Consider the following 56,359-nt stretch of genomic DNA (forward strand, 5'->3'; position numbering starts at 1 on the left):
CAGCGAGCTCTTCCGCTTCGTCGAGTTTCGGGGCGCGGATCACGAACTCGGTCATGGATCCATAGTTTCGTGATGACTCTCACCCCTGTCAATCGATCGGGTCGCCCTGCACGGGACCTTCCGTGTTCGGCTTCCAACCCAGCTCCGGTGCCACGTACTTCGCGAACGACTCCAGCACGTGGAGGTTGTACTCGGGGCCGAGCTGATTCGGTCGAGGTGTTCATTTCGCCTCAACGAGTCTCGTCGAGCTCGCTTCAGTTCCGCCTTGGTCTATCGCCGCCTGGAAGCGCGGAACTGATGGACAAGGTGAACAGCTACAAGAGACAGACCGAACACGACGAAGAGCAGTCCTAGAACAGGCCGAGACTGCCACATCCACTGGACCTCTCCAGCCTCAAAAGTGAACGCAACAGCGAGCAATCCGAACGCGATGCCGACCGGCAAGAAGATTGAACGGACTCGCTTGTTCTTCTCCATCGTGGCTCCCTCTATTGGTGCAGGCTGTCATGACACTACACCCGACGACTTTGATGAGGAAGTGCGAGGCTAATCGACGACTACTTGCGTCGGATAGCGATCAGTTGATCGCGTCCCCAACGACAGGACCAGCCGTGTTCGGCTTCCAGCCCAGCTCCGGCGCAACATACTTCGCGAACGACTCCAAGATATGTACACAATAAGCAACTCCCAATTGGTTCGGGATGGTCAGCATCAGAGTGTCCGCCGCCATGACGGCCTCGTCCGCGAGCAGCTGCCGCACGAGCACGTCCGGCTCGGCGGCGTAGGTCTTGCCGAACGTCGAGCGGAACCCGTCGATGATGCCGATCTGGTCTCCGTTCTCTTCGCTGCGCAGACCGAAGTAGGCGCGGTCCATGTCGGAGACCAGCGGGAAGACGCTCCGGCTGACCGAGACGCGCGGTGTGCCCGTGTGCCCCGCCTCCTTGTAGGCCGCACGGTAGAGATCGATCTGCTCGCGCTGCAGCTGGTGGAAGGGAACGCCGGTCGCCTCGGTGAGCAGGGTGGAACTCATCATGTTGAGTCCCTTGCGCCCGGTCTCCTCGGCGGTCGACCTCGAACCCGACCCCCACCAGACGTGGTCGCGCAGAGTGGGCGACTGGGGCTCGATCGCGAGGTAGCGGCCAGCGCCGACCATCCGCGGGTCTCCCGGTGCGATGCCCTCGCCGTCGATCGCGCGCAGGAAGAGGTCGAACTTCTCCCGCGCGATCACGCCGCCGCGCTCGGGATCCTCCTCGTCGTGGAAGCCGAAGGTCTCGTATCCGCGCAGCGCCGTCTCGGGTGACCCACGGCTCACGCCGAGAGCGATCCGGCCGTCTGCGATCAGGTCGAGGGCCGCCGCCTCCTCCGCGAACTGGAACGGGTTCTCATACCGCATGTCGATCACGCCCGTGCCGACCTCGATGCGCTTCGTGCGCGCTGCCATCGCCGACAGCAGTGGCATGGGCGAGGCCGCCTGGCGCGCCCAGTGGTGCACGCGCACATAGGCGCCGTTGACGCCGATCTCGTCGGCCCCCTCGGCGATCTCGATGGTCTGCTTCAGCATGTCTCCCGCGGTGCGGGTCGCCGAGCCATTGACATCGGCGTAGTGACCGAAAGACAGGAATCCGAAAGCCTTCATGGTGTATTCGAACGCATGGATGCCGTGGGCTATTCCGCGGGCGAGAGGAAGCCGTCCACGACGAGCTGACGGATGCGCGGCTCGAGGCTCGCCCACAGGTCGGTGAAGGGCACCTCGAAAAGGTCGGCCAGTGCGGCGGAGATCTGCATGACGGTCAGTTCGCCGTCGCAGGCGCCGACGAAAGCGGCCAACGCCGGGTCGACCATGATCGTGCGGGCGAAGCCGCCGCCCTGGCGCAGTTCGATGATGCTCGGGTCGTCATTGCCCGGCAGGAGGTGCCTGGCTTCGGTGACGTCGCCCGCCGTGACGAGCGTGCCGGGGATGCCGTGGGAGAGGGTGTCGTGAGCGAAGAGGCCGGCGCGCAGCGCTGCGCCGACGTTCGAGACGGGTTGCGTCAGCTGTTCGATACGGCGGAGCGGCGCCGTCCCACCCGTCGAGTCCGGGGGGCGCCGCACCAGGATGTAGCCGAACCCGACCCCGGTGACGCCGCGGGCCTCGAAGTCGTCGAGCCACGCGGTGAGCAGGGGCGTGAAGGCGGCGTCCCGCGGGGTGGTGCCGCCGTCGCGGATCCACAGCTCTGCGTAGCCGAGAGGTGACAGCTCTTCGCGTTGCACGACCCACAGGTCCAGATGCGCGGGGACCCAGGAGGAGAGCCGATCGAGACCGGCCCTTCCCTCGAGCGCCGCCTGCCCGCCGCGCGACTCCCAGTTCCCGAGCAGCTGCGCGGCACCCCCCGACGTGAGGAAATCGGGGGCCGTGCGCAGGAACTGCTCGACGAGGGCATCTCCGATCAGCCCGCCGTCACGGTATTCGTACTCGGGCACGCCGTCGACTCGGGGCGTGATCACGAAAGGGGGATTCGACACGATCAGGTCGAACGCCTCGCCCGCGACGGGCTCGAACATGCTGCCCAGGCGGAAGTCGATGTTCGAGACTCCGTTGAGCTGCGCGTTGAGCTCGGCATACGCGAGTGCGCGGGCGGAGATATCGGTCGCGACGACCGTGCCCGCGTGCCTCGCCACCAGCAGCGCCTGGATTCCGCATCCGGTGCCGAGGTCGAGAGCGCGGGCCACCTCGACCGGCATGATGATCTCTGCCAGGGTGCGCGACGCGCCGCCGACGCCGAGCACGTGGTCGGCGGGCAGAGCGCCGTCGAGCGCCACCTCGTCGAGGTCGCTGGCGATCCACCACTCACCGAAGCCTTCCGCGTCGACGAACGACTGCGGACGCAGCAGCGCCATCGGCACCACCGAATCGCCCTCGCTGCGGGCGAGCCCCAGAGCGACGAGGCCCGAGACGCCGAGCCGGGGCAGGGATGCGGCCACGAGAGCTTCCGACTGCGGCATGCCGATGACCAGCAGCCGACCGAGGGTCGCGAGCACGCCGTCATCGCCGGCGATCGCGCGCAGGATCGGCTCGCGCATGCCGCGCGCGAGGGCATCGTCGGCCTCCTCGCCCCAGAGACGGCGAAGGGGTTCGGATCGAAAGTCCGCCGCGTCGAGATCGGCGGCGAGCGCCGCGCTCAGGATCGGATCGGGAGCGGGTGCGGGGGTGTCGGACACGGGCGTCACTCTACGCGCCTTCAGCGTTCTCTCGCGGCCGCACGCCTAGAATCGCAAGGTCAGCACTCACGAGCAGCCTGGACACCCGGCGTTCGAGGAAGACTTCCATGACCGCGATCACTCCCGACAACGGCCTCCGCGCGCGCCTGCACCGCCTGGCACGCGGATCCGTCGTCCTCGCGATCGCTCTCGCCTCGTGCGGCATCTCTGCGACCGGCGCCTCCGCCGCCACCGACTCCGACGACGAGGGCGCCGTCGAACTGCATGTCGCCGCCGGTGTGCACGGCACCGTGGCGCCCGGGAGCGCGACGACCGCGTCGCTGACCGTGCAGAACGATTCGACGACGCGGCTCACATCGGGCCGGATCGTGCTCGAGGTGAGCCGCACACCGCTCGCGGACGACGCCGCGGTCGACTCGTGGCTCTCCGACGAGACGGCCGCGGGCTCGTTCGACGAGATCGGTGCCGACACGACGTCACCGGTCGATCCCGAGGGCAGCGTGACTTCGAGCCTGTTCGTCCCGCCCGAAGCCCTCGCCGATCTCGCGCCGGGCGTGTATCCGCTGCGAGCGAGTCTCTCCGGTGCGCAGAGCGACGGCGCGGATGCCGTCACGTCGACCTCCGTGCTCATCGTCACCGATGTCGCCGCGTCCCCGGTCGCGGTCCTGGTGCCGATCACCGCGACCCCCGCCGGCGGAGCGCTGCTCACCGCCGACGAGCTCACGACGCTGACGGGCGACGACGGCGATCTCGCCGCCGTGCTCGAAGGGGTCTCCGGCACGGCCGCGATCCTCGCGATCGACCCCTCGATCCCCGCAGCAATCAGGGCGCTCGGCTCGTCCGCGCCCGAGAGTGCCCGTGACTGGCTGCAGCAGCTGGAGGAGCTTCCGAACGAGCGCTTCGCCCTGCAGTTCGGTGATGCAGATGCGCAGGCGCAGGCGCAGGCGGGAATGCCGGGGCTCCTGCAGCCGACGACGCTGTCTCCGTTCGTGAATCCGAGCAACTTCACGGCCGCTCCCCCCGCTTCGGGCTCACCCGAGCCCACCTCGACCCCGAGTGAGACCCCCAGCCCGAGTCCCTCGCCGTCCGACGGACCCGTGCTGCCCACCGACGAGCAGCTGACCGCGATCGAGAAGGCCGTTCCCGGCATCCTGTGGCCGCGCAGCGACGTCTCGACCGAGAACCTCGCGACCTTCTCGACCTATGTCGACGGCGAGCCCACGACCGTGCTCTCGTCGACGTCGGTGGCCACCGATGTCGGGGCGCGCGCCACGGTCGAGGGGCACAACGTCCTCGTCGCGGATGCTGCGGCGTCTGAGGCTCTCTCCGATGCCGCATCCGAGGCCGATCAGGCCGCACGCCAGAGATCGCTCGCCGAGGCGAACGCCCACCTCTACCTGGCTGGCCACTCGAACGGCTTCGCTCCCCTGCTCGTCGCGCTCGACCGTGACGAGACCCGATCCGACGAGGGACTCGCCGAGAGCATCACCGCGGTCGATTCGGCCGGGTTCGGTCTCGGTGCACTCGAGGCGACGCCCGCCACGCCGACGACCCTCGCGAGCACAGCCGACGAGGCGCGTGCCGCCTCCCTGCGCGCGATGCTCGACAGCGAAGGTCCGCTCGCCCAGTTCGCGACGATCCTCGACGACCCGCAGCTGCTGCTGAGCCCCCAGCGCATCCGCATCCTGCGCGCGACCGGAGTGGGCCTCAGCGACAACGCCTTCACGAAAGCCGTCGCGGCCGTGCACGATGCGACCGAGGACACCCTCAACGCGATCGACATCCCTCCCGCGAGCACGATCCAGCTCCTCTCCGCGAACGCGGATCTGCCCTTCTCCGTGCGGAACGATCTGCCGTGGCCCGTTAACATCGTCCTGTCGGTCTATCCGAGCGATGCACGACTCGATGTCGAGCCGGTCACTCCCTGGGTCGTGCAGGCGGGCACCACGGCGCGTGTCAAAGTCCCCGTGTCGGCGCGTGTGGGCAGCGGAGAGGTGAGCCTGCGTCTCGAGCTCTCCAGCCCCACCGGCGTGCCGATCAGCCAGCCCGAGACAGTGCGCGTGGCGGTGCGGGCCGAGTGGGAGACGATCGGCCTCGCGGTGTTCGGCGGCCTCATCGTTCTGCTGATCGGTCTCGGGATCATCCGCACCGTGACACGCAAACGGCGCGAGGCCGCGGCGACGTCGGAGCCGGAGTCCGAGACCGCTCGCGAGTCAGACGGTCCGCATGATGCCGAAGCGGCCGCCACCACCCCTCGCGAGGAGTCGAATGAGTAGTCTCGGCCGGGCCAGCGCACTCATCGGCGCCGGAACGCTCATCTCCCGTGTCACGGGGCTGCTGAGGACGATCGTCCTCGTCGGGGTGATCGGTTCTGTCAACGCCGGGGCGGCCGACGCGTTCGCGATCGCGAACCAGCTGCCCAACAACGTCTTCTCGCTGATCTCGGTCGGCGTGCTGACCGCCGTCATCATCCCGCAGATCGTCAAGGCCGCTGCCGACGCCGACGGCGGCAACGCCTTCATCTCCAAGCTCTTCACCCTGGGCACCGTCGTGCTGGTGGTCATCACGGGCGTGGCCACCGTCGCCTCACCCTGGCTGGTGGGCCTGTACGCGGGGTCCAAGGGGTCTCCCGAGTTCCTGGCGCTCGCGACCGCGTTCGCATACTGGTGCATGCCGCAGATCCTCTTCTACGGCCTGTACGCCCTGCTGGGCGAGTCGCTGAACGCCCGACGCATCTTCGGTCCGTTCACTTGGGCGCCCGTCGTCAACAACATCGTCTCGATCATCGGGTTCCTGATCATCGGCGCCCTCTTCGGCGGTCCGCTCACGAGAGTCTCCGACTGGACCCCCGAGATGATCGCGGCGCTGGGCGGCACCGCGACGCTCGGCATCCTGATCCAGGCCGCGATCCTGCTCCTGTTCTGGCGCCGCACCGGGCTCGCCCTGCGGCCGGACTTCCGCTGGCGCGGTGTCGGCCTCGGCAACGTCGGCAAGCTCGCGGGGTGGACGTTCCTCATGGCGTTGGCCAGCCTCGTCGCCGGACTCGTGCAGACGCAGATCCTCACCGCGGCATCCGAGCTCGGTGCCTCGGTCGCCACGTTCCAGTACGCCTGGCTCATCTTCATGCTCCCGTACTCCGTGATCGTCCTGTCGATCGGCACCCCCTACTTCACCCAGATCAGTGAGCATGCGGCTGCAGGCCGCGACACCGAGGTGCGCGCAGACATCGCGCAGAGCATCCGCACCCTGCTCTTCTTCATCGCCGCCGCAGTGGCCGCGGTGGCCGCCGCCGCGATCCCCGCGTCCCGAGTGTTCACGAACTCCGCCTCCGACGCGGTCGAGGCCGCGCTCGTGCTGGTCTGCTTCCTCGTGTGCCTGGTGCCCCTGACGATCCTGTTCATCGTGCAGCGCACCTTCTACGCCTACGGCGACACCCGCACCCCGTTCTGGTTCACTCTCTTCCAGAGCGTGCTGGTCGTGATCAGCGCTCTCGTCGCCCAGTGGCTGCTGACCGCCGACGTCATCTCGATCACCTCGCTCGCCGCCACGATCGCCCTCGGCCAGTCGATCTCGAGCACGATCCAGACCGTCGTCGCCGTCTGGCTGCTGCACCGCAAGATCGGCGGGCTGCGCATCGGCACCTGGATGTCGGCCGTGCTCCGATTCACGATCGCCGCCGTCCCCGCCGGATTCGCCGGCTGGGGCGTGTTCCTGCTGCTCGGCGGTGCCGGCGGGTGGACGACCGCGGACAAGATCCAGGGAGCCGTCGGCACCTGCATCGTCGGTCTCGCGGTCGTGGTCGTCTACATCGCGATCCTCGCCGTGCTGCGAGCGCCCGAGCTCAAGGTCGCGGGCTCGATGCTGCGCAGATTCCTGCCCGGCCGGTGACGGCCCTGGCGCGGGAATTCCCCGCGGCTACCATTGGTTGAAGCACTCGAACGCCGAGGGATTCTCGGCGTCACCCCGATCACGGAGAGCACATGCGTCAGGTCATCATCATCGGCTCCGGCCCCGCCGGATTCACCGCTGCCATCTATGCGGCGCGCGCGAACCTCAAGCCCCTGCTCATCGCCAGCTCGGTGGAGGTCGGTGGCGAACTGATGAACACCACCGAGGTCGAGAACTACCCCGGCTTCCCCGAGGGCATCCAGGGTCCCGAGCTCATGGCGAAGTTCCAGGAGCAGGCCGAGAAGTTCGGCACCGAGGTCGTCTACGACGACGTCACCGAGCTCGATCTGGCCGGTCCTGTGAAGAGGGTCACTCTCGGCAGCGGCACCGTTCACGAGACCCGTTCCCTGATCTACGCCACGGGCTCGGCGTACCGCAAGCTCGGTATCGAGGGCGAAGAGCGCCTCTCGGGTTACGGCGTCTCGTGGTGCGCCACATGCGACGGCTTCTTCTTCCGCGAGAAGACGATCGCGGTCGTCGGTGGCGGCGACTCTGCGATGGAAGAGGCGACGTTCCTCACGCGCTTCGCCGACAAGGTCTACGTCATCCACCGCAAGGACACGCTGCGCGCATCGAAGATCATGCAGGAGCGCGCGTTCGCGAACGAGAAGATCGAGTTCGTGTGGAACAGCGAGGTCGCCGAGATCCTCGGTGGCGACGCCGTGACCGGTGTGCAGCTGCGCAACACGGTCGACGGCACGCTGAGCGACCTCGCGCTCGACGGTCTGTTCATCGCGATCGGCAACGACCCGCGCACGCATCTCGTGCACGACAAGCTCGACCTCACGGCCGAGGGCACCATCTGGGTCGACGGACGTTCGTCCGTCACGTCGGTGCCGGGTGTGTTCGCCGCAGGTGACGTGATCGACCCGACCTACCGTCAGGCGATCACCGCCGCCGGCTCGGGCACGGTCGCAGCCCTCGACGCCGAGCACTTCCTGGCAGACCTGGAAGACGCCTCGGTCGAGGTCCCGGCTGCCGAGGCCGCCGAGATCATCGTCGGCTGACACCCGGGAACACAATCCACCCGCCCGCTGTTGTAGCAGGCGAACCTCGAACAAGGAGAGACTCTGATGAGTGCAAAGGCTACGAGCCAGGCGACCTGGGAGCAGGACGTTCTGCAGGCCGAAGGTCCCGTCCTCGTGGACTTCTGGGCCGAGTGGTGCGGACCGTGTCGTATGGTCGCCCCCGTTCTGGACCAGATCCAGGCGGACAACCCCGACAAGATCACCATCCTCAAGCTGAACGTGGACGAGAACCCGCAGCTGGCGATGCAGTACCAGATCACCTCGATCCCCGCGATGAAGGTGTTCCAGGGCGGAGAGGTGAAGACGACCATCATCGGCGCCAAGCCGAAGCCGGCCCTCGAGCAGGACCTCGCTGCGTTCATCGGCTGATCTCGCAGTTCTCACGGCCGTCACCTCCTCGGAGGTGGCGGCCGTTCTGCGTCTACTTGTCGGACACAGCAACCCGCGGGAGACCCTGCGCGGCTCGCGCGCGGTCGACGATCTCCTGGATCACCTCGGTCTTCGCGGAGTTGTATGCCGAACTGCCGTCCGCGACAGCGGCCGCCGCGTCGGCTTTCGCTCGCGCGTAGCGGTCGGCATCCTCCGGATGCTCGATCAGCCAGTCCCCTCAGGATCCGCTGATTCACCGTCTCCCACTCGGCCGCGGTGAAGAAGTGGGCGATCGCGGTACGGACGTCGCCTGCAGCGAGGATCATCACCGGATGCGTGCGCACCGCGCTTCCCCGCGCCCACCCCGCAGCCTCGAGCGCAGGGCGGTGAACATCGAAGTCCGCGGCGTCTGTGATCCTGATCGCGAGGTCGATCACCGGTTTCGCGTGCATGCCCGGAATCGCCGTCGATCCGATGTGCTCGATCAGCCAGTCGTCATCGCCGATCGCACGGATCGTCGCGGCGAGACTCTCGTACTCCTGCGGCCAGGACGGATCGTAGGCGACGAGCATCCGATGTGTCGTCTTCAGGAGGCATCCGCGACGGTGGGATCCCACCGTCGGTGCCGCTGCTTCTCGTCGAGAAGACCCCAGACGGCCGGCGTCAGCTCGGGATACTCCAGAGCGATCTGCCGCAGCACCCGATAGTGACGAGCCGCAGTCGGGCGCACACCGTCATTCGCCGTGATGTTGTCGGCGCGCAGCAGGTACACGACGAGTTCGTCGACGCTCGGCAGCTCCTCCATGAACTCCCAGGGGTCTTCTCCTCCGAGGAGCCTCTCCTGGATCAGCACAGCGAGTTCGTCCGACGCTTCGGCTCGCAGCACTTCGAGGCTGGCGCGGCGTGGAACGGACTCGGTCATGATTCCAGCCTACGTCGCCGTGCGGGTGCCTCGGCGCTCCACCTTGAGTTCGTCGCTCATCTCCTCGAGCTCGCGTCCCTTGGTCTCGGGGACCTTGAAGTACACGAAGAAGAACGACAGCAGGGCGAAGAACGCATAGAAGCCGTAGGCGAATGTGAGGCCGATCTCGGCGAACACCGGGAAGGTGGTCGAGATGAAGAAGTTGGCCGCCCACTGCGCGGCCGCCGCGACGGCGAGAGCCCCCGCACGGATGGAGTTCGGGAAGATCTCCCCGAGAAGCACCCACACGAGGGGACCCCACGTCGCTCCGAAGAAGACCACGAAGCCGTTGGCGCAGACGAGAGCGACGGTGGCCCAGGGGTCGGGCAGCGTGGCCGTGCCCTCGGCGTTCAACTCGCCGAACGCGAAGGCGAATGCCATCAGCCCCAGTGTGACGGTCATGCCCACCGAACCGACCAGCAGCATGATGCGACGACCCACCCTGTCGACGAGCAGGATCGCGATGATCGTCACGACGATGTTCGTCACGGACGTGATGACCGAGGTGAGCAGCGCGCTGGACTCGTCGAAGCCCACCGACTGCCAGAGCGTGGTGGAGTAGTAGAAGATGACGTTGATGCCCACGAACTGCTGGAACACAGACAGCAGGATGCCCACCCAGACGATGGGCTTCAGACCCAGGCGACTCCCCCGCAGATCGCTCAGCGACTCCTTGCGCTCAGTGTCGATCGTGCTGGTGATCTCCTTGATCTTGGCGTCGACGTCCACCGTTCCGGTCACGGTCTCGAGCACTTCCGACGCCCGCGAGATGTCGCCCTTGCGCACGAGGTAGCGCGGAGACTCCGGAAGACGCAGAGACATGATCCCGTAGACGAGCGCAGGCACAGCCTCGACGATGAACATCCACCGCCATGCGGTGAGGCCCCACAGAGGCTGATCGGCGGCTCCGGCGAGCCCCGCCAGCCACGCATCCGACAGCAGCGCGGCGAAGATACCGGTGACGATGGCGAGTTGCTGCAGAGAGCCGAGTCGTCCTCGCACCTTGGCAGGAGAGACCTCCGCGATGTAGGCGGGGGCGATGACGGATGCGGCGCCGACGCCGAGTCCGCCGATGACGCGCCAGATGATCAGGTCGACCACGCTGAACGCGAGTCCCGATCCGATCGCGGAGATGAAGAACATCGCCGCCGCGAAGACCATGACCGGGATGCGCCCGCGTTTGTTGGCGATCGGCCCCGCGAACCACGCCCCGACAGCGCATCCGATCAGCGCGGACGAGACGGCGAAGCCCTTGAGTCCGACGCCGAGGTCGAATCCTGAGACATCACCGGCCAGGGCGTCGACGGCACCGTTGATCACGGCGGTGTCGAAACCGAAGAGGAATCCTCCGAGTGCGGCGGCTATGCTGACCGCGATCACTTTCCGCTGGAATGCCGCTGCGGGCTGTGGCGTGGACATGACTCCCCCTCATCGTGGTGACCCACGTGAGTCTAGGCGAATACCGGAGTATTACGGGGTGGTCACGCCGGTCCGAAGCCGGATTCGCCCAACTCCTCGAGGATGCGGTTCAGGTCCTGAATCGATGCGAAATCGATGATCACCTGTCCCTTGCGCGCTCCCAGGGAGACCTTGACCCTGGTGTTGAGGCGATCCCCCAGCTTTCCGGCGACCTCATCGAGGTACGCCCGACGCGACCCCGGGGTGGGCTTCGCGGAACGAGCGGACGAAGACGGCACGCTCTTGGCGGCCACCTCGGTGGCCCGCACGGAGAGATCTTCGTTGACGACCTTGTCCGCCAGGCGCTGCATCGCCTCGGGAGTCTCGAGACTCAGGATCGCGCGTGCGTGACCCGCTGTCAGCACGCCGGCTGCGACGCGCTGCTGCACGGGGACAGGCAGCTTGAGCAGACGGATGGTGTTGCTGATCTGGGGCCGAGAGCGGCCGATCCTGGTCGCCAGCTCTTCCTGGGTGATCCCGAAGTCCTCGAGCAGCTGCTGGTACGCAGAGGCCTCTTCGAGCGGGTTCAGCTCCGAACGGTGCAGGTTCTCGAGCAGGGCATCGCGAAGCAGATCCTCATCCGCGGTCTCGCGCACGACCGCCGGAATCGCGTCGAGGCCGGCCTCCCGCGCGGCCCGCGTGCGGCGCTCCCCCATGATGAGCTCATAGTCGCCATCGGAGTTCTTACGTACGACGACGGGCTGCAGCACGCCGAACTCACGCACACTGTGAACCAGTTCCGCGAGATCGTCGGCGTCGAAGTGCGTACGAGGCTGACGGGGGTTCGGAACGATCTTCTGCGGATCGATCTGGATGAGGTGGATGCCGGGAACGGTCTCGAGGTCCGGAGCGTCCTCCGCCACCGTCGCCGTCTCATCGCTCGACGGCCGAAGGCTCGCGCCGGGGAAGAACACGTCGACCGGGCGTTCTGCCTGATCAGCCGTGGGAATGAGGGCCCCGATCCCCCGGCCCAGTCCAGTGCGCTTCGCCATCATTTCTCCTTGCTCTGCGTCGCGGTACGCGACGCGATCTCGACGGCTGCTTCGCGGTACGCGACGGCGCCGGCCGACTGCCCATCGTAGGCGATCACGGTCTGCCCGAAGCTCGGCGCCTCCGACACCCGCACCGAACGCGGGATGACGGTCTCGAGCACCTGATCGGGAAAGTGCGTGCGCACCTCGTCGGCCACCTGCTGTGCAAGACGGGTTCGACCGTCGAACATCGTCAGCAGGATCGTCGAGAGGTGAAGGTCAGGATTCAGATGCTTCTGGATCATCTGGATGCTGCCGAGGAGCTGGCTCAACCCCTCGAGGGCGTAGTACTCGCACTGGATCGGGATGAACACCTCGTCCGCCGCCGTGAAAGCGTTGATGGTCAAGAGACCCAGCGACGGCGGGCAGTCGATGATGACGAAGTCGATCGGATGGTCCGCGAGGTAGACCTGCAGTGCGCGACGCAGACGGTGCTCACGAGCGACCTGTGCAACGAGTTCGATCTCGGCACCGGCCAGGTGGATGGTGCTCGGTGCACAGAGGAGGTTCTCGTCTTCGGGGCTCGTCTGCACGATGTCCGCGAGCGGGACCTCTTCGATGAGCACGTCATACACACTGGGAGTCTCGGAGTTGTGCGGAACGCCCAGGGCGGTCGATGCGTTTCCCTGCGGATCGAGATCGATGACGAGCACCTTGGCCCCGAGCCCTGACAGGGCCGCTGCGATGTTGACGGCGCTCGTCGTCTTGCCGACGCCGCCCTTCTGGTTCGAAACCGTCAGGACCCGGGTCTCCCCCGTGAAGTCCACGGTCACCGAATCCAGCGCTCGTCGGCGTGCCGAGAGGTCTGCGATTTCTCGCGCGAGTGGCGTATCCATTCCGAAGGAATCCTTCGGCGTTACCTTGTCGGACTGTTTCACGTGAAACATCCACTCCTTTCGGGGCCGTGTTCCACTCTAATCGCTACGGACGACGTTGCTTTCTCGAGGTTCGCCGTCTGGCTGCGGATGTGGTGCATTCCAGGCCTCGCGCGTCTAGTGCAGGAGAACTCGGGGTGGTGCGCTAGTGATGTGGCTTTCGGTTCCTGGCGATGGTTGGGCTGAGGAGCGCACGATGGGATGCATTGTGGTGCAGACCAGCCCTGTCGGAAGCCTCCTTCCGGGGCGGGTGCCTGTGCTCGTGAAGAAGGCTGCGCAGGAGTGAGGCATCACTCCGCCTACGCCTTCCGGGGTAGGCGGAGTGAACGCATCGACGGACGGCAGTTCCGACACAGTCCTCATTGCTCCCCCGCGGGCCTGCGGCGCCTGAATCTTGTCGCGTAAGACTGCTTCACGACGATGCTCACGCCTTCCGGCGTGTGGTCGCATCAGCAGTGAGGGGGCTCGATCACATCCCCGGGGCCTCGGTGCGTGAGTCTGTTTCACGTGAAACGTTTGGGGGCGGAGGGTTCCGCGACCGCGCCCATGCCTTAGGCGAGCGCGGTGTGAATGCATCAGCGGTTCCCGACTCGATCTTGTCTTCGGGGCGAGGTGCTTCGTGTGAACGTCCGTGGGCGCAGTGTTCCACCACTGCGCCCACGCCCTCGGGAAGGTCCAGCGTGGACACATCAGCAACTCCACAGCCCGGTCACATCCTCGGGTCTCCGGAGCGACGGCCGTTTCACGTGAATCGTGAGCGGAGCAGTGTGCCATTCCTGCGGCCACGCACTTCGGGGGGGCGCAGGTGCGGACCTATCGGCATTTCACTCGTCCCCTCACGGCTGCGGATTGTCGGCGAGAGTAACTGTTGCACGTGAGATGTCCTTGCGGGCAACGTTCCATCACACCTCCGCTCTCGGGAGGGCGCCGTGTGGACACGTCCGCAGTTTCGCGGCCCGATCTCGTCCTCGGATCTTCGTAGCGAGGCGCTATTGCACGTGAAGCGTTTGGGCGAGCCGTGCTCTACGACCACAGCACCCGCTCCTCGGGAGCGCGCGGTGTGGATACGTCCGCAGTTCCGCGGCCCGATCTCGTCTTCGGATCTTCGTAGCGAGGCGCTATTGCACATGAAGCGTTCGGGCGAGCCGTGCTCTACGACCACAGCACCCCGTCATCGGGAGAGCGCGGTGTGGATACATCCGCAGTTCCACAACCCGATCACAATCTCGGGTCTCCGGGGCGAGACGCTACTGCACATAAACGTTCGGGCAAGCAGTGCTCTACGACCACAGCACCCCGTCATCGGGAGGGCCCGGTGTGGATACATCCGCTGTTCCACAACCCGATCACGGCTGCGGATCTTCGCAGCGAGGGGCTGCTGGACGGGAATCGTTCGGGGGAGCAATCTTCCATCACTACTCCCCCGCGGCGCGACGAGCGCCGTGCTGATTCATCGTCGCTTCAATGGCCCGATCCTCTTTGGGTTCTCGGCGCGGCGAGTTCGTTCCCACAGAACCTCGAGCGAGGCGGTCTTTCATAAGGCCGATACGAGCTCGCGGAAGCGCGGTACGACTGCACCAGCAGGTCGATGCGGCTCACTCATCGGACTATCGGGCTTGTGTGAAGCGCCAGTTTCACGTGAAACGTTTGGGCGAAGGGCGCTGCATCAGAGGTTTCGCGCCTTGAGTCGAGGGCATGTGCGATCTGGGATGGGCAGGCGGGTCAACAACTTCGGGGATCCTAGATATTCAGCCTAGATATTCAGATGGAGCGTTCCCGCGTGTGGAGGTGTGCGCGTGGATCCTTGACGGCAGCGACCTGCGCCGTCGCAAAGCGCTGCGCGGGGCATCAGGAATCTGCGACTGGCTCGGGTCCTCGTCGGTTTGGAGCATGCGAATGTTTCACGTGAAACGGTGGCAGCAATGTGATCCGGGCAGAGATCGCGCCTTCCAGAGGTTGGGTCGATTGCGCTCTCGATGCGACCCTGAACACTCTTTACCCAGCGCAGAAGACTCGACGGGAGGCATGGTCGCCCCCTCTCGGCTGCCGCGACATCGCGAGCGACAGTCTCTGCAAAACCGGCAACGCGCTCTGCGTCGACGCTGCAGTCCCCTTGCGGATGGCCATCCCCCGCTGTCCGGATGTCGTTCCGCTTCAGAAAGTAGGAAGTTGCCTAGCGCCCTGACAACGAGCGCTGCCATCGCCGAAGAAGCAGCTCGCGCGGCGCCGCCTCGTTGTGGGTATGAATGAAGCTCGTCAGGGGAATCGCAAGGATGACCCCGTCATTGCGCCGACGCTTCGCGCCGCACGGGGTGGCTCACTGCCTGCTGCACCGCCTATCGCCCGCCACATCCGCACCGACCGACGTGTTGCCCATGTCTATCCCCCGCCGCAGCTGGGCGCTATCGAGTCGTCGATCTCCGCCACGACGAAACGCAGTCAGCCCAGCTCGCCGACGCGGTGCACACACGCCGAAAGTGTCGTCCGCACTTTCGGACCTGTTTTGTCGATGTTCTCGGGTACCCCAGTGACCCAGATTCGCCAACCTCGAGAGAATCAATCTGGACGAGATCACTGGACAAACTCCTCATTTCGCGCCATTTTCGGCTCGGTAACGCGAATCCCCCGCTGCATCGGCGAGATCCTTCTCGCCATCTTCTGTTTCACGTGAAACGTGAGTCGAAATTGCCTGCTCCGTAGTTCGGGAAGCTGTCGATGGTTGGACACTGCAAAGCATTGCCGGCGGCGGCCCGCGGGCAGAGGTCGCGGCCACCCAGTTCTCTTGCGGGGTGCTGGGATGCGAATCCGCCCCCTGCGTCGGAAACTTCAATACCGCGACGTATCTCCCCGCCAACCATTGACACCGGTAACCGCACGAGTGCCCGGCCGCGCCCTCGCGACGCACGGCATGCACGTGATTCGGGCCCTTGATCCCTACAGATGCGACGACAGAGCAAAGACTCGGCGCACACTCTCACGCACGGCGAGTGCCCCGAGATGAGAGCGGCGAACAACGTCACCGCCGTCACCATCAGTTCCACGCGCACCCTCGATAGCGATGACCGGGCGATGGAAGACCCGCACCACGTCCGAACCTGCCGCCGCCGGTGATGCAGCCTTGGATGTTTCACGTGAAACGCATCGCTATTCGACATCCCCGTCGCTCTGTCGTGATCGCACACATCCGGGCATCCCCTCCAGCGATATGCAGGCGTTAGGTGAGTTCGTCGACGAGCACCGTTTCACGTGAAACATCGATCCAGATCTCTCCCGCAGAGCCGACTACCGTGACTCTTGGAGCGCATGCGACAAACGATTGCTTCAGAGTGAGACACACGTTTCACGTGAACAATGGTCACGGCCTCTTCGACAGACGACGCCATCCCAATGAGAACTGCCGATCGCCCCGAGCAAATAAACCGACGGACTCAACTGACGGAGCGCTCGCGAACTACATTGCGTAGGGTGCAGTGAAGCACGCAGGCACACAACGTCTCGATCGCGAATCCTCCCGAAACCAACCGTCGCGACATCTCAGTCACGACATCTGTACGTGTTCACCGACCGCCTTCGCCGCTGATAATCCCTACGTTCCCGAGCTCCACGCCTCCACCCACGGGACGCCGGCTAACAGTAGCCATCGTGCGGAGCCCAGCAGGAGTACTGACCCATACTCAGAGCACCGCCAACTGCGGCGCACCACAGCACCCCGGGCGCAACATACGAGCAACCGCGGTGACATCAACGTTTCACGTGAAACATCGACGCCCCCTCCCGCGAGCACTACGGTGCTACTCCCCCGAGAGTGGACGTACTAGCGAACTCGTGCTCGCAGAACTCGCGTGGTCTCGGGGAGAACTCCTTCACCGAGCACCTCAACGCGTACGTCTGACAAGCGGAACTTCTTGATCTGCTTCTGCGCCGCGTCGATCTCGTTGCCGACGTTCATACCCTTGAGCAGCACCAGCTCTCCGCCATCCCGCACAAGCGGTGCAGTGAGAGGGATGAGCGTGCGGAGCGCACTAACTGCGCGCGCCGTCACGGCATCGAAGCCCTGCGGCTGCGGGACTTCTTCAGCACGTGCACGCACCACCTCGACGTTCGTGAGTCCCAGAGCAGACACCTGCTCGTCGAGCCAGACAACTCGTCGCTCCATCGGCTCGATCAGGGTGAACTCGACATCGGGACGGGCGATCGCCAGAACGATACCCGGCAGCCCCGCACCCGAGCCGATGTCCGCGACGCGGCCCGAGAACAGCGGCGCAGCGATCGCGCTGTTGAGGATGTGTCGTGTCCAGAGTCGCGGGAGCTCGAGCGGACCGATGAGTCCCCTCTGTTCGCCCTGGTCGACGAGCGCTGCCGTGAACTCACGCGCGAGTTCGATCCGCTCACCGAACAGTCGTTCGGCGACGGTGGGCTCCGTTTCGACAGTGCCCGTCATGATGCCGCCGAGAGACGAACCGTCGCGCGACGCATCAACGGCGACGGAGGACCGTGTGGCGATCCGCACCCTCGCCGTACGATTCAGAGACAAGTCCCTGATCAGCGGCGATATCGTGCACAAGCTTGCGCTCGTAGCTCGACATCGCCGGCAGCGATGCCTGGGATGCTCCCTCGTCGAGCTTGGCAGCCGCGGCGTTCACGAGCGTCTCGAGCTGCCGACGGCGTGCGTCGCGCGAACCGCCGACGTCGAGGATCAGTCGCGAGAAGGATCCTGTCTTGTTCTGCACGGCAAGGCGGGTCAGCTCCTGCAGAGCCTGCACGGTCTCGGGTGCGGACAGGAGCGCGAGAGCATCTCCCTCCGCCTCGACCGACACGTATGCGCGACCCTGACGTACATCGAGGTTCAGATCGCCGTCGATGTCAGCGATGTCGAGAAGCTCTTCGAGGTAGTCCGCCGCGACATCGCCCTCGTTCTCGAGCTGAGCCACCGTGGGCTCTTCGGTCTCGGTCACGTTTCCGCTCATGCTGCGCCGCCCTTCTTCTTCGCACGCTTCTTGCCCACCGGCTGCTGACGCTTCGGAGCCTGGGCCTTCGCCTTCTCTGCCTCCTCGAGCAACCGCTGCTGCTCGGCCTCGTACGCAGCCATCGGAACGACCTTGCCCGACGAGTCGATCGCCTTGCCCTTGCGCGCCAGACGCTCCTCGCGAGCCTTCGCAGCCTCGGAGCCCGGGGTCGGCATCTCGCGGATCACGAGGAACTGCTGCCCCATCGTCCAGAGGTTCGAGATGAACCAGTAGACGACCACGCCGAGCGGGAAGAAGATGCCCGAGAAGATGAAGCCCAGCGGGAGGATGTAGAGCATGATCTTCTGCATCTGGTACGCCTGGCCGGTCTTGGCCTCGGGCGACAGATTCTTCGAGATGATCTGCAGCTGAGTGAAGAACTGCGACGCGATCATGAGCACCACGAGGACCACGAGGATGACGATCGCCACCGTGTTGCCCGCGTCGACGGCGTTGCCGAGGGTCTCGTGGAGCGATGCCACCCCGAACAGCTGGGCGTCGTAGAACTGCTCGGTGAGCTGGGCGTTGAGCAGCCCCACGCCACCGATTCCCGCAGCGTGATGCTTCGTCACATCGTTGAGCACGCTGAAGAGCGCGAAGAAGATCGGCATCTGCACAAGAAGCGGAAGACAGCTCGACATTGGCGTCGTGCCGTGCTTTTTGTACAGCGCCATGGTCTCGCGGCTCATCGCCTCACGAGACAGCTGATCCTTCTTGCCCCGATACTTCTCCTGAACTTTTCGCAGCTCAGGAGCGATTTCCATCATCTTTCGCTGGCTCTTGATCTGCTTCACGAAGAGCGGGATCAGCGCCGCGCGCACGACGATCACGAGGCCGACGATCGACAGCACCCAGGTGAGCCCCGAGGCCGCAGGCAGGCCGACGGCCGTGAACAGCCAGTGCCACGCCACGAGCACGAGTTCGACGAGCCACTTCAGCGGCCAGAGGATCGTCCCCAGCAGGTCGAAGCCACCGGAGGCAGGCTCCGGTGACGGGGTGGTGCTGGCGAACAGAAGGTCAAGACCCACCGATCAATCCTTTCGGGCAGGGACGACGAAACCGTGAGCGGTCAGGTCATAGCGGAAGTGTTCGTGCGGACGGACGTCATCGACGCCGCCGTGGCTCCAGGGATTGCAACGAAGGATGCGCCATGCCGAGAGCAGCGCTCCCCGCACGGCGCCGTGCTGTTGCACCGCACCTACAGCGTAAGCCGAACACGAGGGGTAATAGGCACAGACATCTCCGTACATCGGAGAGATCACCTTGCGGTATCCGGCGAGGAACCCGAGCACGAGGTTGCGGGGTATCAGCGGGACGCTGCGGACGAGATCCCGAGCGTGGAACTCCGCGCTGCCCAGCGACGACGCCGGCAGCGCGGTCACGCCGGCACCCGGGTCAGACGACCGATACAGCGGTGGACGTCTGCGGCTAGCTCGGAATACGACGCGGTCGCAGACGCAGGAAGGGCACGGATGACGACATCCGTGCCCTCGGGCACTCGCGTGATCGCCTCCGCGCAGACGGCCTTCAGGCGTCGACGGACGGAGTTGCGCACCACGGCGGTGCCAACCTGCTTGCTGATGATGAACCCGAATCTCGCGGGTCTGCTCTCGCCCGTCGCCAACATCGAGGTGATGACGCGCGCCCCGCCACAACGTGATCCACGTCGAACGACCAGTCGATAGTCGCTCCCGCGGGTCAGGCGAAACGGGCGGGCGAGCACAGCGGACTACGCGGAGAGCTCGGTGCGGCCCTTCGCGCGGCGAGCCGACAGGATCGCGCGACCGGCACGGGTGCGCATGCGAAGACGGAAACCGTGCTTCTTGGCGCGACGACGGTTGTTGGGCTGGAAGGTGCGCTTGCTCATGGAATCACTCCGGGAATGCTGCCACCGGGATCATTTTGACCGGAGACATAGGGATCTGCCGTTCAGGCATAAGTCAACCGATTAAGGGTACGTCTTGACGGCGCCCAGAGCAAATCTGCGCGCTTCGGCACCGGACCCGCTGAACGATCCGCACAGCCATTATCCACAAGCACCGGGCTGCACGCATGCGCAACACGCGCGCGTATTCACAGGGCAGGTTGCTGATCACAGCCACGGTGACTACCGTGGCATCCGAAGTTATCCACAGGGAGACGCCCGTCGCCGAACCCTCCCCCATCCCGAGTTCCGGAGCGTCATGTCATCACCTGCCCAGCCCGATGTTCCCATCTGGACCACGGTGCAAGAGCTGCTCGAGGCGGATGACCGGGTCACCCCGCAGCTCCAGGGCTTCCTCAGTCTGGCGGTCCCCGCGGGCGTCATGGCGGCGACCCTCTATCTCGAGGTGCCGAACGACCTGACCGCCGCTCAGATCAACAAGCGTCTGCGACTGCCGATCATGGAGGCTCTCTCCCACATCGGCGAGGAGGTCACCTCCTATCGGGTGGTCGTGAATCACGAGCTCGCCGAACAGCCGACCGCTCCCATCGCCGTCGCCGACTTCGGGCGTCAGGAGAACGTGCGCATCGAGTCGCCGATGGAGCAGCCGACGCCGCTGCGACACGAGTCCAGGCTCAACCCGAAGTACACGTTCGACAACTTCGTGATCGGCCAGTCCAATCGCTTCGCGCACGCGGCGGCGGTCGCCGTCGCGGAAGCGCCCGCGAAGGCATACAACCCGCTCTTCATCTACGGCGACTCGGGCCTCGGCAAGACGCACCTGCTCCATGCCATCGGCGACTACGCACAGTCGCTGTATGCGGGGGTGAAGGTGCGCTACGTCTCGAGCGAGGAGTTCACCAACGACTTCATCAATTCGATCGCGAACAACCGCGGCGCCGCGTTCCAGGCTCGTTACCGGGAAGTCGACATCCTCCTGATCGACGACATCCAGTTCCTGCAGGGGCGTGCGGAGACGCAGGAGGCCTTCTTCCACACCTTCAACACCCTGCACGATCACAACAAGCAGGTCGTGATCACCAGCGACGTCGCCCCCAAGCACCTGACGGGGTTCGAGGACCGGATGCGCAGCCGCTTCGAGTGGGGCCTGATCACCGATGTGCAGGCACCCGACCTGGAGACCCGCATCGCGATCCTCCGCAAGAAGGCGCAGAGCGAAGCCCTCCACATCCCGGACGAGGTGCTGGAGTACATCGCCACGGTCGTCTCATCGAACATCCGCGAGCTCGAGGGTGCACTGATCCGCGTCTCCGCCTTCGCGAGCCTGAACCGATCGGCACTCGACATCTCCCTCGCGCAGACCGTGCTGCGCGACATCATCGACACGGCCGAGGACAACATCATCTCGCCGACCGACATCATCACGGCGACCGCACAGTACTTCAAGCTCACCGTCGACGATCTCTACGGCTCGAGCCGGTCCCAGCAGATCGCCACAGCGCGGCAGATCGCGATGTACCTCTGCCGAGAGCGCACGAGCCTCTCTCTGCCCAAGATCGGTCAGCTCTTCGGCAACCGCGATCACACGACCGTCATGTACGCGTACAAGAAGATCAGCGAGCTCATGAAGGAACGGCGATCGATCTACAACCAGGTGACCGAGATCACCACACAGCTCGGTCGCCGCTGACCAGAGCCGTCACCCGAAAAAGGGGGACGCAGCGTCCGTTCGGATGCTGCGTCCCCCTTCTCGTGCGTGCGACGCGCCGTTGCGGACACGGATCGATGCCACTTTGCACATGTGGATAACTTGTGGATGGATGGGGATGACCTCGGGACGAACATGGGAGAAACGGACGGACCTGTGGATAACTCCCGCATGCTCCGAACCGCATCGGATGCTCGTAACCCGCGTAATCCTCAGGGATTCCACAAGTGACAACCGTGTAGTTCCCTACTCGCGTCTGCTTTCCACCGGGTTATCCACAGTATCCACAGGTGTTAACACCGTTAAGGAGTTAATTCAATCCAGGGGTCATCCGATCACCAGACGGTGTGGAAACCCGACCGCCTCGCAGGAATCACATACTCGTAGGGATCGGTGCGACTCTGGGGCTAGCATGGGAAGCCCTGCACTGGCAGGAACGATGACGACGCGTCTCAGTACGACGACAAGGGAGCACCCGTGAGGTTTCAGGTCAACCGCGATGTCTTCAGCGAGGCTGTGTCCTTCGTGGTCAAGCTGCTCCCCCAGCGCAATCCCCAGCCGATCCTCGCCGGTGTGCTGATCGAGGCGGATGCCGCAGGTCTCACCCTCTCGGCGTTCGACTACGAGGCATCGGCACGCACGACCATCGAGGCGACGGTCGAGACCGCCGGCACGATCCTGGTGCACGGTCGACTGCTGTCGGACATCGCCAGCCGACTGCCCAACGCTCCCATCGAGATCGCCGTCGAGGACGACGGAAGCATCTCGGTCACCTGCGGCTCTGCCCGTTTCACCCTGGCGGCCATGCCCGTCGAGGAATATCCCTCGATCCCCGAGGTCTCCGGCTCCTCGGGCGTCGTTCCCGCCGATGACTTCGGAACCGCGATCGCGCAGGTGGGTTTCGCCGCGTCACGCGACGACGTCACTCCCGTCCTCACCGGCGTGCAGCTCGAGGTCTCGGGACAGACCCTGAGCCTCGTCGCCACCGACCGCTACCGTGTGTCGCTGCGCGATGTGCCGTGGGACGGCGAGGCCGTCGAAGCCACTGCGCTCGTCCCGGCACGCACCCTGCTCGAGGTCGGAAAGACCTTCGGGCACGCCGGCACGATCCAGATCGCGTTCTCCGGAGCCGGTGACCGCGAGATCATCGCCTTCACGGCGGGCAACAAGACGGTCACCTCGCTGCTGATCAAGGGCAACTTCCCTCCCGTCCGCCGTCTGTTCCCCGAGCAGACGGACCACTACGCGGTCGTGAACACGGCAGACCTCGTCGAGGCCGTGCGACGCGTGTCGCTCGTGCTCGATCGTGCTGCGCCGCTGCGCTTCACCTTCGCGAGCGACGGCGTGACGATGGACGCCTCGGGCAGCGAGCACGCTCGCGCCTCGGAATCCGTCGACGCGATCCTCTCGGGCGGCGACGAGGTGACGCTGGGACTCAACCCGCAGTATCTGATCGAGGCGCTCGGCGCGGTGCGGAGCGAGTTCGTGCGCGTCACGTTCACCTCGAGCGACAACGCGAACAAGCTCAGCCCGGTGCTCATCACGAGCCAGACCTCGGTCGACCAGGCCGGTCTCGACTCGTTCAAGTACCTGCTGCAGCCGAACCTCCTCCTCCGCTGATCAGCCGTCGAAGCGGCCAGGCCGCAGCATCCGGTGTCTGAGGCCGAAGGTAGGCTGACACGGTGATCGTGGAGCACCTGAGTCTGGTCGATTTTCGCAATTATGCGACCGCCGACCTCTCTCTGCACCGCGGACCCAACGTGCTGGTGGGCCGTAACGGTCAGGGGAAGACGAACCTCGCCGAGGCCGTCGTGTTCCTCGCGACGCTCGGTTCCCACCGTGTGTCGTCCGACGCCCCGATGGTCCGTGACGGTCAGGACTACGCGATCATCCGCGCTCGCCTCTCGCACGGGCAGAGGCGAGTGCTCGTCGAGGTGCAGCTCAACAAACAGGGCGCGAACAAAGCGCGCATCAACGGATCTCCGTCCAAGACGAACGAACTCCCGCGCTATGCGCACGTCGTGCTGTTCGCGCCGGAAGACCTGCAGATCGTGCGCGGCGATCCGTCCGCCCGCAGACGCTTCGTCGACCAGCTGCTGATCCAGCGCACTCCCCGCATGGCGTCGGTGCTCGCCGACTACGACCGGGTGCTCAAGCAGCGGAACGCCCTGCTCAAGTCGGCTCGAGCTCGAGGTGTCAAGGGCGAGGGTCTCAGCACGCTCGACGTGTGGGACGAGAAACTCGTGTCGCTCGGTGCCGAGATCATCGGCGCGCGTCAACGGCTCGCGGTCGATCTTCAAGAACCTGTCGCCGCGGCGTACGCGGCCATCGCCGGCGAAGACCATCGTCCGCGTCTCGAGTGGGCACTGTCGGTGCGCGGAGCGGATCCCGAAGAGGGCGAGTCTCCCGAGAGCGACAGCGACGGCGCTCTGAGCACGGCGACTTTGGCCGAGATGTTCCACGCGGCGCTCTCGGCCAAACGGTCGAACGAACTCGAGCGCGGGCTGACTCTCACCGGACCCCATCGCGACGACCTCGTGCTCCGTGTGCGCGATCTCCCGGTGAAGGGCTATGCATCACACGGTGAATCGTGGTCGGTGGCGCTCGCTCTGCGACTCGCATCGGCCGAACTTCTGCGCAGCGAATCGCCCGCCGGCGATCCGGTGCTGATACTCGACGACGTGTTCGCGGAGCTCGACGCCGACCGTCGTCAGCGCTTGGCCACGCTGACCGCCGACTACGAGCAGGTGGTGGTCACTGCCGCAGTCGAGGAGGATATCCCTGAGATCCTGCATGCGCACGTCGTGAGGATCACGGCGGGCACGATCAGCGATGAGAGGGCGGTCGACAGCACGCCCGTGGTGGACACTCCCGGATCCGGCGATGCGGATCCCGCGCGACCGATGATGGAGGAGGCGGAGAACGATGTCTGACATCGCAGCGGTTCCGGATGCCGAGACTCCGGAGACGGTGGCGACGTACCTGCGTCTGCGGGGGCTGAAGCCGAGCTCGAAGAACTGGAAGCGCAAACGACGGTTCGTCGACGACGACGACAACGCCCCCTTCACTCCCGGACGTGACCCGGGCACCCTCGGAGCCGTGCTCGACAGGCTGACGCGGGATGCGGGGTGGGAGACGACTCTCGCTCGTGAAGATCTCGTGCGTCAGTGGGCTGATCTCGCGGGAGCCGACACGGCGAAGCACTCCGAGCCGGTGTCTCTCGAGCGCGGAGTGCTGACCGTCAAATGCGACTCGACCGCCTGGGCGAAGAACCTCCAGTTCATGAGGGGGACGATCCTGACGGAGATCGGCCGACGGTATCCGTCGGCGGGCGTCGAGAATCTCCGCTTCATCGGACCGGACGTTCCCTCCTGGAAATGGGGTCCGAGAGTCGTTCCAGGGCGCGGTCCACGCGATACCTACGGGTAGGACACCACGCAAGGGGTCCGACACGCTCAGAGGGCCACACATGGCCGCTGAGCGGAATCTCGACACGAAAGACCGCTAGACTGGGAGTTCGTGATATCGATGTGGAGAATGCTCTCTGATGACGCCTGAATCCCCCGCTGACGAGACGGAATCAACCACCGGAGACCCCTCGACGGCCTCCTCCTCCGGGTCTTCCGCACTCTCACCCAAGGTGAAGCAGCCCGGCGAGTACGGTGCCGACTCCATCCAGATCCTCGAAGGTCTCGAAGCGGTCCGCAAACGACCGGGAATGTACATCGGATCCACCGGCCCACGTGGTCTTCACCACCTGGTCTACGAGATCGTCGACAACTCGGTCGATGAGGCCCTCGCCGGCTATGCCGACACGATCTTCGTGACCCTGCTGGCAGACGGAGGTGTGCGCGTCGTCGATAACGGTCGTGGCATCCCGGTCGATCCGCACTCCTCCGACCCCACGAAGTCGACCGTCGAGGTCGTTCTCACGATCCTGCACGCGGGCGGCAAGTTCGGCGGTGGCGCGTACGCGGTCTCCGGCGGACTGCACGGCGTGGGCTCGTCGGTGGTCAACGCCCTGTCGACGAGATTCGACGTCGAGGTCAAGCAGAAGGGCTTCGTCTGGCGGCACAGTTTCGCCGACGGCGGTGTCCCGCAGCAGAAGCTCGAGAAGGGCGAGGCGTCGGAGGACACCGGAACCAGCATCACCTTCTGGCCCGACGCCGAGATCTTCACCGAGACGACCACGTTCGAGTACGACACTCTGCGCACGCGTTTCCAGCAGATGGCCTTCCTCAACAAGGGGCTGCGCATCGAGCTGTCGGACGAGCGTCCCGATTCGGCCTATGAGGTCGAGGTCGACGGCCAGCCCACGCTCATGCAGCCGAACGACGTGTTCTTCTACGAGCGCGGTCTCGTCGACTACGTCGAGTATCTGAACAAGGTGCGCCACGCCGAGGTCGTCAACGACGAGATCATCGCGTTCGAGTCGGAGGACACCGAGCGCAAGATCTCACTCGAGGTCGCGATGCAGTGGACCACCTCGTACACCGAGAACGTCTTCACGTACGCCAACACGATCAACACGCACGAGGGTGGAACGCACGAAGAGGGCTTCCGCGCCGCACTGACGACACTGGTCAACAAATACGCCAGGGCCAACAACCTGCTCAAGGAGAAGGACGACAACCTCTCGGGCGACGACGTGCGCGAGGGCCTCACGGCCGTCATCTCGATCAAGCTCGGCGAGCCCCAGTTCGAGGGGCAGACCAAGACCAAGCTCGGCAACACCGAGGCCAAGGCGTTCGTGCAGAAGGTCGTCGGCGATCAGCTCGGCGACTGGTTCGATCGCAATCCCGTGCAGGCGAAGAACGTGATCCGCAAGGCGATCGACGCCGCGACCGCTCGTCTGGCTGCCCGCAAGGCGCGCGAGACGGCCCGACGCAAGAGCGTCTTCGAGTCGGCGGCGATGCCCGACAAGCTCAAGGACTGCACGAGCAAAGACCCCTCGATCAGCGAGATCTTCCTCGTGGAGGGTGACTCGGCAGGCGGCTCGGCGGTGCAGGGTCGCGACCCGCACACGCAGGCGATCCTCGCGCTGCGAGGCAAGATCCTCAACGTCGAGCGCGCGCGCCTCGACAAGGCCCTCGGCAACAAAGAGGTCCAGGCGATGATCCAGGCGTTCGGCACGGGCATCGGCGAGGAATTCGACATCGAGAAGGCTCGGTATCACAAGATCGTCCTGATGGCGGATGCCGACGTCGACGGTCAGCACATCACGACGCTGCTGCTCACGCTGCTGTTCCGCTACATGCGCGGACTGATCGAGGCCGGCTTCGTGTATCTGGCGATGCCGCCCCTCTACCGTCTCAAGTGGACCAACCAGCCTCACGAGTACGTGTTCAGCGACGCCGAGCGCGACGCCTTGCTGAAGTTCGGCCTCGACAACGGCAAGCGGATCCCCAAGGATGCCGGCATCCAGCGCTACAAGGGTCTCGGCGAGATGAACGCCAAGGAGCTGTGGGAGACCACGATGGACCACACCACCCGCACCCTGCGTCAGGTGACCATCGAGGATGCCGCTGCCGCCGACGAGATCTTCAGCGTGCTGATGGGTGAGGACGTGGAATCGCGGCGCAGCTTCATCCAGCGCAACGCCAAGGATGTCCGCTTCCTCGACATCTAGAACAGGCGAGCGCAGCGAGCAACCCTGGTCGTTGAGCGAGCGAAGCGAGTCGGAACGCCGCGAGCCGCTCTCAGAAACCAACGAAGAGAACACACATGACTGACGAAGTACGCCCCGAACCGGCACACGAGCACGGCAAGATCGACCAGGTCGATCTGCAGTCCGAGATGCAGCGCAGCTACCTCGACTACGCGATGGCCGTGATCGTCGGGCGCGCGCTGCCCGACGTGCGCGACGGGCTCAAGCCCGTGCACCGCCGCGTGATCTACGGCATGTACGACGGCGGGTTCCGCCCCGACAAGTCGTTCTCGAAGTGCGCCCGCGTCGTCGGCGAGGTCATGGGTCAGTACCACCCGCACGGTGACTCCGCGATCTACGACGCCCTCGTGCGTCTCGTGCAGCCGTGGTCGCTGCGCTACCCGCTGGCCCTGGGTCAGGGGAACTTCGGCTCCCCCGGCAACATGGGTGCCGCTGCGCCCCGGTACACCGAGACCAAGATGGCCCCGCTCGCGCTCGAGATGGTGCGCGACATCGAAGAGGACACGGTCGACTTCACCGACAACTACGACGGTCAGACCCAGGAGCCGACAGTCCTGCCGGCCCGCTTCCCGAACCTGCTCGTCAACGGCTCCGTGGGCATCGCGGTCGGCATGGCCACCAACATCCCCCCGCACAACCTGCGCGAGGTCTCGGCGGCGGCGCTGTGGGCGCTCGACAACCCGGGGCTCCCCCGCGAGGAGCTGCTGGACGGACTGATCCAGCGCATCCCCGGTCCTGACTTCCCGACGGGCGCGCAGATCCTGGGCACCAAGGGCGTGCAGGAGGCGTATCGCACGGGTCGTGGATCGATCACGATGCGCGCCGTCGTGAACGTCGAGGAGATCCAGGGCCGCACGTGCCTCGTGATCACCGAGCTGCCGTACCAGGTGAACCCCGACAACGTGGCGGTCAAGATCGGTGATCTGGCTCGCGACGGGAAGATCACCGGCATCGCCGACATCCGTGACGAGTCGTCCGACCGCACGGGTCAGCGTCTGGTCGTCGTGCTCAAGCGCGACGCCGTCGCGAAGGTCGTGCTCAACAACCTGTACAAGCACACGCAGCTGCAGGAGAACTTCGGCGCGAACATGCTCGCGATCGTCGACGGCGTGCCCCGCACCCTCGCGATCGACGGCTTCGTGACCTACTGGATCACCCACCAGCTCGAAGTCATCGTGCGCCGCACGCGCTTCCGCCTGGCGAAGGCCGAGCGTCGCATGCACATCCTGCGCGGCTACCTCAAGGCGCTCGATGCGCTCGACGAGGTCATCGCCCTGATCCGCCGCTCGGCGACCGTCGAGGATGCGCGCGACGGACTGAAGAAGCTCCTGGACATCGACGACGACCAGGCTCAGGCGATCCTCGACATGCAGCTGCGTCGTCTCGCAGCGCTCGAGCGGCAGAAGATCCTCGACGAGGCGGCCGAGCTCGAGCGGCTCATCGCCGAATATCAGGCGATCCTGGCCGACGAGGCCCTGCAGCGCGGAATCATCCGCGAAGAGCTCACCGGCATCGTCGACAGGTTCGGTGACGACCGTCGCACGCACATCCTGCACGGCTTCGACGGCGACGTCTCGATGGAAGACCTCATCGCCGAAGAGGAGATGGTCGTCACCATCACCCGCGCCGGCTACATCAAGCGCACCCGTAGCGACAACTACCGGTCGCAGCACCGCGGAGGCAAGGGCATCAAGGGCGCCCAGCTGCGGGCCGACGACATCGTCGAGCACTTCTTCGTCACGACGACGCACCACTGGCTGCTGTTCTTCACCGACAAGGGTCGCGTCTACCGCGCCAAGACCTACGAGGTACCCGAGGCCGGTCGCGATGCGAAGGGCACGCACGTCGCGAATCTGCTGGCGCTGCAGCCCGACGAGAACATCGCTCAGGTGCTCGACATCCGCGACTACGAGGTGGCCGACTACCTCGTGCTCGCGACGCGTGACGGCCTCGTCAAGAAGACGAGCCTGTCGAGCTACGACACCAACCGTCAGGGCGGCGTCATCGCTATCCGTCTGAACGACGACGACGAGCTCGTCTCGGCGCTGATGGTGAACGCCGAGGACGACATCCTGCTGATCAGCCGCAAGGGCATGTCAGTGCGATTCAGCGCCACCGACGAGGCGCTGCGACCCATGGGCCGTGCGACCGCCGGTGTGAAGGGCATGAAGTTCCGTGACGGCGACAGCCTGCTGTCGGCATCCGTGGCGGCCCTCGGCCAGTTCGTCTTCGTGGTGACCGACGGCGGCTACGCCAAGCGCACGGCGATCGAGGAGTATCGCGTCCAGGGACGCGGCGGATTCGGCATCAAGGTCGCGAAGCTGCACGATGATCGGGGCACTCTCGCGGGTGGTCTCATGGTCTCGGAGGACGACGAGGTCTTGGTGGTTCTCTCCAGCGGCAAGGTGGTACGCTCTGCCGTGGCCGAGGTGCCTGCCAAGGGCCGCGACACCATGGGAGTGGTGTTCGCACGGACGACGGAAGCCGACCGGATCCTCGCCATCGCCCGCAACGGTGAGCGGGGCCTCACCGAGGACGACGCATCGGATGAGGCGGAGGCGGACTCCCCCACCACCTCCCCCGACACGACCGAGAACCCTGAGGAAGCAGACGAATGAGCACGGTAGCCGACAAGCTGGCGAAGAAGTCGACCCGTAAGACCGGAGGCAAGCAGGTTCGCCTGCGCCTCGTCTATGTCGATTTCTGGTCGGCGGTGAAGCTCTCCTTCCTGGGAGCCGTCGCCCTCGCGATCGTCACGATGGTGTCGTTCTTCCTGATCTTCCTCGTGCTCCAGGCGACCGGGGTCCTCAACCAGGCCGACGAGTTCATCGGCACGATCACCAGCGACTCGGTGCGCATCTCGGAGGTCGCGGGCCTGCCGCAGGTCATGGCCTTCGCGGCCGTCGTCTCGATCCTCAACCTCATCGTCTTCACGGTTCTCGGCGCTGTCGTCGCCGGAATCTACAACGTCGCTGTGAAGGTGACCGGCGGTCTTCTCGTCGGCTTCACCTCGAACTGAGCCGCTCGACGCGCAACAGACGAGGAAGGGCGGATGCTTCGGCATCCGCCCTTCCTCGTCTTCTGCCGAGAGTAGGGATAACCCGAATCAGGGTGTCGGGGTGACTCGGTGTCGACGGGATCGGCACCGCCGTACCTTGGAGACATGACGACACAGACTGCCACGCCACCACCGGTGACGGCCACGAAACCGCCGCTGCGCATCGTGCTCACGATCCTGCATCTCGCCGGGATCGGGGTTATCGGTGGATTCATCTTCGCGACTCTCTCCGGGCTCCTCGGCACAGGGCTGGGCCTTCTCTTCGCCGCCGGCGTGGGAGTGGTGCTCCTCGTCGGACTCGTCTACGCGATCTTCGGTGTCGGCTGGTTCGAAGTGGCCCGCGTCGGCGCGCTGTACAAGACGCCGATCGCACCGTTGCGGTGGCGACCGCGCGACCGCCCCGGATTCGTCGGGTGGCTGCGGTCACTCGGACGCCAGGCGATCGACGGTCGCATGTGGCGGGCGGTCGCGAACTTCGCGATCACGGCGGTTCTCGGCTGGATCGTGTTGCGGCTGGCATGGGCCGCGGTCTGGTCGATCGTGATCTGCTTCGCTCCGCTGGCAGGCACCGACACCGTGATCGGGCCGTTCGGAGGCGGGGGCATCGACGCCGCATGGGGGCCGGTGATAGGCATCCTCGGAATCGCCGCCTCGGTCGCCGGCATGATCGGACTCGCGCTGCTGCACCGTGTCATCTCGCTCGCGGTCGTGATCCGCAGTCGCGAGGCCGAGCTGACCGAGCGCGTGCGCACCAGCAGTGCGCAGCGCGAGGGAGCAGTGCGTGCCGCCGATCTGGAGCGCACGCGCATCGAGCGCGACCTGCACGACGGCGTGCAGCCGAGACTCGTGTCGGTCGGCATGACCCTCGGTCTCGCTCAGCAGAAGATCGAGAGCGACCCTGCGGCAGCCAAGGAGCTCATCTCCGAGGCGCACACCTCGACCAAGGCGGCGATCACCGAGCTGCGGCAGCTCGCGCGAGGCATCCACGCTTCGGTGCTCGATGACCGTGGGCTCGACGCGGCACTGTCGGCCCTCGCCGGCCGATCCCACATCCCCGTGAGCCTCGACGTGCGGATGGACGGACGCTGCAGTCGTGACGCCGAGGCCGCCGTGTACTTCTCGATCGCAGAGTCGCTCACGAACGCGGCGAAGCACTCTCGTGCCAGCCAGGCGCGCGTCACGGTGCGTCTGCGGGAAGGCGGAGTCCTCTGGGCTCGCGTGGAGGACAACGGCATGGGCGGCGCGCAGGTGCAGCCCGGCGGCGGTCTCGACGGCATCGCCAACCGAATCCTGGCAGCGGGCGGCACGTTCCGCCTCGAAAGCCCGCTCGGCGGCCCGACCAGCCTGGAGGTGAACGTGCCATGCGCATCCTGATCTGCGAAGACTCCGTCCTGCTGCGCGAAGGTCTCGTACGGCTGCTCGAAGACGCCGGTCACAGTGTCGTCGCGGCGCTGCCCGACATCGAAGGTCTCGATGAGGCCGTCGCCGAGACGGCGCCGGAACTCTGCATCCTCGACGTGCGGCTGCCCCCGACCTTCACGGACGAGGGAATCCGCGCCGCGCTTCACCTTCGCGCCGCACACCCCGCTCTGCCGCTTCTCGTGCTCTCGCAGTATGTCGAAGAGCGGTACGCCTCCGACCTGATCGCCGCACAAGGGGGACCTCTGGGGTATCTGCTCAAGGACCGTGTGGCCGACGTCTCGGAGTTCCTCGCATCCGTGCAGCGCATCTCCGAGGGGGCGACCGTGCTCGACCCCGAGGTGGTCGCGCAGCTGCTGATGCGTCGCAACCGCGACGACCGGATGCTGAAGCTCACCGAACGCGAACGCACCGTGCTGGCGCTGATCGCCGAGGGCAAGTCGAATCAGGCGATCGCCTCGCTGCTGTTCCTCTCGGAGGCGAGCGTCGAGAAGCACATCACCGCGATCTTCCAGAAGCTGGGCCTCGAGCAGGGCGAATCCGGAAACCGCCGCGTGCTCGCTGCGCTGGCGCATATCGAGAACACAGGCGGCACGACGCCGACCGGACAGACAGGAGTGGCACGATGAGCACGAACAACGACGATCACCAGGGCGGTCACACGCCGCTCACTCCCCCGCCGGCATCCGCACCTGCCGAGCCGACGGCGGCTGAGCCTCAGCCCGCGACCGCATCTCAGCCGTCGGATCAGGGCCGAACGTCTTCCGGGGCGAAGGCGATCGTGATCGTCACCGCGATCGTGGGCGGGATCGCGCTGCTCGGATCGGGGGCCACCGCGGCGGTGGCCGCGACCGGCGGGCTGGTCTCGTCGTCTGATGCGACAGGGTCGCTGCAGACGGAGGACGTCTCGGGGATCCAGGGCATCGATCTCGACGTGGATGCCGGGAACATGCGCATCGAGTTCGGTGACGTCGATGAGGCGGAGCTGTCGGTCACCAACCGTCGCGGTCCCGGGTGGACGCTCGAGCGTGAGGGCGATGACCTCGTCGTGCGCAGTCCGGAGTTCCGGTTCGGCTGGTGGTTCGGCAGTTGGATGGGTGACGAGGAGTCGGCGGTTCTCACGCTTCCGCAGGAGCTGGAGGATGCCGCCCTCGACGCGGAGCTCACGCTGGATGCGGGAAGCCTCGATGTGATCGGCGACTTCGGTGCTCTGGACATCACCGTGAACGCCGGAGCGCTCGACATCGAGGGTGCGGCGAGCAGCCTGGGCATCGACATGAGCGCCGGCCGCGCCGATGCGGTGCTCGCCGACGTGGACGAGGCCGATCTGAGCGTCGCTGCGGGCGACCTCAACGTCGAACTGACCGGACGGGCGCCGACGCAGACGACGATCGACGTCAGCGCCGGATCTCTCGATCTCACGGTCCCCGACGAGTCCTACTCGATCGTGCAGGACGTCAGTGCGGGGTCGCTCGACGCACGGGTCGACCAGTCCGCAGGCGCACGCCACACGATCGATGTGTCGCTGTCAGCGGGGAGCGCCACGATCCGCCCGGGCGCCTGACCCGGCTCGGGGGCGGGGGTCCGTTCGGGCCGCCGCCCCCGATTGGGTTTTTCGGCGGATCTCCGGTAAAGTTCTGGAGGTTGACGGGGCTATAGCTCAGGCGGTTAGAGCGCTTCACTGATAATGAAGAGGTCCCAGGTTCAAGTCCTGGTAGCCCCACTCCACAACTCAAGAAATTCCCTCACGGGGCCTTAGCTCAGTTGGTAGAGCGCCTGCTTTGCAAGCAGGATGTCAGGAGTTCGAATCTCCTAGGCTCCACACTGTGTTGAGACAGTTCGAGAAGGCCCCGCCATCGTGCGGGGCCTTCTCGTTTCTGCATGGCGGCGGTCGTCGAGGGTCTTCGGCGCCGTGCACCCGCACCACGATCATCCGCGCGACCAGGGAGATTCATCCCCACCTGTGGATGAAACTGTTAACAACTCGGACGTCCGTGCATCTGCTCGGTGATCCTTCGATCAATCCTCCCGGGAGCGCTGAGAAGGCATGGCATGGCGCATCGTCTGCCACAACCCCCCTTCACGGGTCGGGACATCGGGCGTAACGTGCGCGTATGACACAGACGAAGACGATGATCCAGACGGAGGCGATCTTCGACTCGGTGAGCTACTTTCTCGCGCAGGATCAGGATGTCGCGGACCTGCGTCGCCGAATAGAGGATGCCGTGGGCACGTCGGGGAGCTTCGTCCACCTCGTCGTCGTGGGAAATCGGCAGGTCAGTGTCTTGGTCACACCTCACAGCCGTGTCACGATCAGCGTGTCGACCGTGGCGTTCGACGAACGGGACACCGGTGACACCGAGTATCCCTATGGCGGCTACTACGACATGATCTGATGTCGATCGGCGAGCACCTCACGCAGACAGGGGTGCTCGGAGTGCCGCCGCCGCGTCGCGCAGACACTCTATGAAGGCTGCGCTCGACGCATTTCCCTCGTCGTTCGACCGCCGGGCGGCGAGCAGTCTCGTCGTCGGTGAACCGGCTATCGGCACGACGGCGATCGACGGCGGGACGAGCTGACGCACGGATTCGGGCAGGATGCACCCTCCGACCCCTGCGGCGACGAAGCCCAGTGCCGTCTCCTGATGCGCGACCTCCTCCACCACGCGCATGGAGCCGGCGGAGAAGCCGAGCATTTGATCGACCCGACCCACGAAGCCGGGCATCAGCGAGCGAGGATAGGTGATCATGGCGACGTCCAGGATCTCCTCCGGAACGATCTCCGCGCGGGCGGCGAGCGGATGCGCCACGGGCAGGCACATCACCAGCCGTTCTTCATAGACGACCTCGGTGGTGAGGGCGGCCGACGACGGGCCGGTCGGAATCTCATCGCGGACGATGCCGACATCGAGGGTCCCGTCGCGGAGGCGGTCGAATTGCTCGCCGGACGTCAGAGGCACGAGTGTCAGCGATACACGCTCCCGTCGTGCTCGGAACAGCTGGACCACTTCGGGCAGGACCGTGTAGTTCGCTGAACTCACGAAGCCCGCCGTGAGCTGACCGGCGAGACCGTCGACGAAGTCACGCATCTCCCCACGGACCGAATCGACCTCGTCGAGGATCCGCCGGGCCCGATCCTTCAGATGCACGCCGGCGGGCGTCAGCGTCACCCGGCGTGTGCTCCTCTCGAAGAGTGCGACGCCGATCTCGCGCTCCAGTCGGCTCACCTGCACGCTCAAAGGGGGCTGCGACATGTGCAGCCGCTGAGCCGCACGGCCGAAGTGGAGCTCGTCCGCGACGGCCATGAAGTACCGCAGCTGACGGATTTCCATCTCCGCACGATACGGCTCTCGTATTACCGCGGCGTTACGTGCGCATTGCGAGCAGAACGCTATCAATCCGAGTGATAAATCGTATTTGACCTGGGGTTGTGTGAGCAGTTCAACTTGAGGGAGACACCCGACGGAAGGACCGGCACCATGATCGCAGACATGCGCGGCGCTGCTCCGGCCGACTGTCGGACGCCGGATCGCGGGGGTCCTGCGTGAGCACGCATGTCGCACTCTTCCATGTGCGCTCCCGCCGTCGGCCGGCCGAGTCCGGATACCAGGCCGTCCTCGACGCCCTCAACTCCTCGGCTGTCGCCGCCGTCGAGCAGCTGGGCTGGTCGGCGTCGCTGCACGCGGCGGGAGAAGAGCCGGAGCAGCAGCTGCAGCGTGCATCACGGGAGGCCGACCTCGTGGTGATCCTCGGAGGCGATGACGTCGAGCCCGAGCTGTACGGTCAGCCCGACAGGCGACCGCGGCGCACCGACTACCAGCGTCGCGCTGACCGCACGCAGATCGCCGTGGTCATGGAGGCGGTGCGCTCGAGGCGCCCCCTGCTCGGAGTATGCCGCGGCATGCAGTTGATGAACGTGGCACTCGGCGGAACGCTGCATCAGCATGTGGGCGGACATCGTGGCCCCGACTCCTCGCGGTTCGTCGAGAGTCGTGTTCCTGGGCTCGGGTCTCTGTCGCCCGGCGTGCGTCCGCCTCTCCTGTGCGCGCATCATCAGTCCGTCGATCAGCTCGGCCAGGGGTTTCGCGTCGCGCTCCAGGCGGCAGACGGGGTGGTCGAGGCGATCACGCACGACTCCCTGCCCTTCCTCGGCGTGCAGTGGCATCCCGAGCATCCCTCGACGGCACCGCAGCAGCTCCCTGCACTGTTGCGGGTCGTGCACGGGATGGGCAGGGTCCTCACGGCCGCGGCAGACCCGCGTTCTCTGGCTCACGGTGCGACCTGACGGGCTCCACTGGTCAGAGGTGCGGCCCGCGGACGATGCGCACGGGGCCGCGGGCCTCTCGGATGCTGACCGGTCGCCCTTTCTGCGTCACGATGACCTCGTCCCGGTCGGCGAGGTCTGCAGCCACGCGGCGAACGTCCTGCATCAGCGAGCGCCAGGATTCTCCACCCACGGTGCGGGCCACATCGCTCGGGCAGATCGACGACTGGTCGCGCTTGCGGGTCAGTGAGCGCACGGCAGCCGCGATGCGTTCGTCGAAACGTGGACCCGAACGATCCTCCCACCAGGGCGCTCCGCGCTCGCCGAGCGCCGTCTTCGCATCGTTCACCCGTCGTCGGGCCTGCGGGTCTCCGGTCTTCACCGCTCGTCGAGCAGCCATCAACTCGTCCACCAGTTCCTGGCGGAAGCCTTCCGGAATCGCCGGGTCGGTGGCCCTCCAGCGCCGCCCGTCGATGACGACGTGATGACCGTCTTCGGTGAGCTGCGGCCCGTGGTCATCCGGGGTCGTGTCGGCTGCCATGAGAACAGTCAATCCGCGGGACCCGTCGTCACCAAGGGGCTTGACCCGACGGCCGCAGCCCGTTGGCTTCGACGGTCGGGTCAGACGCGACGGGCGCCGTCGTGAGCGCCTGCGAGCCGCGGAGTGCGATTGACGAAGACGCCGAGCAGGATCATGCCCACGCCGAGACCGAGGTGCAGCCAGTTGTCGGCATCGTTGACTGGGATGAAGTTGAGCTGGTCGTTGCCCACCGCGATCAGCCCGTAGAGCCACACCACCAGGTAGAGCGCTCCTCCGACGATGAGGTACAGCCGCGAGGCGCGGGCCCGGGCCGCGAGGGCGATGCCGCCGACCGCGAAGGCGAGGTGCACGAAGTTGTGGAGCACCGACACCTGGAACACTCCGAGCAGGTGGGCTTCAGAGCCGGCGCCTGCACCGTGGAGATGTTCGGCGGAGTGGGTGAGTCCGGGGATGAATCCCGCGATTCCCACGAGCAGGAAGACGACCCCCACGATCAGAGCCGTCTTCTGGATGGGAGTTCCTGCATATCGTTCGGTGCGTGCTGTATCGCTCATGATGCCCTCCTGGTCGGTGATGTGCCCCAGAACGTACCGAGGCGGGGAGGGAGAAGAAGAGGATCTTGACTCAAGACGTCGATGAGCCCTAGGTTTCGCGCGCGACGCTGGACGCCGGCGCGACGGCCGTGCGTCGAGATGCCGATTCGCCGAGCGGGGAGTCAGACAGACCGAAGATCGTGGGGCGCCGTGTTGAGACGCTCGCACCCGTCAGCCGTCACGACCACGATGTCCTCGATACGCGCGCCCCACTCGCCGGCGAAGTAGATGCCCGGCTCGATGCTGAAAGCCATCCCCTCGCGCAGCACGAGATCGTTGCCGGGAGCGATGTAAGGCTCTTCGTGCACGGAGACGCCGATTCCGTGACCCGTGCGGTGCACGAAGGCCTCGCCCAGCCCCGCATCGACGAGTACCGACCGCGCTGCGGCATCGACCTGCTCGGCCGTCGCGCCGGGGTGCACGGCATCGACCGCGGCCTGCTGAGCGCGGACGAGCACCGCGATCCGCTCGGCGACCTCGCTGTCGGGGCTCCCCACGACGTAGGTACGGGTGCTGTCGGAGTTGTAGCCGCTCGGCACCGCCCCGCCGATGTCGACCACCACGATGTCGCCCTCGTCGATCACGCGGTCGGACACCTCGTGATGCGGATCCGCGCCGTTGGGGCCCGAGCCGACGATGACGAACTCGACGGTGCGGTGCCCCTCGGCGACGATGGCCTCGGCGATGTCGGCAGCCACCTCGCGCTCGCTGCGTCCCGCGCGCAGCCACTCGGGCACACGACGGTGCACGGCGTCGATGGCAGAGCCGGCTCGCCGCAGCTCGGCGACCTCGTCGGCATCCTTGATCATGCGGCTCTCGCGCAGCACCGGCGTCGCGAGCTCGACACGCACGCCGATCCGCTCGGCGAGCGGGATCACGTGCAGGGCGGGCAGAGCGTCGGAGACGCCCACTCTCGAGACGCTGCCGATCGCCTCGGCCACGAGATCGTAGGGGTTCTCGCCGTCCACCCAGTCGGAGACGGCGAGACCGAGCTCGCCGACCGCGGCGGCCCTGACCTTCGCCAGTTCCATGCGCGGCACGATGACGGTCGGTGCGAGTGCGGGTCCGAGCACGAGCGCGGTGAGACGCTCGATCGTGTCGCCCTCGACGCCGATCAGGTACTGCAGATCGGGCCCGGGTCCGATCACGATCGCGTCGAGACCTGCATCTGCCGCGAGCGACGCCGCTCGGTCCAGGCGGGCGGCGTACACGGATGCGGGAACGGCAGTGTGCTCACGGCATCCACGCTACTGTGCACGCTCGCGCCGGGAAACAGCTTCAGCTCACGGCGAGGCGGATGCGATCGGCGAGCACCCTGCGGTTCGCGTCAGACAGGTCGAGCAGCGCATAGGCGGTCGGCCACATCGTCCCGTCGTCGAGGTTCGAGATCGGCTCGAAGCCGAAAGTGCCGTAGCGGACCTTGAACTTGCTGGCGGGCTGGAAGAAGCAGAGCACCTTGCCGTCCTTGCCCCACGCGGGCATGCCGTAATACGTGCGCGGCATGAGCTCGGGGGCGACCTCGGTGACGAGCTCATGCAGCGCCTTCGAGAGCGCGCGATCCTCGTCATCCGGCAGCTTGGCGATCGCCGCCTCGAGGTCGGCGAGCCCTTCGGCACGCACCTCCTCGGGAGTCTTCTTGGCTCGAGACCTCGACTTGCGCTTGTCGGCTGCCGCCTCTTTCATGGCCTCGCGCTCTTCGGTGCTGAAGTTCTTCTCGTTGTCAGCCATGGCCGACTCCTTTCACCGTATGACCTGCGATGAAACTCACACTACGGATGCCGTGCGGCATCGCGCTTCTCGATTCGTGATCGATGTCGGCATCGCTTCGCGACACGACGCCGAGGATGTGGTGCCAACTGGAGGGGTGGGTTGGGGTGTGGGATGGCGCCTGTTGTCGGTGTGGGTGTGGGGATGCGGCGCGAGGTGCCAAATGGAGGGGTCGGTTGGTACGCACCACCGGCGAGCCGCACATGGTCGCACAGTATGGTGAACGCATGGATATGCGGGTCGCGGCATACGCGGTCGTCACCGATGACGACGGACGCGTCCTGCTGGCGCGCTGGACAGAGGGCCGTCGCGTCGCGTGGACCATGCCGGGCGGTGGGCTCGAAGCCGGAGAGTCACCGGAAGACGCCGTCCGTCGTGAACTCCGTGAAGAGACGGGCTACATCGTCAAGGTCGGCGAGCTTCTGGGCATCCACTCGCGCGTGATCCCGGCCGGGCAGCGCGTGCATGAGTCGGACGAGCCGCTGCACACCCTGCGCATCGTCTACCGGGCGGTGGTCAGCGGCGGGAAGCTGCGGTTCGAAACCGACGGATCGACCGACATGGCGGGATGGTTCAGCCTCTCGTCGGTCGCCGAGCTGCAGAGAGTCAAGCTCGTCGACATCGCCCTGAAGATGGCCGGCATCCTCTGACGACGAGACCTCTCAGTCGCGAGGCTCCTCGGGCACCGAGATATCGGCGACCGTCGCTCCGTAGGCCGAGATCAGGTCGTCGGCCTCGACGAACAGGCTGTAGCCGTGCGCCCCGGCGCCCATCGCGATCCGCTGGCCGACGATCGACTCGTCGGCATAGACGGGCCAGTCCGTGGTGCTGCCGATGGGGACGATCGTCCCGCGCTCGTATCCGGTGGCCGCGAGAGCGAGCTCGGGCTCAGGAAGACGCAGCTTGTTCACTCCGACGAGCGCGCGCAGCTTGGGCCACGAGATGGAACGGCCGCCGGGCACGAGCGCGAACAGATAGGTGTCGTCGGAGCGCTTGACGACGAGCGTCTTCACTATGCCGGAGGGCAGGATGCCGAGCAGCTCGGCGGCCTCCGCGAGGCTGCGTGCTGCGGGCCGCTCGCGGATCTCGATCTCGAGTCCGCGAGCAGCGGCGGCACTCCGCACGCGCTCATGAGGATCCCCCGGCGCGGTGGCCGAGGGATCGGTGCTCGAGGTCACGCGTCGGGAGCGGAGAGCGGGTCGTCGGCGACCCAGAGCTCGTCGTCCGCACGGAGCGCCTGCCATGCGGCGTACAGCACACCCGCGGCCGCGGCGACTCCGAGGATGATCGCGACGACGGAGCCGATGCCAGGACCCTTGGGTTCGGGCTTGGTGGCCTTCTTGACCTTCTTCACGACGCCCTCGCGCTTGGCGTTCGCCACATCCCACGCGGTCAGCGCGGTGCCGACGACGCCTCCGACGATGGGAACGACCTTGTCGTCGACCACGTGGTGGCCGAAGCGGATGCCACGGTCGACGACGGGCTGCACGCGGCGGTTGTACGTGTCGTGCACGACGGGACCGACCTGCTCGCGACCGAAGTGGCCGAGCTGGCGTCCGGCCTCGCGCGCAACTTCGGCGGCGTGGCCGACGAGTACCTGCTGGTTCTCCCAGAGCTGGTTTGCGTCGGCCTGAAGACGACGCAGCTCCTTCTTCCGCTTGCGGCTGATGCTCACGATGCTCTCCTGTCGATTGGAGTACGGGTTCCCCATCTTGCCACGCGAGGCTGGAAGGGGGGAGGGAATCGCCGAGCCCTTGCGCCCAGCGGTCGTCCGCGCTAGTTCAGACCTCATACATCGGAAGCTCTGCGAGAATGAACGCATGGCTCACGCTTCTCATGTCGCAACCCTGCACACCAACCACGGTGACATCGTCATCAACCTCTTCGGAGACCACGCCCCGAAGACGGTCAAGAACTTCGTCGGCCTGGCCGACGGCACCCAGGAGTGGACGCACCCCGCCACCGGCAAGCCGGGCGAGGGTCCTCTCTACAAGGACGTCATCTTCCACCGCATCATCCCCAACTTCATGATCCAGGGCGGCGACCCGCTCGGTCAGGGCGTCGGCGGTCCGGGATACAACTTCGACGACGAGATCAACATGGAGCTCAACTTCAACGAGCCCTACATCCTCGCCATGGCCAACGCCGGCCTTCGTCGCAACGCCATCACCGGCAAGGCCGAGGGCACCAACGGCTCGCAGTTCTTCATCACCACCGACCCGACCCCGTGGCTGCAGGGCAAGCACACGATCTTCGGCGAGGTCGCCGACGACGCCTCGAAGGCCGTCGTCGACAAGATCGCCGCAGTGCCGACCGCTGCGGGCGACCGCCCGATCGAGCCGGTCGTGCTGCAGTCGATCGACATCGTCGCGGCCTGACGACGACGCTGGCCGATCCGGATGACCACGCCTGAGTTCGCCGACAATCGCGACAACTTCTGCTATCGGCATCCGGATCGGCAGAGCTTCGTGCTCTGCCAGCGGTGTCTGCGCACGATCTGCCCTGAGTGCCAGACCCAGGCTGCCGTCGGAGTGATCTGCCCCGAATGCATGGCGGCAGAGCGCAAGAACCGCACGCCCGCGCAGAAGCGCGCCGAGCGCCGCTGGCGCAGCCGTCCCGCGATGGCGGCGTCGGGTGACGGCAAGCCCGTGGTCACCTACGGGCTGCTGCTGATCACCTCGATCATCGGGCTGCTGCAGATGGTGCCCGGCATGGGCTCCGCCATCACCCAGCAGCTGCTGTTCGCGGCGGCGTACCTCTACCCCGACCTCTCGCTCTACCCCTTCGAGCCGTGGAGACTGCTGACCGCCGTCTTCGTACACGGCGGATTCATCCATCTCGCGTTGAACATGCTGGCGCTCTGGATGCTCGGACAGAACCTCGAGCCGATGCTGGGGCGGGTCCGCTATCTCTCTCTGTACCTCATCAGCGGTATCGGCGGATCGGTGGCCGTGGCACTCATCGCGCCCGGCACCGCCACGGTCGGCGCATCGGGTGCGATCTTCGGTCTCATGGCCGCCCTGCTGATCATCGGCCGGCATCTGGGGGCGAACGTCACCGGGATCCTCGTGATCCTCGGCATCAACTTCGTCATCGGTTTCTTCATCGGGGGCATCGCCTGGCAGGCGCACCTCGGCGGCGCCATCGTGGGTGCGCTGATCGCCTTCATCCTCACTCGCACTCGTCGACGCGAACAGCGCACCCTGCAGATCGTGCTGCTCGCGGCGGTGGCCGTGGCGCTTCTGGTGATCGTCGCCTTCGTGCCCCCGCTGCTCATCACGACGGTTTACTCCTGATCGGGAGTTGTTAACAGGGTTGTTAACGGGTGTGAATAACATCCGTGTAATTCTCCCCATACTGGGGATAACCTGTGGATAACTCGTCGTAGCGCAGACAGACGAAGGCCCCTTCCGCATGTGCGGGAGGGGCCTTCGTGTACGACGTGAGTGGGCGGGCGTCAGCGCCAGCGGGTGGTCATCAGGAAGCCGATGAGGGCGATGCCGAGGCCGATCCCGAGATTCCAGTTGCCGAGACCCGGGATGGGGAACTGCATGCCGGAGATGTAGAACACGAGGATCCACGCGAGGCCGAGCAGCATGAATCCGACCATCACCGGCTTGAACCACACCGCGTTGGGGGCGGTGTCGCCTTCGCTGCGGGGTGCGTCCGGTTCGTCGATCTTGCGCTCACGTGCCATTCCGACATTGTACCCATGACTTCTTTCCATATGAGACCCGGTCTCACGGGCCGTTCGTACAGGCGCGCGGGATAGGATCTCGCCATGACTGCATCCGTCGTCTCGGGGGAGCGACGCGCACGGAATCGTCGCCCTCGATCGAGCGCCACGTTCACGAGCGTCCTCGGCGAGCTCCTGCTCACCGCGGGCGTGATCGTGCTGTTGTTCGTCGCCTGGCAGATGTGGATCGGCGACATCATCATCAGCGCGCAGAAGAACGACGAAGGCGCCCAGATGTCGCAGCAGCTCGCCGAGGCGCCTGCGCCCGAGCCGCCTCCGCTCGTCGAAGGGGAAGACGGCACGACCTACTATGAGCCCGTGATTCCCGCGGCGCCCGCCGACGCCCAGTGGTTCGCGCAGATGCACGTTCCACGTTTCGGCTCCGAGTACAACGTCGGTGTCTACGGGGGCACCAGTCGTGCTCGTACGCTCGACGACCTCGGCATCGGCGTGTACAGCGACTCGAAGATGCCGGGAGAGGTCGGTAACTTCGCGCTCGCGGGGCATCGCACGACGTGGGGCAAGCCGTTCAATCAGCTCGACAAACTGCAGCTGGGTGACGCGATCGTCGTGGAGACGCCCGACGGATGGTTCACCTACCGCTTCCGCACGCTCGAGTACGTCACGCCCTCTCAGGCCGATGTCCTGCTCGACGTGCCTCAGATGCCGGGCGTCGAGACGGGGGAGAGGTACATCACGCTGACCGCATGCTCCCCCCTGTACTCGCTCGACGAGCGCATCATCGCCTACGGCGTCTTCGACAGCTTCCAGCCCCGCGCCGAAGGCCCCCCTGCGGCGCTCACCGACCCGCCGCCTCCGCCGGCTGCTCCGTCGATCTGACCGAGGGAACGAGGACACACATGTATGCCGCACTCTGGCGCATCCTGCCCGGCCCCTGGTGGCTGCGGCTCTTCATCGTGCTCGTGCTCGTCGCAGCCGTCCTGTACGCGCTCTTCTGGTTCGTGTTCCCCTGGGTGAGCCCTCTCATCACGCCGGGCGAAGTCGACCTCGAATGACCCGTGTGCTCGTGGTCGACAACCACGACAGCTTCGTACACACCCTCGTCGGCTACCTGCGCGAGCTGGGCGCGGACGTGACCCTGGTGGAGTCCGACGCGGTGGACGCGGCTCGGATGGACGAACTCCTCGCCCGTGTCGACGGTGTGATGATCTCGCCGGGACCGGGAACTCCTCGACGTGCCGGGGTCACGGTGGATGCCGTGCGGCTCGCGGCCCGACGTCGAGTGCCTCTGCTCGGTGTCTGCCTCGGGCACCAGGCGATCGGCGAAGCGTTCGGTGCGCCCGTCGGCGAGGCGCCGGAGCTCATGCACGGCATGGTGTCGACGGTCGTGCACGACGGCTCGGCGCTGTTCGACGGCATCCCCTCGCCCTTCGATGTCGGGCGCTATCACTCGCTCGCACTGGATGAGAGCGACCTTCCGCCAGAGCTGCGCGTGACGGCGCGCACCGACAGCGGCACCGTGATGGCTCTCGCACACACCGAGCTGCCCATCGTCGGAGTGCAGTTCCACCCCGAGAGCGTGCTCACCGAGGGGGGATACCGGCTGCTGGCCAACTGGCTCGCGCAGTGCGGAGACGCGGACGCCGTGGCGCGGTCGTCAGAGCTGCACCCGCTGCAGCGCTGAAGCGATCACTCGGCGGGCGCGACGCAGAAGCGCAGCTCGACCGTCGAACCGACCGGCACATCACCGGGAGCCGCTGACATCGATGCGACGGTCGGCGGAGTCACGGGAGCGCAGTCGTTGAGCTCGACCGGCTGGGCCACCAGACCGAGACTCTCGAGCTCTTCGGTCGCGGACTCGACGGTCCACCCCACCATGTTCTTGATCGTCACCCGACCACTGGCGACCACGAGATTCACGACCGTGTTCGGCGCGACCTCGGTGTCGGGGTCTTCGCTGGCTTCGATGACCGTGTCTGCGGCGAGTCCCTCGTCGTTGCGCGGGATCACCGTGCCGAGCTGCAGGCCGGCCTCCGCCAGCGCGTCTCTCGCCGCTGTCAGCGACAGACCCGCCAGAGTCGGGACCACGACGGTCTCCTTGCCGGACGACACGTAGACGGTCACGGAGTCGCCCTCGCTCACCGCTGTTCCCGACGCGGGATCGGTGCGGGTGACGTTGCCCTCGACGATGTCCGTGCTCGACTCGAGGACGAGCTTGGACGTGAGGTCTAGTTCGCTGAGGTCTTCCTGAGCGCGTTCCGACGACACGTTCACGAGATCCGGGACGGTGCGCGAACTGGTCGGCACGTCGTTCGGACGCATGCTGATGGTCCACACCCAGAACAGCACGGAGGCGAGCAGCACCGCGAGCAGCGCGACGCCCGCCCAGATCCACGCCACCGGGGGACCGGACTGCGTGCGGGTCATGGTGTTGTCGGTGCTGAGCTGACGCAGTGACCTCGCGGTCTCCTGTGCCTGCCGCGGGCTCGGTCCGTAGAGCTCGCTCGTGAGCGCGCCGAGTTCCTTGCGACTCGGAGCGCGACCGGCGATGGCGGAGTCGAGGGCCGCGCGGAAATGCGCGGCGTCCGGGTACCGCTGGTACGGATCCTTCGCGAGCGCGCGGAGGACGATGGGGTCGAGGGCACCCGGCGAATCCTCATTGACCTCGGTCGGAGGCACGGGAGTCTCGCTGACGTGCTGATACGCGACTGCCACCGGCGACTCACCGCGGAAGGGCTGACGCCCCGTGAGCAGCTCGTACAGCACGACTCCCGTGGAGTACAGGTCGGCTCGAGCGTCGACCGGCTCGCCCTTGGCCTGCTCGGGCGAGAAGTACGCGGCGGTGCCGATGATCTGCGTCGTCTCGGCGACGGTCGACGACGAGTCGGACACGGCTCGGGCGATGCCGAAGTCCATGACCTTGACCTGGCCCTTCTCCGTGACCATGACGTTGCCCGGCTTGATGTCGCGGTGCACGACGCCCGCGCGGTGGGAGTAGTCGAGCGCCTCGAGGATGCCGTCGACGTAGCGCACGGCGTCTTCGACGGGGACCGGCCCCTTCGAGATGATGTCTTTCAGCAGGGTTCCGCTGATGAGCTCCATCACGATGTACGGCGGCTCGTCGGCGCCGGGTCCGCCGGCGGTCGAGGGATCTCCCGCGTCGTAGACACGCACGATCGACGGGTGCGACATGCGGGACGCCGACTGGGCTTCGAGGCGGAAGCGGGTGCGGAACGCCGTGTCGCGTGCGAGCTCGGGGTCGAGGATCTTGATGGCCACCTGGCGACCGAGCGTCAGATCGTAGCCCCGATACACCTTCGCCATGCCGCCATGCCCGATGAGCTCATCGACGCGGTAGCGTCCCGCGATGATGCGTGGCTCTGTCGACACGTACTGACCCCCTGATACGACCTGCTGAATGCTCCCAGACTACGACGCGAACTTGCTAGTCGGCTGTGGCGGTGCCCGTGCCGTCGGCGGCCGCCTTCGTGGCCGCCGTTCCGGTCCCGCCGTTCGCGGCGCCTGTTCCGCCGTTCGCCGTGCCCGTGCCGTTCGCGTTGGCGTTGGCCGCTGCCGCGTCGTCGTCGTCATCTTCGGCGGGGGTGATCTGCACGGCCATCTGAGGCGAGTTGCCCGAGGGGCGGTCGCCGCAGAACGCACGGTAGGTGGCGGTCACCTGCAGCGCCGGATCATCGGCCGGCGTGATCTGGGCATTCAGCTGACCCTGGAAGCTCCGTGTCGTCTTGCCGTCGCTGAAGGTCGCGTTCGTGATCGTGACCTCGTACGAGCTGAGCGCGTCGGCGCCGGAGGGGCAGGAGAACGCGGTCCAGTTCAGGGTGATCGGCTCGCCGGCGACCGGCGTGCCCGACAGGCTCGGAGCCGATGCCGGAGCGCCGATGTCGACGCGGGGAGCATAGGCGGTCAGGGTGATCCCGTCGCCCTCCTCGAGCAGGCCGCGGGGTTCGACCGACTCGACGACGTCGACGAGCTCGTCAGACGGCGCGGGAGTGGTGCCGACGCGGCACTGTGGAACGAGTCCGGCCTCGGCGGCGACGGCCAGAGCCTCCTGGCAGGGGAGGCCGATCAGGCCGAGCGCGTCGACGTTGATCGGTGTCGCCGACGGTGTGGGCGTCTGCGAGGGCGTGGGCGTCTGCGACTGAGTGCTCGGAGGCGGCGTCGTGGCGCCGGCGTCGGGGTCGCCCTGGTTCATGAGGGCGAACACGGTGCCGCCGAGCACGATGATCAGGAGCGCGATGAGCGCGACGAGGGGCCACGTCCAGGGGCTGCGCTTCTTCTTCTTCTCTTCCTGCAGCTCGTCATCCGCGGCGGCTCCGGTCGGAAGCTGAGCCGTCGTGGGGAGGATGCGCGTCGTGCCGTCATCTCCGGTCGCCGAGAGCATGCGCGTGGCATCGTCACTGCCGGCGACACCGGAGGCGATCGCGGGCACGGCGATCGCGGCCGAGTTGAGGTCTCCGCGACGCAGCGCCTGCGCCGCGCGGGCGACGGTCGCCGCCGACGACGGACGGTCCGACGGCTTCTTGGCGATCATCGCCATGACAAGGTTCTGCACGGGGATCGGCACGGTCGGCGGCAGCGGCGGAGGCTGTTCGTTGATCTGAGCCATCGCGATCGCCACCTGCGACTCGCCGGTGAAGGGACGCTTGCCGGCGAGGCACTCGTACGCGACGATGCCCAACGAGTACGTGTCGGTCGCAGGGGAGGCGGGGTGCCCCGACGCCTGCTCGGGCGACAGGTACTGCACCGTGCCCATGACCTGTCCCGTGGCGGTGAGCGGCACCTGGTCCGCGATGCGGGCGATGCCGAAGTCGGTGATCTTGACGCGCCCATCGGGCGTGATCAGCAGGTTTCCGGGCTTGATGTCACGGTGCACGAGACCCGCCGCGTGAGCGGCCTGGAGCGCAGACGCCGTCTGAGCGACGATGTCGAGCGTCTTGTCCGCGCTCAGAGAGCCGTCGCGCTCGATGATCGTGGAGAGCGCCTCCCCGGGCACGAGCTCCATGACGAGGAAGGCGCTGCCGTTCTCCTCGCCGTAGTCGAAGACGCTGGCGATGCCCTCGTGGTTGACGAGCGCGGCGTGGCGCGCCTCGGCGCGGAAGCGCTCGAGGAACCCGGGATCGCCCATGTATTCGTCTTTGAGGATCTTGATCGCGACGGTACGTCCGATGACGTGATCCGTCGCTTCCCACACCTCGCCCATGCCGCCGATCGCAATACGCGACTGCAGCTCGTAGCGACCACCGAACGACACACCCTGCGTCGGTCTCATCTGCCCAGCACCGCCTCTATGACCTTCTTCGCAATCGGAGCGGCGATGGTGTCGCCGGATCCTGATTGCCCCTGTCCGCCGCCGTCTTCGACGAGGACCGCTACCGCGACCGCCGGGTCGTCTGCCGGCGCGAACCCCGAGAACCACAGCGTGTACGGCTTGTCGCCGTTCTCTGTCGTCCCGGTCTTCCCGGCCACATCGACCCCGTCTATTCTTGCACCCTGCGCTGCGCCTGTTGAGACGCTCGCGACCATCGACGCGCTGAGCTCATCCGCGGTCGTCTCATCGAACGCACGTCCGAACTCGGTGTCGTCGTACGACCGCACGACCGAGAGATCGTTGCCGATCACGGTGTCGACGAGCCGCGGGTTCATGACCACGCCGTCGTTGCCGATCCCCGCCGCGACCATGGCGATCTGCAGCGGTGTCGCCGTGACCTGGCCCTGGCCGAATCCGCTGAGCGCCGTCTGCGGGTCGTTGAGGCCGGTCGGGTAGCTCGACGGCGTCGACTCGAGCGGGGTGGAGAAGCTCTGGTTCCACCCGAACTTCTCCGCCATCTCGCGGATCTTGTCGTCGCCCAGCTGCACCGCGAGCTCTGCCATCGGGATGTTGCAGCTCAGCCGGATCGCCTCGGCGATCGTCACGGTGTCGCCGTCGCCGCAGGTGCCGCCCCACGCATTGGCGACCGTGTTGTTGGACTGCGGCAGCTGGTAGCGCGCGGGATTCGGCAGCGTCGAGTCGGGCGTGTAGTCGCCGCTCGCGTAGGCCGCCGCCGCGATGACGAGCTTGAACGTCGATCCCGGGGGATTGAGGTCGCCCGCGATCGCGCGGTTCGACAGCGGCTCGAGCGGATCGTCGACCAACTGGTCGTAGGTGGCGTTCGCGGCATCCGCATCGTGGGTCGCGAGGGCGTTCGTGTCGAAGCCGGGGGTCGAGACCATCGCGAGGATGCGTCCCGTCTGGGGTTCGATCGCCACGACCGCGCCGTTCAGGCCCTGCAGCGCCTCGTACGCGGCGCGCTGCGCCGCGGTGTCGAGCGACAGTTCGACGCCGAATCCGGTCTGCGGCTGGCCGGAGAGGATTCGTTCGATGTCAGAGAAGAACGCGCTCGAGCCCGTTCCCGAGAGATCGGCGTTCAGGGCGCGTTCGATGCCGGTCGCCGACTGCAACGCCGGGTTGAAGTACCCGGTGACCGGCTCCCACATGGCGGCATCCGTGTACACCCGCTGGAACTGGTAGCGATCGTCGGAGGGCACGGACGAGGCGATCGCGACGTCGTCGACGATGATCGATCCGCGCTGGATCTCGTAGCTGTCGAGCAGGGTGCGTCGGTTGTTGCTGTTCTGGGCGAGGCTGTCGGCCTCGACGACCTGGATCCAGCTGGTCGCGACGAACAGCGACAGGAACATGAACAGCATCACGATGCTGAGACGGCGCAGCTCTTTGGTCATGCGACGCACCTCTGCAGGAGTCGGTCGTTGAGCGAGCGGAGCGAGACGAAACGCCCTGGGGAAGCACACATCAGCCGATCACCGTCCTCGGTTGGCGTCGGACGCCGTCGGAGATTCGCAGCAGGATCGCGACGATCAGCCAGTTGGCCACCAGCGACGATCCTCCGGCGGCGAGGAATGGGGTCGTGAGTCCGGTCAGCGGGATCACGCGGGTCACGCCGCCCACCATGATGAACACCTGCAGCGCGATCGTGAACGCGAGGCCGGTGGCCAACAGCTTCCCGAAGTCGTCCTGCCCAGCGAGGCCGATGCGGATGCCGCGGCTGATGAACACCATGTACAGGCACAGGATCGCGAACAGCCCGATCAGGCCGATCTCCTCGCCGAGACTCGTGATGATGTAGTCGCTGTGGGCGAGCGGAGTGACATCGGGGCGCCCCTGGCCCCAGCCCGTGCCGAGCAGACCGCCGTGGGCGAGCCCGAACAGGCCCTGCATCGGCTGGAAGCCGGCGGCCTCGGGATCGACCTTCTCGGGATCGAAGAGGAAGAGCCAGTTGGTGAAGCGACCCTGCACATAACTGAGGATCTGCGTCGCGACGGCGACGCCCGCGGCGACGAGGGCGAGGCCGATCAGCACCCAGCTCGTCTTCCCCGTCGCGACGTAGAGCATCGCGACGAACATGCCGAAGATGAGGGTTCCGGTGCCGAGATCGCGCTGGATCACGATGATGCCCAGTGAGATCGCCCAGACGACCAGCACCGGTCCGAGTTCGCGCATGCGCGGCCACGTGATGCCGAGGAATCGGGTGCCCACCGAGGTGAGGCTCTCACGGGTGCGCACCAGATAGCCGGCGAAGAAGATCGCGAGGCAGATCTTCGCGAGCTCTCCCGGCTGGAAGGCGAACATGCCGCCGAGCGACACCCACACCTGGGCGTTGGCATCGGGGATGCGGAGTCCGGGGACGAAGGGCAGCAGCAGGAGCAGGATGCCGGAGAGGCCGAAGATGTACGTGTACCGGAACAGCACACGGTAGTTCCGCAGCAGGATGACGACGGTGATCGCTCCGGCCAGGGAGATGGCCGTCCACGCGAGCTGCTTGGTCGAGTAGGCGTTCCACCCCGTGAGCGACTCCGCGATGTCGATGCGGTAGATCATCGCGATGCCGAGACCCGTGAGCAGGGTCGCGATCGGCAGGACGAACGGGTCGGCGTCGGAGGCCACCGCGCGCAGCACGAAATGGAGCGCGAAGGCGAGCACGGCCAGGCCGCCGCCGATCGCCAGGATCATCGGGTCGATCAGTCCCAGGGCGCCCAGCTGCACGAGCGTGAGCGACGCGCCGCTGATGGCGACGGCGAACAGCAGGAGCCAGAACTCGCGGTTGCGCTGCGTCTGCGGCATCCGCATCTTCTTGAGGGCCTTGATGACGCTGGTGTCGGCCGAGACGTCGGTGCTCATCCCGCTCCGTCCGTCGGCTCGGGTGAAGGCGTGGGCACGGGAGTCGGCAACGGCGTCGAGTCGTCGGAGGGGAGCTCCTCTGCAGGGCGCAGCCGCGCCACGATCGCCTCAGCGTCGGAGAGCGAGCGGGCGGTGATCGTGCGTTCGACGGAGTCGCGCTGGTACGGGGGCAGGTCGGCGAGCAGGATGTCGGTGTCCTGCAGCGGCGTCGAGAGCACGATGGGACCGATGTTCTGCTGCACGCCCTGATAGATCACGACGCTGTCCTCATCGGCGCCGACGAAGTAGCGCGTCTGCGTCCAGCTGTAGGCCGCGAAAGCCGCGAACGCGAGCGCGGCGAGCACGACCAGCATCCCGGCGATCCAGCCGAGTCGCCGTCGACGTGCGCGTCGACGGTCTTCCTCGATCAGCTCCTCGAGGTACTCGGGCGCCGGCTCGAAGTGGCTGGGCTCGTTCGCCGCCTGCCGCACCGGGTGCAGCCAGCTGCTGCGCGGGGCGCGCACCGGAGGCACGGTGACGTTCTCGGGGTTCGAGGCCGAGCCGACGATCGTCGCGGTGCCCGAGTGCATGGCGTGCTGACCGCCGACGTCGACGAGCACGATCGTGACGTTGTCCGGCGCGCCGCCGTCGAGAGCCTGCTTGAGCAGATTGTCGGCGGTGCGGCCGGGAGCCATGCCGAGACGCATCGCCTTCAGGATGTGCGCCTCGTCGACCACGCCCGAGAGTCCGTCGGAGCAGAGCAGCCACCGATCGCCGGGCTGCGTGTGCATCACGAACATGTCGAGCTCGGGATCCGCGTCCATATCGCTGAGAACGCGCATGAGCACCGAGCGGCGCGGGTGGTACCGGGCCTCCTCGGGAGTGATGCGGCCGGAGTCGACGAGTCGCTGCACGAACGTGTGGTCGGCGGTGATCTGCGTGACGGCGTCGTCGCGGTACAGATAGATGCGCGAGTCGCCGATGTGGCCGATCACGGCGTAGTCGTCGACCATGATGATCGCGCTGAGGGTGGTGCCCAGACCGGCGAGCTCGGGGCGGTCCTTCGCAGCGCGGATCAGGTCGCCGGCCGCGGTGGTGGCGGCCGCCTGGAGCGACGCCTGTGCGTCGTCGACCGTCGAGTACGGCTGGTCGAGGGGCTGCATCCGGTGGATCGCGATGCTCGAGGCGACATCTCCTCCGGCGTGGCCGCCCATGCCGTCGGCCACGACGAACAGGTTCGCTCCGGAGTATCCGGAGTCCTGGTTGTTGGAGCGGACCTTCCCGGTGTGGGAGATCGCGGCGCTCGAGCCCTCGAAGACCATGCCGGGGTCAGGCTCGCAGCTCGAAGGTCGTGGCGCCCACCTTGATGGGCGTGCCGAGCGAGAGCGAGACGGGGCTGCCGCTCACGCGCTGGCCGGCGACGAAAGTGCCGTTGGTGGAGTCGAGGTCCTGGATCGCCCAGTCGTCGCCTCGCAGCAGCAGTCGTGCGTGGTGGCTCGAGGTGTAGTCGTCGCGGATCACCAGGGCGGAGTCGCTCGAGCGTCCGATGGTCAGCGTCTCGGAGCCGAGCGCCAGTTCGAGCCCGGCCTTGGGGCCCGAGGTGATGACCAGCCTCTTCGCCGTGGCGATCGTCGCGGGGCCGGTGGTGGCGGGCCTCGACGAGGCGGGTCGCGCCGGTGCCGGGGGAGTGGAGGGCGCCGGGGCGGCTGCCGCGTCGCCCTCGGCGGGGACCTTGCGCACCTTCATGCCGAACAGGTCGGCCCGTAGCGAATAGACGACGCCGAAGACGAAGAACCACAGCAGCAGGAGGAACCCGATGCGCAGCAGGAGCAGGACCAGCTCACTGGGCGTGGTCACGAGATGGCTCCGAACGCACGGGTCGCGTCGTCGTCGCGCGGGAGCGGCGGACGCGCCGGGGCGGACACGGGGACGACGCGGAAGACGAGGTCGGTGCGCCCGATCGTGATGGTCGTGTCGCTCGTGAGGGAGGCCTCGCGGACCTTGTCGCCGTTCACCTTCGTACCGTTCGTGGAGCCGAGGTCGCGCATCATGGCGCGCTCGCCGTCCCACAGCACTTCGACGTGCTTACGGCTCGACCCGGCATCCGCGATCGTGATGTCGGCATCCGTGCCGCGGCCGATCACGGTGCGCGCGCGGGTGATCGTGTGCCGGCGACCGTCGACGTCGATCACGGCCTGCCAGTTCACGCGCCCCTCGACGGTGCCGGAGCTCACGTTCACGGTGCCTGTGGCGATCTTGTCGTCGGCCTCGAGCGAGATCGAGAGCGGACCGGCGAAGCTGTAGCCCTGGGATCTGCCGTGCTTGGTGAGCAGCGCATGGAGCTCGTCGGTCAGTGCCCCGCCCAGCCCGCGCATGCGCGCGGCGTCGTCGGTGCTCAGGCGCACGACATAGCTGTTGGGCGCGATGATGCGGTCGCGGCTCACCACAGCCGCGTTGGTGTCGGCCTCGCGACGCAGGGCCGAGGCGATCTCCACGGGCTGGATGCCGCTGCGGAAGGTCTTCGCGAAGGCGCTGTTCACAGCGCGCTCGAGACCCTTCTCAAAGCTGTCAAGTAGTCCCACTGGGCTCCTCTGGCATGCCGACCGGTAGGGACATCGTAGCCAGGTGTCCTGGGTATACGCCGCCGACGGCCGTGTTTCCCGGTGTCTTGGCGGGGTTCACGGGCTGTGGAGGGAGGTGTGGATGACGTGTCGATGACGTGTGAGCGACGTGTTCGGTGAAGCTGGATGCGGTCGCCGCCCATCGTGACCGCCCTCGGTTTCATCCGGGAGTCGAACGCGTGATATCCTCGCAAAGTTGACTTCTTCGGAATGAGACGCTCGCGCGAGTGGCGGAATGGTAGACGCGCTGGATTCTGGTGCCTTTGTTCGCAAGGCGGTGGGGGTTCGAGTCCCCCCTCGCGCACACCCTTTAAGAGCCGGAATGAGATCACACTGACCGGCTCTTCTCTTTTCGGTCCTTCGAGAGGACGAGGTCCGCCGCAGCCGCAGCGCCGGTCCCCACCGCGTACGCCGCCAGGTCGCCCGCATCGAAGCCGACGCCGAGCACGAGCCGCACGGGCCAGAAGCCCTGTGCCCACAGGGCGGGCAGCCCGGTCAGCTGGAAGACCTCTATCAGCGCACAGACAGTGAGCGCACCCGTGCCCAGAACGACGACGCCCGCACGCGGAAACACGATGGCGAGTGCGACATAAACCATGACGGCGTAGAGGGCGTCACCCGTTCGGTCGGCGAGGGCGCCGGCTCCCCGGAGATGGATGAGGAGGCCGGCCGCGATCACCACCACGGCGACGATCGACAGCCGCAGCCGTCGCGGTCGGTCGACTGAACCACGTGACGAGGAGGAGGTCATCGGTTCACCTGGATCGGCGGGGACGGTCGTGCAGGAGTGGTCACCGGGTGGTCGCGACGGTCTTCTCGCGCGTGGTCTGCGTGCGCTGGGAGTGACGGGAGAGCGGATACTTCTCGTCGAGATGCGGCTCCAACACGATGCGCTGCAGCGCGATGATCGCGATGAGTCCACCCGACCAGTACGCGATGATGATCGCTGCGCCGGGGCCTCCCAGAAGGAAGCTGAGGATCGTGACCGCGATGCCGATGCCGACGTAGAGCATCCTCCACGAGCGCAGCGCCCTCTTGCGGGCGGCCTGCTGCTCTTCGATGCGCCGGTCGAGCGACTCGAGCCGATCGGTCGCATCCATCTCTTCGGAGGGCTCGAAGAGGTCGGTCACGCTGACGCTGAGTGCGTTGGCGATGAGGGCGAGCGACTCGAGACTGGCGTCCTGCCCGGCTTCGAGCCGCTGTACCGTGCGGAGTCCTACACCGCTCTCGAAGGACAGCTTCTCTTGCGTCCATCCCTGGTCGCGTCGGAGTTCGGGGATTCGTGTGTTGTTCATGGCTCCATCGTTTCCGCCCTGGTCGACAGCGCACCACGCCATCCACCCGCCATCCTGCCGTCAGTCGCCCGCCATCCATCCGCCAACGCGCAGCGATGCGGAGATCGAACGGCTCACCGCCCCGCGCGGGGCGATGGCCTAGCATCGACCTGTTCGACGAGAGGGACGGTGCCGGTCCATGAAGCCTGTGTACGTGGTGGGGTCTGCCAACGTCGACCACGCATACACGGTCACATCCTTCCCCAAGGCCGGTGAGACTCTGAAGGCGAGCGCGTACACGGAGTCGCTCGGCGGCAAGGGCGCGAATCAGGCGACCGCAGCGGCGCTCGCCGGAGGAACGGTGCGGTTCGTCGGCGGGGTCGGTGACGATGCTGCGGGGGCGTCCGTCGTCGATGCCCTCGGAGCTCGGGGAATCGACACGTCACATCTCCTGCGACACGACAGCGCGCCCACGGGAAACGCGGCGGTCGTGATCGACGAGACGGGGGAGAATCTGATCCTCGTCGCGGGCGGCGCGAACCTGCTGCTGTCGGGCGCAGACGTGCGTGCGGCCCTCGGCGGGGCGGAGCCGGGGTCGCTCATCGTGGCGCAGGGGGAGATCCCCGTGGAGGCGATCGCGGCGGCGGCGGAGACGGCCGTGACTCACGACCTGTCGTTCGTCCTGAACCTCGCGCCCTTCGTGCCGGTCGAGGAGCGGATTCTCCGCACGGCGTCGCTGCTCGTGGTGAACGCGAACGAAGCGATCGACGTCGCGACACATCTCGGGCTCGGCCCGGTGTCGGATGCGGTCGACGCGGCGGCACGACTGCGCGATCATCTGCGCATCGACGTCATCGCCACCCTCGGAAGAGACGGATGCGTCGTGATGCCGGTGCGCGGAGGCTCGACATCCGTTCCGTCACCCGTCGTCGACCGGGTCGTCGACACGACCGGGGCCGGCGACGCGTTCGTCGGCATCCTCGCGGCGAGGATGGCTCGGGGAGACGCGCTCATCGATGCCGCGCGAGTCGCGACGCGGGGGGCGTCTTTCGCGGTGCAGAGACGCGGCACCACCGAGTCATACCCCGACGCCGCACAGCTCGAGTCGCTCTCCACGGGGCCGTGAGCATGACGAGGACCACGCGTCACGCCGTCTTCCGTGAACGGAGCACGGGCCCGAGATGGATGGCCGTCGTCGGCATCATGTCTCTCATGCTCCTGCTGTTCGTGATGTGGCTGGCGATTCCTCAGCTGATCGCGGCGCCGGAATAGTTGGGCGGGGCGACGTCCGTGGTGCTGATCGCGTCGGCCGTAGCCGTCGCCGTCGCGGTGGTTCTGCTGCTTCTGCGACGGTCGATCGTCGTGATCGCGGACACGCACGTCGAGGCGTATCTCGTTCCATTCCGCATCATGCATATATCCCTCGAGGAGATCGAAGGCGTCGACATCGTCGACGTCGCCTTCAGCGACTCGCGGGGGTGGGGATGGCGTCTGGCGGGCACCGAACAGTTTCTGCTGTGGTCTGCCGGACCTGCGGTTCGACTCACCCTCACCCGGGTCGATCGCGCGTGCTGCGCAGCGACCGCGCGGCGGAGATGGCAGCTGCGATCGCTCAGGTCGCAACCGACCCGCGGTGACGCCGTCCACGGCAGACTGGACGGGACGGTATCCCCCACGCCAGGAGAAGCGATGACAGATCAGCCCCGCAGGGCTCCCAGCCAGGCAGTACTGACGGTGCAAGAGGTCGAGCAGATCAGCCCCGACCTGATCCGCATCACTGCGGGCGGGGAAGGGTACGCGGCGTACACCGACAACGC

General features: G+C 66.5%; 55 protein-coding genes, 3 tRNA genes and 2 pseudogenes (1 of these 60 cut by a window edge). 28 read left to right on the top strand and 32 right to left on the bottom strand.

Annotated elements, in window-relative coordinates:
* Positions 1-88: 88 nt before the first annotated feature.
* From RWO82_RS04600 to RWO82_RS04610, 3 genes and pseudogenes are all read right to left on the bottom strand, one after another.
* Positions 89-211: pseudogene (locus RWO82_RS04600) on the bottom strand (alkane 1-monooxygenase); the annotation flags it as partial.
* 366 nt (positions 212-577) lie between these two features.
* A complete protein-coding gene (locus RWO82_RS04605; RefSeq protein ID WP_314423963.1) occupies positions 578-1,636 on the bottom strand; it encodes an LLM class flavin-dependent oxidoreductase in 1,059 nt (352 codons plus the stop codon).
* A 29-nt stretch (positions 1,637-1,665) separates the two neighbouring features.
* Positions 1,666-3,207 carry a class I SAM-dependent methyltransferase gene (locus tag RWO82_RS04610; protein ID WP_399540712.1) on the bottom strand — a complete coding sequence of 514 codons (1,542 nt, stop codon included), beginning with the start codon at positions 3,205-3,207 and terminating at the stop codon, positions 1,666-1,668.
* 98 nt (positions 3,208-3,305) lie between these two features.
* Here RWO82_RS04610 and RWO82_RS04615 point away from each other — a divergent pair, with 98 nt between their 5' ends.
* From RWO82_RS04615 to trxA, 4 genes are all read left to right on the top strand, one after another.
* Complete coding sequence (locus tag RWO82_RS04615; protein ID WP_314423968.1) at positions 3,306-5,474, top strand: DUF6049 family protein; 2,169 nt, start codon at positions 3,306-3,308, stop codon at positions 5,472-5,474.
* Positions 5,467-7,086 (top strand): murein biosynthesis integral membrane protein MurJ, encoded by a 1,620-nt coding sequence (gene murJ / locus RWO82_RS04620; RefSeq protein ID WP_314423971.1) that lies wholly within the window; start codon positions 5,467-5,469, stop codon positions 7,084-7,086. Before RWO82_RS04615 ends, murJ begins: the two co-directional genes overlap by 8 nt.
* A 92-nt stretch (positions 7,087-7,178) precedes the next feature.
* Complete coding sequence (gene trxB, locus RWO82_RS04625) at positions 7,179-8,153, top strand: thioredoxin-disulfide reductase (RefSeq protein WP_314423974.1); 975 nt, start codon at positions 7,179-7,181, stop codon at positions 8,151-8,153.
* A 66-nt stretch (positions 8,154-8,219) separates the two neighbouring features.
* Entirely contained in the window at positions 8,220-8,543 is a 324-nt protein-coding gene (trxA, locus tag RWO82_RS04630; RefSeq protein ID WP_194764369.1) for a thioredoxin, read from the top strand.
* A 52-nt stretch (positions 8,544-8,595) separates the two neighbouring features.
* Here the strand turns inward: trxA and RWO82_RS15540 are convergent, their stop codons facing one another.
* From RWO82_RS15540 to rpmH, 12 genes and pseudogenes are all read right to left on the bottom strand, one after another.
* On the bottom strand, positions 8,596-8,772 hold the full coding sequence (locus tag RWO82_RS15540; protein WP_399540714.1) for a GrpB family protein: 177 nt from the start codon (positions 8,770-8,772) through the stop codon (positions 8,596-8,598).
* A 19-nt stretch (positions 8,773-8,791) separates the two neighbouring features.
* Positions 8,792-9,115 (bottom strand): annotated as a pseudogene (locus RWO82_RS15545) (GrpB family protein); the annotation flags it as partial.
* Between the two features lie 14 nt (positions 9,116-9,129).
* Entirely contained in the window at positions 9,130-9,465 is a 336-nt protein-coding gene (locus RWO82_RS04635) for a tryptophan synthase subunit alpha (protein WP_314423982.1), read from the bottom strand.
* Between the two features lie 9 nt (positions 9,466-9,474).
* The gene (locus RWO82_RS04640; RefSeq protein WP_314423984.1) at positions 9,475-10,923 is read right to left on the bottom strand and encodes a sugar porter family MFS transporter; all 1,449 of its coding nucleotides are present in this window, start codon (positions 10,921-10,923) and stop codon (positions 9,475-9,477) included.
* 62 nt (positions 10,924-10,985) lie between these two features.
* A complete protein-coding gene (locus RWO82_RS04645) occupies positions 10,986-11,954 on the bottom strand; it encodes a ParB/RepB/Spo0J family partition protein (protein ID WP_314423987.1) in 969 nt (322 codons plus the stop codon).
* Entirely contained in the window at positions 11,954-12,829 is an 876-nt protein-coding gene (locus RWO82_RS04650) for a ParA family protein (protein ID WP_314423990.1), read from the bottom strand. The genes RWO82_RS04645 and RWO82_RS04650 overlap by 1 nt, the downstream gene beginning before the upstream one ends.
* Before the next feature lie 3,853 nt (positions 12,830-16,682).
* Positions 16,683-17,309: a 16S rRNA (guanine(527)-N(7))-methyltransferase RsmG gene (rsmG, locus tag RWO82_RS04655; protein WP_314423993.1), complete on the bottom strand. Its 627-nt coding sequence runs from the start codon at positions 17,307-17,309 to the stop codon at positions 16,683-16,685.
* Between the two features lie 34 nt (positions 17,310-17,343).
* Positions 17,344-17,835, bottom strand: coding sequence for a R3H domain-containing nucleic acid-binding protein (locus RWO82_RS04660; protein WP_314423996.1), 492 nt, complete (start codon positions 17,833-17,835; stop codon positions 17,344-17,346).
* On the bottom strand, positions 17,832-18,902 hold the full coding sequence (gene yidC, locus RWO82_RS04665) for a membrane protein insertase YidC (protein WP_314423999.1): 1,071 nt from the start codon (positions 18,900-18,902) through the stop codon (positions 17,832-17,834). Before yidC ends, RWO82_RS04660 begins: the two co-directional genes overlap by 4 nt.
* Positions 18,903-18,905: 3 nt before the next feature.
* A complete protein-coding gene (gene yidD / locus RWO82_RS04670) occupies positions 18,906-19,256 on the bottom strand; it encodes a membrane protein insertion efficiency factor YidD (protein WP_314424003.1) in 351 nt (116 codons plus the stop codon).
* Positions 19,253-19,597, bottom strand: a complete 345-nt coding sequence (gene rnpA / locus RWO82_RS04675) for a ribonuclease P protein component (protein ID WP_314424005.1) — start codon at positions 19,595-19,597, stop codon at positions 19,253-19,255. Before rnpA ends, yidD begins: the two co-directional genes overlap by 4 nt.
* Before the next feature lie 6 nt (positions 19,598-19,603).
* On the bottom strand, positions 19,604-19,741 hold the full coding sequence (gene rpmH / locus RWO82_RS04680) for a 50S ribosomal protein L34 (protein WP_022889115.1): 138 nt from the start codon (positions 19,739-19,741) through the stop codon (positions 19,604-19,606).
* A 316-nt stretch (positions 19,742-20,057) separates the two neighbouring features.
* Here rpmH and dnaA point away from each other — a divergent pair, with 316 nt between their 5' ends.
* The 13 genes from dnaA (at position 20,058) to RWO82_RS04745 (ending at position 34,008) form a co-directional block, all read left to right on the top strand.
* Positions 20,058-21,449 carry a chromosomal replication initiator protein DnaA gene (gene dnaA / locus RWO82_RS04685; protein WP_201470548.1) on the top strand — a complete coding sequence of 464 codons (1,392 nt, stop codon included), beginning with the start codon at positions 20,058-20,060 and terminating at the stop codon, positions 21,447-21,449.
* 495 nt (positions 21,450-21,944) lie between these two features.
* Positions 21,945-23,087, top strand: a complete 1,143-nt coding sequence (dnaN, locus tag RWO82_RS04690; RefSeq protein ID WP_314424012.1) for a DNA polymerase III subunit beta — start codon at positions 21,945-21,947, stop codon at positions 23,085-23,087.
* 62 nt (positions 23,088-23,149) lie between these two features.
* Complete coding sequence (recF, locus tag RWO82_RS04695; protein WP_314424014.1) at positions 23,150-24,400, top strand: DNA replication/repair protein RecF; 1,251 nt, start codon at positions 23,150-23,152, stop codon at positions 24,398-24,400.
* Positions 24,393-24,896 carry a DciA family protein gene (locus tag RWO82_RS04700; protein WP_314424017.1) on the top strand — a complete coding sequence of 168 codons (504 nt, stop codon included), beginning with the start codon at positions 24,393-24,395 and terminating at the stop codon, positions 24,894-24,896. Before recF ends, RWO82_RS04700 begins: the two co-directional genes overlap by 8 nt.
* 118 nt (positions 24,897-25,014) lie before the next feature.
* Entirely contained in the window at positions 25,015-27,096 is a 2,082-nt protein-coding gene (gyrB, locus tag RWO82_RS04705) for a DNA topoisomerase (ATP-hydrolyzing) subunit B (RefSeq protein WP_314424019.1), read from the top strand.
* 95 nt (positions 27,097-27,191) lie between these two features.
* A complete protein-coding gene (gene gyrA / locus RWO82_RS04710) occupies positions 27,192-29,753 on the top strand; it encodes a DNA gyrase subunit A (protein WP_314424021.1) in 2,562 nt (853 codons plus the stop codon).
* Complete coding sequence (locus tag RWO82_RS04715) at positions 29,750-30,154, top strand: DUF3566 domain-containing protein (RefSeq protein ID WP_314424023.1); 405 nt, start codon at positions 29,750-29,752, stop codon at positions 30,152-30,154. Before gyrA ends, RWO82_RS04715 begins: the two co-directional genes overlap by 4 nt.
* Before the next feature lie 144 nt (positions 30,155-30,298).
* Entirely contained in the window at positions 30,299-31,567 is a 1,269-nt protein-coding gene (locus RWO82_RS04720) for a histidine kinase (RefSeq protein ID WP_314424026.1), read from the top strand.
* Positions 31,555-32,241 (top strand): response regulator transcription factor, encoded by a 687-nt coding sequence (locus tag RWO82_RS04725; RefSeq protein ID WP_314424030.1) that lies wholly within the window; start codon positions 31,555-31,557, stop codon positions 32,239-32,241. The genes RWO82_RS04720 and RWO82_RS04725 overlap by 13 nt, the downstream gene beginning before the upstream one ends.
* Positions 32,238-33,176: a hypothetical protein gene (locus RWO82_RS04730; RefSeq protein WP_314424033.1), complete on the top strand. Its 939-nt coding sequence runs from the start codon at positions 32,238-32,240 to the stop codon at positions 33,174-33,176. Before RWO82_RS04725 ends, RWO82_RS04730 begins: the two co-directional genes overlap by 4 nt.
* Positions 33,177-33,261: 85 nt before the next feature.
* Positions 33,262-33,335 (top strand) — tRNA-Ile (locus tag RWO82_RS04735).
* A 26-nt stretch (positions 33,336-33,361) separates the two neighbouring features.
* Positions 33,362-33,434: transfer RNA gene (locus RWO82_RS04740), tRNA-Ala, on the top strand.
* Positions 33,435-33,726: 292 nt separating this feature from the next.
* The gene (locus tag RWO82_RS04745) at positions 33,727-34,008 is read left to right on the top strand and encodes a hypothetical protein (protein ID WP_314424035.1); all 282 of its coding nucleotides are present in this window, start codon (positions 33,727-33,729) and stop codon (positions 34,006-34,008) included.
* An 18-nt stretch (positions 34,009-34,026) separates the two neighbouring features.
* Here the strand turns inward: RWO82_RS04745 and RWO82_RS04750 are convergent, their stop codons facing one another.
* On the bottom strand, positions 34,027-34,944 hold the full coding sequence (locus RWO82_RS04750) for a LysR substrate-binding domain-containing protein (RefSeq protein ID WP_314424038.1): 918 nt from the start codon (positions 34,942-34,944) through the stop codon (positions 34,027-34,029).
* Between the two features lie 212 nt (positions 34,945-35,156).
* On the opposite strand from RWO82_RS04750, the gene RWO82_RS04755 reads away from it, so the two are divergent.
* Positions 35,157-35,897 carry a gamma-glutamyl-gamma-aminobutyrate hydrolase family protein gene (locus RWO82_RS04755; protein ID WP_314424041.1) on the top strand — a complete coding sequence of 247 codons (741 nt, stop codon included), beginning with the start codon at positions 35,157-35,159 and terminating at the stop codon, positions 35,895-35,897.
* Positions 35,898-35,910: 13 nt separating this feature from the next.
* On the opposite strand, the gene RWO82_RS04760 is transcribed toward RWO82_RS04755, so the two are convergent.
* From RWO82_RS04760 to RWO82_RS04775, 4 genes are all read right to left on the bottom strand, one after another.
* Positions 35,911-36,417 (bottom strand): DUF3253 domain-containing protein, encoded by a 507-nt coding sequence (locus RWO82_RS04760; protein WP_314424044.1) that lies wholly within the window; start codon positions 36,415-36,417, stop codon positions 35,911-35,913.
* Positions 36,418-36,497: 80 nt separating this feature from the next.
* Positions 36,498-36,971, bottom strand: coding sequence for a DUF4383 domain-containing protein (locus tag RWO82_RS04765; protein WP_314424046.1), 474 nt, complete (start codon positions 36,969-36,971; stop codon positions 36,498-36,500).
* Between the two features lie 161 nt (positions 36,972-37,132).
* Entirely contained in the window at positions 37,133-38,221 is a 1,089-nt protein-coding gene (locus RWO82_RS04770) for a Xaa-Pro peptidase family protein (RefSeq protein ID WP_314424049.1), read from the bottom strand.
* Positions 38,222-38,288: 67 nt separating this feature from the next.
* Positions 38,289-38,738 (bottom strand): hypothetical protein, encoded by a 450-nt coding sequence (locus tag RWO82_RS04775; protein ID WP_314424051.1) that lies wholly within the window; start codon positions 38,736-38,738, stop codon positions 38,289-38,291.
* A 266-nt stretch (positions 38,739-39,004) separates the two neighbouring features.
* Between RWO82_RS04775 and RWO82_RS04780 the strand changes: the two genes are divergently transcribed.
* The gene (locus RWO82_RS04780) at positions 39,005-39,427 is read left to right on the top strand and encodes an NUDIX domain-containing protein (RefSeq protein ID WP_314424054.1); all 423 of its coding nucleotides are present in this window, start codon (positions 39,005-39,007) and stop codon (positions 39,425-39,427) included.
* A 12-nt stretch (positions 39,428-39,439) separates the two neighbouring features.
* On the opposite strand, the gene RWO82_RS04785 is transcribed toward RWO82_RS04780, so the two are convergent.
* On the bottom strand, positions 39,440-39,901 hold the full coding sequence (locus RWO82_RS04785) for a YbaK/EbsC family protein (RefSeq protein WP_314424125.1): 462 nt from the start codon (positions 39,899-39,901) through the stop codon (positions 39,440-39,442).
* A 50-nt stretch (positions 39,902-39,951) separates the two neighbouring features.
* Entirely contained in the window at positions 39,952-40,452 is a 501-nt protein-coding gene (locus RWO82_RS04790) for a DNA helicase (RefSeq protein ID WP_314424057.1), read from the bottom strand.
* Between the two features lie 145 nt (positions 40,453-40,597).
* On the opposite strand from RWO82_RS04790, the gene RWO82_RS04795 reads away from it, so the two are divergent.
* Positions 40,598-41,155: a peptidylprolyl isomerase gene (locus RWO82_RS04795; RefSeq protein ID WP_314424060.1), complete on the top strand. Its 558-nt coding sequence runs from the start codon at positions 40,598-40,600 to the stop codon at positions 41,153-41,155.
* A 21-nt stretch (positions 41,156-41,176) separates the two neighbouring features.
* Positions 41,177-42,073 (top strand): rhomboid family intramembrane serine protease, encoded by an 897-nt coding sequence (locus tag RWO82_RS04800; RefSeq protein WP_314424063.1) that lies wholly within the window; start codon positions 41,177-41,179, stop codon positions 42,071-42,073.
* A gap of 161 nt (positions 42,074-42,234) precedes the next feature.
* Here the strand turns inward: RWO82_RS04800 and RWO82_RS04805 are convergent, their stop codons facing one another.
* Positions 42,235-42,474 carry a cell division protein CrgA gene (locus RWO82_RS04805; protein ID WP_314424066.1) on the bottom strand — a complete coding sequence of 80 codons (240 nt, stop codon included), beginning with the start codon at positions 42,472-42,474 and terminating at the stop codon, positions 42,235-42,237.
* Positions 42,475-42,558: 84 nt separating this feature from the next.
* Between RWO82_RS04805 and RWO82_RS04810 the strand changes: the two genes are divergently transcribed.
* Genes RWO82_RS04810 through RWO82_RS04820 form a run of 3 tightly spaced genes read left to right on the top strand, consistent with a single transcriptional unit; the run spans position 42,559 to position 44,158 of the window.
* Positions 42,559-43,353 (top strand): class E sortase, encoded by a 795-nt coding sequence (locus RWO82_RS04810; protein WP_314424069.1) that lies wholly within the window; start codon positions 42,559-42,561, stop codon positions 43,351-43,353.
* A 20-nt stretch (positions 43,354-43,373) separates the two neighbouring features.
* Positions 43,374-43,529 carry a hypothetical protein gene (locus RWO82_RS04815; RefSeq protein WP_314424072.1) on the top strand — a complete coding sequence of 52 codons (156 nt, stop codon included), beginning with the start codon at positions 43,374-43,376 and terminating at the stop codon, positions 43,527-43,529.
* A complete protein-coding gene (locus RWO82_RS04820; protein WP_314424075.1) occupies positions 43,526-44,158 on the top strand; it encodes a glutamine amidotransferase-related protein in 633 nt (210 codons plus the stop codon). The genes RWO82_RS04815 and RWO82_RS04820 overlap by 4 nt, the downstream gene beginning before the upstream one ends.
* Before the next feature lie 5 nt (positions 44,159-44,163).
* On the opposite strand, the gene pknB is transcribed toward RWO82_RS04820, so the two are convergent.
* The 7 genes from pknB to RWO82_RS04855 all read right to left on the bottom strand — a co-directional run bounded on the left by pknB (position 44,164) and on the right by RWO82_RS04855 (position 53,229).
* Positions 44,164-45,864, bottom strand: a complete 1,701-nt coding sequence (gene pknB / locus RWO82_RS04825) for a Stk1 family PASTA domain-containing Ser/Thr kinase (RefSeq protein WP_314424078.1) — start codon at positions 45,862-45,864, stop codon at positions 44,164-44,166.
* 55 nt (positions 45,865-45,919) lie between these two features.
* Positions 45,920-47,761, bottom strand: coding sequence for a protein kinase domain-containing protein (locus RWO82_RS04830; RefSeq protein ID WP_314424081.1), 1,842 nt, complete (start codon positions 47,759-47,761; stop codon positions 45,920-45,922).
* Positions 47,758-49,212: a penicillin-binding transpeptidase domain-containing protein gene (locus tag RWO82_RS04835; protein WP_314424084.1), complete on the bottom strand. Its 1,455-nt coding sequence runs from the start codon at positions 49,210-49,212 to the stop codon at positions 47,758-47,760. The genes RWO82_RS04830 and RWO82_RS04835 overlap by 4 nt, the downstream gene beginning before the upstream one ends.
* A gap of 70 nt (positions 49,213-49,282) precedes the next feature.
* Positions 49,283-50,668 (bottom strand): FtsW/RodA/SpoVE family cell cycle protein, encoded by a 1,386-nt coding sequence (locus RWO82_RS04840; RefSeq protein ID WP_314424087.1) that lies wholly within the window; start codon positions 50,666-50,668, stop codon positions 49,283-49,285.
* Complete coding sequence (locus RWO82_RS04845) at positions 50,665-51,969, bottom strand: PP2C family serine/threonine-protein phosphatase (protein WP_314424089.1); 1,305 nt, start codon at positions 51,967-51,969, stop codon at positions 50,665-50,667. The genes RWO82_RS04840 and RWO82_RS04845 overlap by 4 nt, the downstream gene beginning before the upstream one ends.
* 7 nt (positions 51,970-51,976) lie before the next feature.
* Positions 51,977-52,504, bottom strand: a complete 528-nt coding sequence (locus RWO82_RS04850; protein ID WP_314424092.1) for an FHA domain-containing protein — start codon at positions 52,502-52,504, stop codon at positions 51,977-51,979.
* Positions 52,501-53,229, bottom strand: coding sequence for a DUF3662 and FHA domain-containing protein (locus RWO82_RS04855; protein ID WP_314424095.1), 729 nt, complete (start codon positions 53,227-53,229; stop codon positions 52,501-52,503). Before RWO82_RS04855 ends, RWO82_RS04850 begins: the two co-directional genes overlap by 4 nt.
* Positions 53,230-53,489: 260 nt before the next feature.
* Between RWO82_RS04855 and RWO82_RS04860 the strand changes: the two genes are divergently transcribed.
* Positions 53,490-53,572 (top strand) — tRNA-OTHER (locus RWO82_RS04860).
* Between the two features lie 24 nt (positions 53,573-53,596).
* Here the strand turns inward: RWO82_RS04860 and RWO82_RS04865 are convergent.
* The gene (locus RWO82_RS04865; RefSeq protein ID WP_314424098.1) at positions 53,597-54,019 is read right to left on the bottom strand and encodes a DUF2809 domain-containing protein; all 423 of its coding nucleotides are present in this window, start codon (positions 54,017-54,019) and stop codon (positions 53,597-53,599) included.
* 40 nt (positions 54,020-54,059) lie between these two features.
* Positions 54,060-54,563, bottom strand: a complete 504-nt coding sequence (locus RWO82_RS04870) for a helix-turn-helix transcriptional regulator (RefSeq protein WP_314424100.1) — start codon at positions 54,561-54,563, stop codon at positions 54,060-54,062.
* Positions 54,564-54,741: 178 nt separating this feature from the next.
* Here RWO82_RS04870 and RWO82_RS04875 point away from each other — a divergent pair, with 178 nt between their 5' ends.
* The 3 genes in view from RWO82_RS04875 to RWO82_RS04885 are tightly spaced (at most 18 nt apart) and all read left to right on the top strand, a layout consistent with a single transcriptional unit that may run on beyond the window.
* Positions 54,742-55,668 carry a PfkB family carbohydrate kinase gene (locus RWO82_RS04875; RefSeq protein WP_314424103.1) on the top strand — a complete coding sequence of 309 codons (927 nt, stop codon included), beginning with the start codon at positions 54,742-54,744 and terminating at the stop codon, positions 55,666-55,668.
* A 2-nt stretch (positions 55,669-55,670) separates the two neighbouring features.
* Positions 55,671-55,814, top strand: coding sequence for a hypothetical protein (locus RWO82_RS04880; RefSeq protein WP_314424106.1), 144 nt, complete (start codon positions 55,671-55,673; stop codon positions 55,812-55,814).
* Positions 55,815-55,832: 18 nt separating this feature from the next.
* A protein-coding gene (locus RWO82_RS04885) for a siderophore-interacting protein (RefSeq protein WP_314424110.1) crosses the window boundary here: on the top strand, positions 55,833-56,359 show its 5' end (the start). It continues 670 nt past the right edge of the window; 527 of the gene's 1,197 nt are visible here — the first part of the coding sequence; the start codon lies at positions 55,833-55,835; the stop codon falls past the right edge of the window.

This window comes from uncultured Microbacterium sp. (assembly GCF_963521645.1).
In the GTDB taxonomy this organism is placed as follows: domain Bacteria; phylum Actinomycetota; class Actinomycetes; order Actinomycetales; family Microbacteriaceae; genus Microbacterium.

What these genes read in the sequence shown, in the direction of transcription:
- RWO82_RS04605 (WP_314423963.1), bottom strand. Translation starts at nt 1,636, where the DNA reads ATGAAGGCTTTCGGATTCCTGTCTTTCGGTCACTACGCCGATGTCAAT.
- RWO82_RS04615 (WP_314423968.1), top strand. Translation starts at nt 3,306, where the DNA reads ATGACCGCGATCACTCCCGACAACGGCCTCCGCGCGCGCCTGCACCGC.
- murJ (WP_314423971.1), top strand. Translation starts at nt 5,467, where the DNA reads ATGAGTAGTCTCGGCCGGGCCAGCGCACTCATCGGCGCCGGAACGCTC.
- trxB (WP_314423974.1), top strand. Translation starts at nt 7,179, where the DNA reads ATGCGTCAGGTCATCATCATCGGCTCCGGCCCCGCCGGATTCACCGCT.
- trxA (WP_194764369.1), top strand. Translation starts at nt 8,220, where the DNA reads ATGAGTGCAAAGGCTACGAGCCAGGCGACCTGGGAGCAGGACGTTCTG.
- RWO82_RS04635 (WP_314423982.1), bottom strand. Translation starts at nt 9,465, where the DNA reads ATGACCGAGTCCGTTCCACGCCGCGCCAGCCTCGAAGTGCTGCGAGCC.
- RWO82_RS04640 (WP_314423984.1), bottom strand. Translation starts at nt 10,923, where the DNA reads ATGTCCACGCCACAGCCCGCAGCGGCATTCCAGCGGAAAGTGATCGCG.
- RWO82_RS04645 (WP_314423987.1), bottom strand. Translation starts at nt 11,954, where the DNA reads ATGGCGAAGCGCACTGGACTGGGCCGGGGGATCGGGGCCCTCATTCCC.
- RWO82_RS04650 (WP_314423990.1), bottom strand. Translation starts at nt 12,829, where the DNA reads ATGGATACGCCACTCGCGCGAGAAATCGCAGACCTCTCGGCACGCCGA.
- rsmG (WP_314423993.1), bottom strand. Translation starts at nt 17,309, where the DNA reads ATGACGGGCACTGTCGAAACGGAGCCCACCGTCGCCGAACGACTGTTC.
- RWO82_RS04660 (WP_314423996.1), bottom strand. Translation starts at nt 17,835, where the DNA reads ATGAGCGGAAACGTGACCGAGACCGAAGAGCCCACGGTGGCTCAGCTC.
- rpmH (WP_022889115.1), bottom strand. Translation starts at nt 19,741, where the DNA reads ATGAGCAAGCGCACCTTCCAGCCCAACAACCGTCGTCGCGCCAAGAAG.
- dnaA (WP_201470548.1), top strand. Translation starts at nt 20,058, where the DNA reads ATGTCATCACCTGCCCAGCCCGATGTTCCCATCTGGACCACGGTGCAA.
- RWO82_RS04700 (WP_314424017.1), top strand. Translation starts at nt 24,393, where the DNA reads ATGTCTGACATCGCAGCGGTTCCGGATGCCGAGACTCCGGAGACGGTG.
- gyrB (WP_314424019.1), top strand. Translation starts at nt 25,015, where the DNA reads ATGACGCCTGAATCCCCCGCTGACGAGACGGAATCAACCACCGGAGAC.
- gyrA (WP_314424021.1), top strand. Translation starts at nt 27,192, where the DNA reads ATGACTGACGAAGTACGCCCCGAACCGGCACACGAGCACGGCAAGATC.
- RWO82_RS04715 (WP_314424023.1), top strand. Translation starts at nt 29,750, where the DNA reads ATGAGCACGGTAGCCGACAAGCTGGCGAAGAAGTCGACCCGTAAGACC.
- RWO82_RS04720 (WP_314424026.1), top strand. Translation starts at nt 30,299, where the DNA reads ATGACGACACAGACTGCCACGCCACCACCGGTGACGGCCACGAAACCG.
- RWO82_RS04725 (WP_314424030.1), top strand. Translation starts at nt 31,555, where the DNA reads ATGCGCATCCTGATCTGCGAAGACTCCGTCCTGCTGCGCGAAGGTCTC.
- RWO82_RS04730 (WP_314424033.1), top strand. Translation starts at nt 32,238, where the DNA reads ATGAGCACGAACAACGACGATCACCAGGGCGGTCACACGCCGCTCACT.
- RWO82_RS04745 (WP_314424035.1), top strand. Translation starts at nt 33,727, where the DNA reads ATGACACAGACGAAGACGATGATCCAGACGGAGGCGATCTTCGACTCG.
- RWO82_RS04750 (WP_314424038.1), bottom strand. Translation starts at nt 34,944, where the DNA reads ATGGAAATCCGTCAGCTGCGGTACTTCATGGCCGTCGCGGACGAGCTC.
- RWO82_RS04760 (WP_314424044.1), bottom strand. Translation starts at nt 36,417, where the DNA reads ATGGCAGCCGACACGACCCCGGATGACCACGGGCCGCAGCTCACCGAA.
- RWO82_RS04765 (WP_314424046.1), bottom strand. Translation starts at nt 36,971, where the DNA reads ATGAGCGATACAGCACGCACCGAACGATATGCAGGAACTCCCATCCAG.
- RWO82_RS04775 (WP_314424051.1), bottom strand. Translation starts at nt 38,738, where the DNA reads ATGGCTGACAACGAGAAGAACTTCAGCACCGAAGAGCGCGAGGCCATG.
- RWO82_RS04780 (WP_314424054.1), top strand. Translation starts at nt 39,005, where the DNA reads ATGGATATGCGGGTCGCGGCATACGCGGTCGTCACCGATGACGACGGA.
- RWO82_RS04795 (WP_314424060.1), top strand. Translation starts at nt 40,598, where the DNA reads ATGGCTCACGCTTCTCATGTCGCAACCCTGCACACCAACCACGGTGAC.
- RWO82_RS04800 (WP_314424063.1), top strand. Translation starts at nt 41,177, where the DNA reads ATGACCACGCCTGAGTTCGCCGACAATCGCGACAACTTCTGCTATCGG.
- RWO82_RS04805 (WP_314424066.1), bottom strand. Translation starts at nt 42,474, where the DNA reads ATGGCACGTGAGCGCAAGATCGACGAACCGGACGCACCCCGCAGCGAA.
- RWO82_RS04810 (WP_314424069.1), top strand. Translation starts at nt 42,559, where the DNA reads ATGACTGCATCCGTCGTCTCGGGGGAGCGACGCGCACGGAATCGTCGC.
- RWO82_RS04815 (WP_314424072.1), top strand. Translation starts at nt 43,374, where the DNA reads ATGTATGCCGCACTCTGGCGCATCCTGCCCGGCCCCTGGTGGCTGCGG.
- RWO82_RS04820 (WP_314424075.1), top strand. Translation starts at nt 43,526, where the DNA reads ATGACCCGTGTGCTCGTGGTCGACAACCACGACAGCTTCGTACACACC.
- RWO82_RS04830 (WP_314424081.1), bottom strand. Translation starts at nt 47,761, where the DNA reads ATGAGACCGACGCAGGGTGTGTCGTTCGGTGGTCGCTACGAGCTGCAG.
- RWO82_RS04835 (WP_314424084.1), bottom strand. Translation starts at nt 49,212, where the DNA reads ATGACCAAAGAGCTGCGCCGTCTCAGCATCGTGATGCTGTTCATGTTC.
- RWO82_RS04840 (WP_314424087.1), bottom strand. Translation starts at nt 50,668, where the DNA reads ATGAGCACCGACGTCTCGGCCGACACCAGCGTCATCAAGGCCCTCAAG.
- RWO82_RS04845 (WP_314424089.1), bottom strand. Translation starts at nt 51,969, where the DNA reads ATGGTCTTCGAGGGCTCGAGCGCCGCGATCTCCCACACCGGGAAGGTC.
- RWO82_RS04865 (WP_314424098.1), bottom strand. Translation starts at nt 54,019, where the DNA reads ATGACCTCCTCCTCGTCACGTGGTTCAGTCGACCGACCGCGACGGCTG.
- RWO82_RS04870 (WP_314424100.1), bottom strand. Translation starts at nt 54,563, where the DNA reads ATGAACAACACACGAATCCCCGAACTCCGACGCGACCAGGGATGGACG.
- RWO82_RS04875 (WP_314424103.1), top strand. Translation starts at nt 54,742, where the DNA reads ATGAAGCCTGTGTACGTGGTGGGGTCTGCCAACGTCGACCACGCATAC.
- RWO82_RS04880 (WP_314424106.1), top strand. Translation starts at nt 55,671, where the DNA reads ATGACGAGGACCACGCGTCACGCCGTCTTCCGTGAACGGAGCACGGGC.